The 55,151-nt window shown below is 63.7% G+C and carries 61 protein-coding genes (1 of these 61 cut by a window edge); 49 read left to right on the forward strand and 12 right to left on the reverse strand.

Features of this window, described 5'->3' with window-relative positions:
- Positions 1-271: the 5' portion of a bacterioferritin gene (gene bfr / locus AC1PLU_RS14880; protein ID WP_043889738.1), read on the reverse strand. The gene continues 215 nt to the left of window position 1, outside the view; only the first 271 of its 486 coding nucleotides appear in the window; it begins with the start codon at positions 269-271; its stop codon lies off the left edge, out of view.
- Positions 272-416: 145 nt separating this feature from the next.
- Here bfr and AC1PLU_RS14885 point away from each other — a divergent pair, with 145 nt between their 5' ends.
- Positions 417-2,825: a penicillin acylase family protein gene (locus AC1PLU_RS14885; protein WP_481106612.1), complete on the forward strand. Its 2,409-nt coding sequence runs from the start codon at positions 417-419 to the stop codon at positions 2,823-2,825.
- 744 nt (positions 2,826-3,569) lie between these two features.
- Here the strand turns inward: AC1PLU_RS14885 and AC1PLU_RS14890 are convergent.
- From AC1PLU_RS14890 to AC1PLU_RS14900, 3 genes are read right to left on the reverse strand one after another with little or no spacing between them, the layout of a single operon-like run.
- Positions 3,570-3,977 (reverse strand): hypothetical protein, encoded by a 408-nt coding sequence (locus tag AC1PLU_RS14890; RefSeq protein ID WP_481106613.1) that lies wholly within the window; start codon positions 3,975-3,977, stop codon positions 3,570-3,572.
- A 12-nt stretch (positions 3,978-3,989) separates the two neighbouring features.
- A complete protein-coding gene (locus tag AC1PLU_RS14895) occupies positions 3,990-4,382 on the reverse strand; it encodes a hypothetical protein (protein ID WP_481106614.1) in 393 nt (130 codons plus the stop codon).
- Positions 4,336-4,779, reverse strand: coding sequence for a hypothetical protein (locus tag AC1PLU_RS14900; protein ID WP_481106615.1), 444 nt, complete (start codon positions 4,777-4,779; stop codon positions 4,336-4,338). The genes AC1PLU_RS14895 and AC1PLU_RS14900 overlap by 47 nt, the downstream gene beginning before the upstream one ends.
- 265 nt (positions 4,780-5,044) lie before the next feature.
- Between AC1PLU_RS14900 and AC1PLU_RS14905 the strand changes: the two genes are divergently transcribed.
- The 14 genes from AC1PLU_RS14905 to AC1PLU_RS14970 all read left to right on the forward strand — a co-directional run bounded on the left by AC1PLU_RS14905 (position 5,045) and on the right by AC1PLU_RS14970 (position 13,225).
- The gene (locus tag AC1PLU_RS14905) at positions 5,045-5,386 is read left to right on the forward strand and encodes a helix-turn-helix domain-containing protein (RefSeq protein WP_481106616.1); all 342 of its coding nucleotides are present in this window, start codon (positions 5,045-5,047) and stop codon (positions 5,384-5,386) included.
- Entirely contained in the window at positions 5,386-5,781 is a 396-nt protein-coding gene (locus tag AC1PLU_RS14910; protein WP_481106617.1) for a hypothetical protein, read from the forward strand. The genes AC1PLU_RS14905 and AC1PLU_RS14910 overlap by 1 nt, the downstream gene beginning before the upstream one ends.
- A 483-nt stretch (positions 5,782-6,264) precedes the next feature.
- The gene (locus AC1PLU_RS14915) at positions 6,265-6,636 is read left to right on the forward strand and encodes a hypothetical protein (protein ID WP_220357745.1); all 372 of its coding nucleotides are present in this window, start codon (positions 6,265-6,267) and stop codon (positions 6,634-6,636) included.
- 83 nt (positions 6,637-6,719) lie between these two features.
- Positions 6,720-8,636 (forward strand): transposase domain-containing protein, encoded by a 1,917-nt coding sequence (locus AC1PLU_RS14920; RefSeq protein ID WP_481106618.1) that lies wholly within the window; start codon positions 6,720-6,722, stop codon positions 8,634-8,636.
- The gene (locus AC1PLU_RS14925) at positions 8,633-9,859 is read left to right on the forward strand and encodes an AAA family ATPase (RefSeq protein WP_481106619.1); all 1,227 of its coding nucleotides are present in this window, start codon (positions 8,633-8,635) and stop codon (positions 9,857-9,859) included. The genes AC1PLU_RS14920 and AC1PLU_RS14925 overlap by 4 nt, the downstream gene beginning before the upstream one ends.
- Entirely contained in the window at positions 9,859-10,056 is a 198-nt protein-coding gene (locus AC1PLU_RS14930; RefSeq protein WP_481106620.1) for a hypothetical protein, read from the forward strand. Before AC1PLU_RS14925 ends, AC1PLU_RS14930 begins: the two co-directional genes overlap by 1 nt.
- Complete coding sequence (locus AC1PLU_RS14935) at positions 10,046-10,333, forward strand: hypothetical protein (RefSeq protein ID WP_481106621.1); 288 nt, start codon at positions 10,046-10,048, stop codon at positions 10,331-10,333. The genes AC1PLU_RS14930 and AC1PLU_RS14935 overlap by 11 nt, the downstream gene beginning before the upstream one ends.
- Complete coding sequence (locus AC1PLU_RS14940; RefSeq protein WP_481106622.1) at positions 10,333-10,620, forward strand: hypothetical protein; 288 nt, start codon at positions 10,333-10,335, stop codon at positions 10,618-10,620. Before AC1PLU_RS14935 ends, AC1PLU_RS14940 begins: the two co-directional genes overlap by 1 nt.
- On the forward strand, positions 10,617-11,240 hold the full coding sequence (locus AC1PLU_RS14945) for a hypothetical protein (RefSeq protein WP_481106623.1): 624 nt from the start codon (positions 10,617-10,619) through the stop codon (positions 11,238-11,240). Before AC1PLU_RS14940 ends, AC1PLU_RS14945 begins: the two co-directional genes overlap by 4 nt.
- Before the next feature lie 58 nt (positions 11,241-11,298).
- Positions 11,299-11,907 (forward strand): DUF3164 family protein, encoded by a 609-nt coding sequence (locus AC1PLU_RS14950; protein ID WP_481106624.1) that lies wholly within the window; start codon positions 11,299-11,301, stop codon positions 11,905-11,907.
- Complete coding sequence (locus tag AC1PLU_RS14955; RefSeq protein ID WP_481106625.1) at positions 11,904-12,233, forward strand: hypothetical protein; 330 nt, start codon at positions 11,904-11,906, stop codon at positions 12,231-12,233. The genes AC1PLU_RS14950 and AC1PLU_RS14955 overlap by 4 nt, the downstream gene beginning before the upstream one ends.
- Positions 12,230-12,532, forward strand: coding sequence for a hypothetical protein (locus AC1PLU_RS14960; RefSeq protein WP_481106626.1), 303 nt, complete (start codon positions 12,230-12,232; stop codon positions 12,530-12,532). The genes AC1PLU_RS14955 and AC1PLU_RS14960 overlap by 4 nt, the downstream gene beginning before the upstream one ends.
- Positions 12,519-12,752 (forward strand): hypothetical protein, encoded by a 234-nt coding sequence (locus AC1PLU_RS14965; protein ID WP_057671372.1) that lies wholly within the window; start codon positions 12,519-12,521, stop codon positions 12,750-12,752. The genes AC1PLU_RS14960 and AC1PLU_RS14965 overlap by 14 nt, the downstream gene beginning before the upstream one ends.
- A 2-nt stretch (positions 12,753-12,754) precedes the next feature.
- Complete coding sequence (locus AC1PLU_RS14970; RefSeq protein ID WP_481106627.1) at positions 12,755-13,225, forward strand: gp16 family protein; 471 nt, start codon at positions 12,755-12,757, stop codon at positions 13,223-13,225.
- On the opposite strand, the gene AC1PLU_RS14975 is transcribed toward AC1PLU_RS14970, so the two are convergent.
- Positions 13,173-13,766 (reverse strand): hypothetical protein, encoded by a 594-nt coding sequence (locus AC1PLU_RS14975; RefSeq protein WP_481106628.1) that lies wholly within the window; start codon positions 13,764-13,766, stop codon positions 13,173-13,175. The two genes, AC1PLU_RS14970 and AC1PLU_RS14975, sit on opposite strands and share 53 nt — an antisense overlap.
- Positions 13,767-13,804: 38 nt before the next feature.
- On the opposite strand from AC1PLU_RS14975, the gene AC1PLU_RS14980 reads away from it, so the two are divergent.
- The 33 genes from AC1PLU_RS14980 (at position 13,805) to hpaM (ending at position 45,210) form a co-directional block, all read left to right on the forward strand.
- The gene (locus AC1PLU_RS14980) at positions 13,805-14,398 is read left to right on the forward strand and encodes a hypothetical protein (RefSeq protein ID WP_481106629.1); all 594 of its coding nucleotides are present in this window, start codon (positions 13,805-13,807) and stop codon (positions 14,396-14,398) included.
- Positions 14,395-14,829: a Mor transcription activator family protein gene (locus AC1PLU_RS14985; protein WP_228957685.1), complete on the forward strand. Its 435-nt coding sequence runs from the start codon at positions 14,395-14,397 to the stop codon at positions 14,827-14,829. The genes AC1PLU_RS14980 and AC1PLU_RS14985 overlap by 4 nt, the downstream gene beginning before the upstream one ends.
- Before the next feature lie 564 nt (positions 14,830-15,393).
- On the forward strand, positions 15,394-15,714 hold the full coding sequence (locus tag AC1PLU_RS14990) for a putative holin (protein ID WP_057671361.1): 321 nt from the start codon (positions 15,394-15,396) through the stop codon (positions 15,712-15,714).
- Positions 15,711-16,412 (forward strand): transglycosylase SLT domain-containing protein, encoded by a 702-nt coding sequence (locus AC1PLU_RS14995; RefSeq protein WP_481106630.1) that lies wholly within the window; start codon positions 15,711-15,713, stop codon positions 16,410-16,412. Before AC1PLU_RS14990 ends, AC1PLU_RS14995 begins: the two co-directional genes overlap by 4 nt.
- Positions 16,403-17,092, forward strand: coding sequence for a hypothetical protein (locus tag AC1PLU_RS15000; RefSeq protein ID WP_481106631.1), 690 nt, complete (start codon positions 16,403-16,405; stop codon positions 17,090-17,092). Before AC1PLU_RS14995 ends, AC1PLU_RS15000 begins: the two co-directional genes overlap by 10 nt.
- Before the next feature lie 138 nt (positions 17,093-17,230).
- Positions 17,231-17,518: a TraR/DksA C4-type zinc finger protein gene (locus AC1PLU_RS15005; RefSeq protein ID WP_116903908.1), complete on the forward strand. Its 288-nt coding sequence runs from the start codon at positions 17,231-17,233 to the stop codon at positions 17,516-17,518.
- Positions 17,515-17,772: a hypothetical protein gene (locus AC1PLU_RS15010; protein ID WP_116903907.1), complete on the forward strand. Its 258-nt coding sequence runs from the start codon at positions 17,515-17,517 to the stop codon at positions 17,770-17,772. The genes AC1PLU_RS15005 and AC1PLU_RS15010 overlap by 4 nt, the downstream gene beginning before the upstream one ends.
- Positions 17,772-18,077, forward strand: coding sequence for a VpaChn25_0724 family phage protein (locus AC1PLU_RS15015; protein WP_116903906.1), 306 nt, complete (start codon positions 17,772-17,774; stop codon positions 18,075-18,077). Before AC1PLU_RS15010 ends, AC1PLU_RS15015 begins: the two co-directional genes overlap by 1 nt.
- A gap of 4 nt (positions 18,078-18,081) precedes the next feature.
- On the forward strand, positions 18,082-18,648 hold the full coding sequence (locus tag AC1PLU_RS15020) for a phage protein Gp27 family protein (protein WP_481106632.1): 567 nt from the start codon (positions 18,082-18,084) through the stop codon (positions 18,646-18,648).
- Positions 18,645-20,207: a hypothetical protein gene (locus AC1PLU_RS15025; protein ID WP_481106633.1), complete on the forward strand. Its 1,563-nt coding sequence runs from the start codon at positions 18,645-18,647 to the stop codon at positions 20,205-20,207. Before AC1PLU_RS15020 ends, AC1PLU_RS15025 begins: the two co-directional genes overlap by 4 nt.
- Positions 20,201-21,787 carry a DUF935 domain-containing protein gene (locus AC1PLU_RS15030; RefSeq protein WP_481106634.1) on the forward strand — a complete coding sequence of 529 codons (1,587 nt, stop codon included), beginning with the start codon at positions 20,201-20,203 and terminating at the stop codon, positions 21,785-21,787. The genes AC1PLU_RS15025 and AC1PLU_RS15030 overlap by 7 nt, the downstream gene beginning before the upstream one ends.
- Positions 21,780-22,418, forward strand: coding sequence for a phage head morphogenesis protein (locus AC1PLU_RS15035; RefSeq protein WP_481106635.1), 639 nt, complete (start codon positions 21,780-21,782; stop codon positions 22,416-22,418). Before AC1PLU_RS15030 ends, AC1PLU_RS15035 begins: the two co-directional genes overlap by 8 nt.
- Positions 22,415-22,948 carry a phage virion morphogenesis protein gene (locus tag AC1PLU_RS15040; RefSeq protein ID WP_057671340.1) on the forward strand — a complete coding sequence of 178 codons (534 nt, stop codon included), beginning with the start codon at positions 22,415-22,417 and terminating at the stop codon, positions 22,946-22,948. Before AC1PLU_RS15035 ends, AC1PLU_RS15040 begins: the two co-directional genes overlap by 4 nt.
- A 275-nt stretch (positions 22,949-23,223) precedes the next feature.
- Complete coding sequence (locus AC1PLU_RS15045; protein WP_481106636.1) at positions 23,224-24,339, forward strand: phage protease; 1,116 nt, start codon at positions 23,224-23,226, stop codon at positions 24,337-24,339.
- Between the two features lie 42 nt (positions 24,340-24,381).
- On the forward strand, positions 24,382-24,786 hold the full coding sequence (locus AC1PLU_RS15050) for a hypothetical protein (RefSeq protein ID WP_227971370.1): 405 nt from the start codon (positions 24,382-24,384) through the stop codon (positions 24,784-24,786).
- A gap of 34 nt (positions 24,787-24,820) precedes the next feature.
- A complete protein-coding gene (locus AC1PLU_RS15055; RefSeq protein ID WP_481106637.1) occupies positions 24,821-25,720 on the forward strand; it encodes a Mu-like prophage major head subunit gpT family protein in 900 nt (299 codons plus the stop codon).
- A gap of 129 nt (positions 25,721-25,849) precedes the next feature.
- Positions 25,850-26,365: a hypothetical protein gene (locus tag AC1PLU_RS15060; protein WP_481106638.1), complete on the forward strand. Its 516-nt coding sequence runs from the start codon at positions 25,850-25,852 to the stop codon at positions 26,363-26,365.
- Between the two features lie 12 nt (positions 26,366-26,377).
- Positions 26,378-26,875 (forward strand): gp436 family protein, encoded by a 498-nt coding sequence (locus AC1PLU_RS15065; protein WP_481106639.1) that lies wholly within the window; start codon positions 26,378-26,380, stop codon positions 26,873-26,875.
- A complete protein-coding gene (locus AC1PLU_RS15070; RefSeq protein WP_481106640.1) occupies positions 26,875-27,324 on the forward strand; it encodes a phage tail terminator protein in 450 nt (149 codons plus the stop codon). The genes AC1PLU_RS15065 and AC1PLU_RS15070 overlap by 1 nt, the downstream gene beginning before the upstream one ends.
- Complete coding sequence (locus tag AC1PLU_RS15075) at positions 27,321-27,536, forward strand: hypothetical protein (RefSeq protein ID WP_481106641.1); 216 nt, start codon at positions 27,321-27,323, stop codon at positions 27,534-27,536. Before AC1PLU_RS15070 ends, AC1PLU_RS15075 begins: the two co-directional genes overlap by 4 nt.
- Before the next feature lie 4 nt (positions 27,537-27,540).
- Complete coding sequence (locus tag AC1PLU_RS15080; RefSeq protein WP_057671329.1) at positions 27,541-28,521, forward strand: hypothetical protein; 981 nt, start codon at positions 27,541-27,543, stop codon at positions 28,519-28,521.
- A gap of 155 nt (positions 28,522-28,676) precedes the next feature.
- Entirely contained in the window at positions 28,677-29,036 is a 360-nt protein-coding gene (locus tag AC1PLU_RS15085; RefSeq protein ID WP_116903881.1) for a hypothetical protein, read from the forward strand.
- Positions 28,940-29,380 (forward strand): hypothetical protein, encoded by a 441-nt coding sequence (locus AC1PLU_RS15090; protein ID WP_481106642.1) that lies wholly within the window; start codon positions 28,940-28,942, stop codon positions 29,378-29,380. Before AC1PLU_RS15085 ends, AC1PLU_RS15090 begins: the two co-directional genes overlap by 97 nt.
- 9 nt (positions 29,381-29,389) lie before the next feature.
- A complete protein-coding gene (locus AC1PLU_RS15095; RefSeq protein ID WP_481106643.1) occupies positions 29,390-34,441 on the forward strand; it encodes a tape measure protein in 5,052 nt (1,683 codons plus the stop codon).
- Positions 34,438-36,294 (forward strand): phage tail protein, encoded by a 1,857-nt coding sequence (locus tag AC1PLU_RS15100; protein WP_481106644.1) that lies wholly within the window; start codon positions 34,438-34,440, stop codon positions 36,292-36,294. The genes AC1PLU_RS15095 and AC1PLU_RS15100 overlap by 4 nt, the downstream gene beginning before the upstream one ends.
- A complete protein-coding gene (locus AC1PLU_RS15105; protein ID WP_228957698.1) occupies positions 36,294-36,578 on the forward strand; it encodes a hypothetical protein in 285 nt (94 codons plus the stop codon). Before AC1PLU_RS15100 ends, AC1PLU_RS15105 begins: the two co-directional genes overlap by 1 nt.
- Entirely contained in the window at positions 36,578-37,249 is a 672-nt protein-coding gene (locus AC1PLU_RS15110; protein ID WP_116903877.1) for a hypothetical protein, read from the forward strand. The genes AC1PLU_RS15105 and AC1PLU_RS15110 overlap by 1 nt, the downstream gene beginning before the upstream one ends.
- A gap of 13 nt (positions 37,250-37,262) precedes the next feature.
- Positions 37,263-37,880 carry a hypothetical protein gene (locus tag AC1PLU_RS15115; RefSeq protein ID WP_481106645.1) on the forward strand — a complete coding sequence of 206 codons (618 nt, stop codon included), beginning with the start codon at positions 37,263-37,265 and terminating at the stop codon, positions 37,878-37,880.
- The gene (locus AC1PLU_RS15120) at positions 37,877-39,853 is read left to right on the forward strand and encodes a hypothetical protein (RefSeq protein WP_481106646.1); all 1,977 of its coding nucleotides are present in this window, start codon (positions 37,877-37,879) and stop codon (positions 39,851-39,853) included. Before AC1PLU_RS15115 ends, AC1PLU_RS15120 begins: the two co-directional genes overlap by 4 nt.
- Before the next feature lie 3 nt (positions 39,854-39,856).
- Positions 39,857-40,639, forward strand: coding sequence for a hypothetical protein (locus AC1PLU_RS15125; protein WP_481106647.1), 783 nt, complete (start codon positions 39,857-39,859; stop codon positions 40,637-40,639).
- A 143-nt stretch (positions 40,640-40,782) separates the two neighbouring features.
- Positions 40,783-41,577, forward strand: a complete 795-nt coding sequence (locus tag AC1PLU_RS15130; RefSeq protein ID WP_228957922.1) for a DNA adenine methylase — start codon at positions 40,783-40,785, stop codon at positions 41,575-41,577.
- Positions 41,578-41,775: 198 nt separating this feature from the next.
- Positions 41,776-43,917, forward strand: a complete 2,142-nt coding sequence (locus AC1PLU_RS15135) for a TonB-dependent siderophore receptor (protein WP_481094404.1) — start codon at positions 41,776-41,778, stop codon at positions 43,915-43,917.
- A gap of 243 nt (positions 43,918-44,160) precedes the next feature.
- Positions 44,161-45,210: a type III secretion-associated outer membrane-bound protein HpaM gene (hpaM, locus tag AC1PLU_RS15140; protein WP_104551760.1), complete on the forward strand. Its 1,050-nt coding sequence runs from the start codon at positions 44,161-44,163 to the stop codon at positions 45,208-45,210.
- Positions 45,211-45,267: 57 nt separating this feature from the next.
- On the opposite strand, the gene asnB is transcribed toward hpaM, so the two are convergent.
- Entirely contained in the window at positions 45,268-46,962 is a 1,695-nt protein-coding gene (gene asnB / locus AC1PLU_RS15145; protein ID WP_481094403.1) for an asparagine synthase B, read from the reverse strand.
- Positions 46,963-47,321: 359 nt separating this feature from the next.
- Between asnB and AC1PLU_RS15150 the strand changes: the two genes are divergently transcribed.
- Positions 47,322-48,194, forward strand: a complete 873-nt coding sequence (locus AC1PLU_RS15150; RefSeq protein WP_481094402.1) for a tetratricopeptide repeat protein — start codon at positions 47,322-47,324, stop codon at positions 48,192-48,194.
- A gap of 194 nt (positions 48,195-48,388) precedes the next feature.
- On the opposite strand, the gene dapE is transcribed toward AC1PLU_RS15150, so the two are convergent.
- The 6 genes from dapE to map are packed head-to-tail and all read right to left on the reverse strand — an operon-like array spanning position 48,389 to position 54,985.
- Positions 48,389-49,516, reverse strand: coding sequence for a succinyl-diaminopimelate desuccinylase (dapE, locus tag AC1PLU_RS15155; protein WP_481094401.1), 1,128 nt, complete (start codon positions 49,514-49,516; stop codon positions 48,389-48,391).
- A 44-nt stretch (positions 49,517-49,560) separates the two neighbouring features.
- Complete coding sequence (locus AC1PLU_RS15160; protein WP_481094400.1) at positions 49,561-49,917, reverse strand: arsenate reductase; 357 nt, start codon at positions 49,915-49,917, stop codon at positions 49,561-49,563.
- A gap of 1 nt (position 49,918) precedes the next feature.
- Positions 49,919-50,371, reverse strand: coding sequence for a hypothetical protein (locus AC1PLU_RS15165; RefSeq protein WP_023903450.1), 453 nt, complete (start codon positions 50,369-50,371; stop codon positions 49,919-49,921).
- A gap of 14 nt (positions 50,372-50,385) precedes the next feature.
- A complete protein-coding gene (gene dapD, locus AC1PLU_RS15170; protein WP_481106648.1) occupies positions 50,386-51,585 on the reverse strand; it encodes a 2,3,4,5-tetrahydropyridine-2,6-dicarboxylate N-succinyltransferase in 1,200 nt (399 codons plus the stop codon).
- A gap of 17 nt (positions 51,586-51,602) precedes the next feature.
- Entirely contained in the window at positions 51,603-54,212 is a 2,610-nt protein-coding gene (locus AC1PLU_RS15175) for a [protein-PII] uridylyltransferase (RefSeq protein ID WP_481106649.1), read from the reverse strand.
- Positions 54,209-54,985 (reverse strand): type I methionyl aminopeptidase, encoded by a 777-nt coding sequence (map, locus tag AC1PLU_RS15180; RefSeq protein ID WP_481106650.1) that lies wholly within the window; start codon positions 54,983-54,985, stop codon positions 54,209-54,211. The genes AC1PLU_RS15175 and map overlap by 4 nt, the downstream gene beginning before the upstream one ends.
- Positions 54,986-55,151 lie beyond the last annotated feature (166 nt).

Here is a 55,151-nt window from a genome sequence, read left to right on the forward strand (position 1 = left end):
CCAGATCGCGCTCGAGCATCTCCACCACGGTCTTGCCGGGCGCAAACTCAGACGGCCGCATGTCCGGGTCGCCTTCCAGGAACAGGATGCGCCGCAGCAGCGCGTCGGCGTGCTCGGTCTCTTCCTGCATCTCGTGATTGATGCGCTCGTACAGCGCCATCAGGCCCTGATCTTCGTAACGGCGCGAATGCAGGAAATACTGGTCGCGTGCCGCCAGCTCGCCGCGCAGCAGCTGCTTGAGGTAATCGACGACTTCGGGATGGCCTTTCATGGTGTGCTCCAGCGACGCAATGCGCGCATGGTGCCCTAAGCCGCCGGGCAATGATCTAATCGGAATCACTTTCAGTTGCGTTGCCACCAGACCCGCCACCGTCATGACGGCGCACCACACTTTGACCGAGCTCAAGGAATCGACAATGCGCAAATGGCTGGGCCGGCTGCTGCTGGCAATCGTGGTGTTGGGCGTGGCGGCCGTGTTGGCCGTGTATCTGTTGATGCGTGGCAGCCTGCCGCAGCTGGACGGCAATAACGCACTGCACGGCCTGGCGGCGCCGGTCAGCGTGCAGCGCGACCGGTTGGGCGTGGTCACCATCGATGCGGCCAGCCAGGTCGATGCCATGCGCGCGCTCGGCTATGTGCACGCGCAGGAGCGCTATTTCGAGATGGATCTGATGCGCCGCGCGCCGGCCGGTGAACTCTCCGAGCTGTTTGGCGCCGCAGCGCTGGACCTGGACAAACGCAATCGCGTGCATCGGTTGCGTGCACGCGTGCATGCCAGCCTGGACATTGCTGCAGGCAGCCAGCGCGCAGCATTGCAGGCCTATACCGACGGCGTGAATGCGGGGCTGGCGACCTTGCGCGTGCGTCCATGGCCGTACCTGCTGCTGCGGCAGACACCGCGCGCGTGGACGCTGGACGATTCCATCCTGACCGGCATGGCGATGTACGCCGACCTGCAGGACAACGACAACCAGACCGAACTGGCCATCGCACGCATCCGCGCGGTGGTGCCGCCCGCACTGGCGGCGCTGCTCGATCATCAGGGCTCCAGCTGGGATGCACCGCTGTTCGGGCCGGCACTGGGCGATGCGGCGCTTCCGGATGCGGCAACGCTGGATCTGCGGCGTTTGCCGCATCCAGCCGCTGCACCACGCGCCGAACAACCGACCCCGGGCAGCAACAACTTCGCCGTGGACGGCAGCCTCACCCGCGATGGTCGCGCCATCGTCGCCGACGACATGCACCTGGGCCTGCGTGCGCCCAACATCTGGTTCCGCGCGCGCTTGCGGTATCCGGATACCAGCGCGCCCGAGGGCAAGGTGGATGTCACCGGCTTCACCCTGCCCGGCCTGCCGGCGGTGGTGGTCGGCAGCAATGCGCACGTGGCCTGGGCGTTCACCAACAGCTATATCGATACAGCAGATTTTGCGCGGATTGCGCCAGCCACGCCCGGGCATCCGCAAGCGCTCACCACGCATGTCGAAACGATTCTTGTGGCAGGCGCTGCACCGGTAAGTTTTCCTGTCCGCGAGGCGATCTGGGGCCCGATCCTGCACGAGAATGCCGACGGCAGTTTGCTCGCGCTGCGCTGGGCCGCGCAGCTTCCCGGCGCAATCCGCCTGGATTTCGCGCAGATGAGTAGCGCGGCGGATCTGCAGGCGGCCTTTGCGGTGGCGGATCGCTCGGGCATTCCCGCGCAAAATCTCGTACTGGCCGATCGCAGCGGGCGCATCGCCTGGCGGGTGATCGGCGCGCGTCCGGCACGCAATGCGGGGTGCAGCCCGAGCGGTATTGCCGAACTTGCAACCTCGGCGCAGGAGTCGAACGAGGCATTGCCTGCGGCTGCTGGCGCGGTCGCTTCCGAACCTGCGCCGACCGGCTGCGTGCCATGGCCCGTGCGCAGCGACGATGCACCCGCCTTGATCGACCCACCCACGCACCGGCTCTGGACTGCCAACAGCCGCATCGTCGATGCGCAACAGCTGGCGACACTCGGCAATGCCGGCTACGACCTGGGCGCGCGCGCGCAGCAGATTCGCGACGACTTGTTCGCAAAACAGCGTTTCAACGAACTGGATCTGCTTGCCATCCAGCTCGACGATCGCGCCGTGCTGCTCACGCGGTGGTGGCAGTTGTTGCGCAGCGTGGTCGAACACAGCAAGGACCCGGCGCTGCAACAGATCGAAGTCGCCACGCGGCAGTGGGACGGGCATGCGTCCACCGGCTCGGTGAGCTATCGCATCGTGCGCGGTTTTCGCAGCATGACCATCGATGCCGTGGAAGCCGGACTGCTGGCACCGGCAAACGCTGCGCTTGGCGATGACTTCGTGCCGCCGCGTCGCGCGCAGTTGGAAGGCATCGTCTGGCCGATGCTGCAGCAGCGCCCTGCACATTTGTTGCCGCCCACGTACACCAGTTGGGATCAGCTGCTTGCCGATGCTGCACGCGGTGCGCAGACGGATTTAGCTGCGCAGGACGGCCCCTTGAGCGAGCGCACCTGGGGCGAGCGCAATACCGCCGCGATCTGCCACCCGATCGCGCGCGCCTTGCCTGCCCTCGCCAAGCGCTGGCTGTGCATGCCGCCCGATCAACTGCCCGGCGATCGCGACATGCCGCGCGTGCAAGGCCCGGCCTTCGGCGCCTCCGAACGCATGGTGGTCTCGCCAGGCCACGAACGCGACGGCATCGTGCATATGCCGGGCGGCCAGAGCGGACATCCGTTGTCGCCGTTCTGGGGCGCGGGGCATGACGATTGGGTGCATGGCCGGCCGACCCCGTTTTTGCCGACGGCTACGCGTTACACGCTGCGATTGCAGCCGAATTAGGCGTGATTGCGTTGTCAGATCTGTCGGGTACGGGTCTCGGCGGAAGCGTAGAAAAAGAAGCACAGAAATGAAGCGCAGGAAGAGGTGGGCTGCAGTAGCCCCTCTCCCGCCGGGAGAGGGGTTGGGGTGAGGGTACGGGCGCATGCCATGCAACCGATGGCATGCGATGCAGCTCATCCTGCACTAGCTTCAAGGGGCTCCCTGCATGACAGACGGCACGATGCTGCGCCCGTACCCTCATCCGCCCTTCGGGCACCTTCTCCCGGCGGGAGAAGGGATGCGCTGCGCGTCTGCGTGTCCATATGTCTGAATTTCTGCGTTCTGCGTTCTACAAATTCTGCACGTCTGCAAATCTCCACCCTGCACCTCTCAACACCTACGCCCGGCTCAACACCTACACCCGGCCACCTCTAGTGTTGGGGGACACCTGGATTGATAAACCGGAATAAGCCGAAATTGGCCGGGAAAAAATGGCACGAAACCTAGACGCGGCAACGGTCTTGAGCGGCAGTGCAGCACGATTGCGCGCGCCGGCTTAGGTTTGCGGAATGCAGCCCAAAGTGCGAAATAGACAGATGAAGTGCGAAATGCCCGGATGCGGTGAGCCGCCTTCGAAGGGCATTTGAAGATGCTGTCAGCCAGCCATCCTGTTTGATGCGCAAAACCCTTCCCTAGCAAGGGTTTTGGCGTTTAAAGACTGCCGCAGCGGTGCCCCGGCCGAGTCACGGTGCCCCAGCTTGAGGCTTAGCGTGAAAGCCACCGTGTCAGACCCGCCAGGCAGGCTGCGACTGCTGCCCCGCCAAAAGCCAGTACAGCTAGTTCCCAGAGGGGCGCTTGGCTGCCCATGTACTGCACGGTGAATATCGGTGCCAATCCTTTCGGCCGGCTTTGCCAAAGAGGCACCAGCCTGAAGAAGATGTAGGCGGCTACAATCAGCAAAAAATAGATACCTACCAGACGACCGAAGTTAAAAAACGGCTTTTTCTGCGCTACTGGGCTCATACCGATGTGCACGGAGCCGTCAGCATGGACGGCAATCCCCCCGCGATCAGCAGTCACGTGCCGCACGTGCTCGGCACTGCCCTTGGGCGTTTGGGACTTGGCGAGCAATTCCCGCATTTTCCGCACGTTTTCTTGGCTTTCATCGCTCATTGCTTGCTCCTGTTAGCGCGCCGGGGGCGCAAAAGCTGAGTCACAGCCGGTTTGCATGTTCTCGATCCACTGGGCGAGCCAAGTGTGCAGCGCAGCGAGCTGGTCGTTGTCGAGCTCCTGGATGACCTGGGCACCCGTGGCGTACACGAAAGCCTGGATTTCGTCAGAAAGTCCGTAATAACGGCTCTGCCGGCCAATCTGCGCCAGCAAGTTGCGGCGTTGGATCGGATAAGGGAGTGGCGGCGTACAACTCTGCTGTCGCTCCTCCCTGGCGGTCTGCACCAGCGCCAAGGCGCCATCGATGCTGTGCCTGAGCCCATCGAGATTGGAAAACGCTGCCGATTGCTGCGTTTTGGCCCTATCGAGCAGTTTTCTTACCTGATCCACCCACATCCCTTCTGCCATGTTCTGTCTCTCCTATCCCGCGTGCAGCGGGTCTTGCGAACGCCAGTACCTGGGCGCTTGGCAGGCCGTTGACCAAGGCGTCGTGGATGAGCGAGACGAGCTGGGCGTAGTCGGCTGGCTCTAGCCTGCCCCCGTCCAACGCCTCCTCGGCCAACTGAATGGCCAGTGTGAGGGACTCCAATCGCGGAGGCTGAGACAGAGAATGTGCGGCGGTCTCATCTGCCGGAAAACCTTTGTCATCAAGGGCTTTCAAGCGTTCCGAGCCAGCGCCACTAATTAGCCAGTTGGCGTTCCAGCCCTCATCAAGCAACGGCTTGAGCATGAGTGCATCCGGGACCCGTTCATTGCGCTCGTAGCTTGCGTATGTGCGCTTTGCGATGCCCATCAACTCGGCCATGTCCTGCTGATTGCGAGAGGCACGTATTTGCTTCAAACGCGCACCAAGGTCATTTCGCACTTCCACCCCCTAAAGCGCGAAGGCCCCGCAGTAAGGCGGAAAGGAGCTTCGCACTTTCAGCAAGCCCATGGTTTCTAAGGGAAAAAACCGAACGGGAACGTTCGTTCCGCACGGAACGGAAGTGCGAAGCAATTTCGCGCTTGACTAGGGGAACAAACGTGCTCAATATCTGCCTCATAGACACCGCCAACGGACAACGCGAAACGTGACGGCATTACCGACACCAAAAAAAACCAGCCTCAACGACTGGCACCCGGCCGAAGTCGGAGCACAGCTGCGCATGAAGGGCTACTCCCTGCGCCAGCTGAGCATCCTCAACGGCTACGACAATCCGAACAGCCTGGCTAAGGCATTGCACCGGCCTTACCCGCTGGCCGAAGCAATCATTGCCGAGGCGCTGGGGATCAGCGCCACGGAGATCTGGCCGAGTAGGTATGGCACGGACGGCAAGCCGAACCGCAAACGCGGTCAGAAGGCTCTTCTTCCTGTTGATGCAAAGCCTAGCAGGCTGCGCGCGGCCCGCAATCCACAAAGTGGAGCAGCGTAATGAATACCGCCCCCCTCTGCCCGATCACCCCGGCGCGGCTCGATCAATTGATGGCTGAGATCTTCTTTGCCGGTCGCTCGGCACGCAGCCCGGAATACCAGCAGGGCTGCCGTGCAGCGCTGAGCCAGCGTCTGGCGGGAGTCACCCTCTCCAACCAATACGCCGCCGGTACGGCTGCAGCGGACGCCTGGTGGGCCGGCTGGGATGAGGGAGTCATGCAGGCCGATGTACGCCGTCCGCGCGAGCCTGTGCGACCCGACGATCTAGCGCGCCTCAACGCCGTTCCCGCCAGCGAACGGGGTATCCAGTGGTACCGAGATCAACGTGAGGCTCTCACGGGAAAGAAGACCGGTCCTTGGCGTCCTGAATCGACACAAGAACAAGGAGCGCTCTGAGATGCGCAGCCAGTTGTCGGCAATCAGCAAAGTCACGGCCGGCCATTTCCGTCGCAACACGGAACAAGGCATCGGGTTCGACGCTTGCAAACCTGTGCAGCAGCTCATTCACGGCCTCGCTAGCTCCTTCGTACATCGGCAGGGGCTGCTTCATGGGATCTCCGTTGTTGGGGTGGATATGGGTCGCTCCGGCCAGCCTAGCAACGGCGGTTCCGCCTTTACACACCTGGCCCAGGTCAATGGGTGGGGATCAGCCGGTCAGTGCCCCGCGTCCGACAGCGCGAAAACACCGGCAGTTCGAGAGCAGGTCCGCCACGTTGTGGCAACCGGTGGCATGCCGGTGAGCACCTCCGCCTGTGCGATCGAACGCGCAGCCGTCGGTGGGGGTATCGGGCGATGAACAGGACTACACGTCGTCGAGCCGATGCCCTCACCAGCGACATGTTCGCGGTGCCACGTCCGGCCGCTCAAATTCCGGGAAGCATGGATTTTCGCCAGCCTATCAGCCTGCTGGTCGGGGACATGCTCAAAGACGCGCATGCCGCCGGCATCGACCGGTTTGAAATTGCCGCACGTGCCAGCCGGCTGGCCGGGCGTGACGTGTCCAAAGCGATGCTCGACGGTTACACCGCCGAGAGCCGCGAGGAATTCAACGTACCTCTCTGGCTGGCACCGGTGCTGGAAGTGGTGTGCAGCAGCACCCGCCTGGCCGAGTGGCACGGCGGCGTAGTCGGCGGGCAGCTGTTGCTCGGCGCCGCCACTCTGGACGCCGAAATCGGGCGACTGGAACGTGAGAAACACCGTGCCACCGAGCAAATCCGTGCCCTGAGAGATCTGAGCAGGAGGTCGCGTTGATGGTTGGCGATAGTCATCCAATCGATATGCTCGATTTAGCAACCATTGCTGCTGCGATGGGCATCTCGAAGCGCGCTGTTGAGATGCGCGCGATAAAGGAAAAATGGGCTTACCAAACGCGAGCAAGTCGTGGTGGTGCCAAGCGTTACTACGCCGCCAATGGGCTACCAGCCGAGGTGCAGGCTGCGCTGTTTCTCCGCTCTGGTGTACTAAGCCCCTCCAGTGCCGCCGTGGAGCGTGTACGCGAGCGCCGGCCGACAGCCGTCGCCAGCGCTGCGCATATCCAATCCGCATGGCAACGCTATGAGGCAGTGCCCCAGCATCTGAAAGCGGAGGCATCACGCCGGCTGCGCGCCCTGCAGGCGGTCGAACAGCTGGTAGCCGAGGGCCATCCTTTGCTGGACGCACGCACGTTGGTCGCCGCGCAGTTGCAACGCGACAACGTGCGCGGTGCCAGCGAAGCGAGCCTGGCGCGCTGGGCTGCACAAGTTGCAGGCGTAGAGAAGCAGCACCGCTTGGCGATGCTGGTGCCGGCTTATACCGGTCGCACCGTCACTGCCGAGATCCCGGCAGAGGCGTGGGATCTGTTTAAAGCCGATTACCTCCGCGTCGAAGCGCCCACTGCCAGCAGCTGCTACGACCGAGTGACGCGCATCGCGCAGGTCAAGCAGTGGGTGCTTCCATCCTTGAAGACGTTCCAACGTCGCATCAAGGCCGAACTGCCGCGCGGTGTGCTGGTACTCGCTCGCCAGGGCCAAGAGGCGTTCAACCGCACGTTCCCCGCGCAGGAGCGCGATCGCAGCATCTTCCATGCACTAGAAGCAGTGAACGCCGACGGCCACAAGTTCGACGTGTTCGCCAAGTGGCCGGACGGCACCATCGCGCGCCCGATCATGGTGGGCGTGCAAGACCTCTATAGCGGCAAGTTGCTGGGGTATCGGATCGGCGAGACCGAATCGGCCGACCTTGCCCGCTTCGCCTTCCGCGATGTGGTCGAGCGCTACGGCATCCCGGAAAAAGTGTGGCTGGACAACGGTCGCGGCTTTGCCTCGAAGATGCTGACCGGCGGCACCGCCAACCGCTTCCGGTTCAAGGTGCGCGAGGACGATCCGACCGGCGTCCTCACCGCGATGGGTTGCGAGATCCACTGGGCCACGCCGTACCACGGCCAGGCCAAGCCGATCGAGCGCACCTGGCGGGATCTGTGCGATCGCGTTGCCAAGCATCCGGCCTTCGCTGGCGCCTATACCGGCAACAAGCCCGACGCCAAGCCGGAGAACTACGGAAGCAAGGCCGTGCCGCTGGATGAGTTCGTGCGCGTCCTCAACGAAGAAGTCGCCGCGCACAACGCCCGTGGCTCACGACGCACACGCGTAGCAGCCGGCGGCAGCTTCGATCAGGCCTTCGCCGCCAGCTATGCCCAATGCACGATCCGCAAGGCCTCCGGTGAGCAGCTGCGCCAGATGCTGCTGGCCACCGACGTGGTCACCAGCGACAGCCGCGATGGAAGCGTGCGTTTGTCTGGCAACCGCTATTGGTCCGAAGCGATCGCGCCCTACGCCGGGCAGAAGCTGATGCTGCGCTTTGATCCAGAGCATCTGCACACCGAAGTCCAGGTGTACACGCTGGCCAACGTCTACCTGGGCGAAGCGGAGTGCATCGCAGCGGTGGGCTTCGCCGACACGGGTGCAGCGCGTGAGCATGCGCGTGCCAAGAAGCAGTTCCGCCGCGCCACCAAACAGCAGCTGGACGCAGAGCGTCGGATGGATGTCGCCAGCGTCGCGGCGCAGTTGCCCTCGCCGATGCCCGAAGAGCTACCGCCAGCCGGTGTCATCGCGCCCTTGTTTGGACGCCGCAAGCCGGCGCCGGTTCCGCAGGGCGAGGTGCTGCAACGCACCGGTACCGACGATCACGACAGCGCGTTTGCTTCGTTGATGGAGCGGATGGCCGCTGAGCAGCAAGCCACCTCGCTGTGGCGTGTGCCAGGAGATGACCAATGAGCGTCAACAAAGCCACGCAGCCAGGTGGCCACCTTGCAAACCGCCGCGCATGGCTGAGCGATTACCTACAGACCAGCTGCCCGGACCGCTACCGCTCGAATGTCCGCATTCAAACCGGCGTCGATCAGCGCAGCAACCCACGCGCCGGCAAAGCCGGCAGCGCACTGCTCAAGCGCCAGCAGATGCGCGCCAGCCTCGCCCGCCAGCCTTTGAATCCCCGTCCCTATTTGTTGCCCAAGGAAATGCGCCTGATGAGCGTCACCACTCTGCCCACCACCACAACGGAACTGTCGCCCGAACACCTCGCCGCTCTACGTGAGCGCGTCCGCGTCCTGGTCCAGGACGATCCCACTTACACCCAGGCGCGTATCGCCCGTGAGGCCGATGTCAGCAGCACCACGCTGTCCCAGTTCCTGGGCGGCACATACGCAGGCAGCGTGCAGAACGTCGCACGCAAGCTACAGAACTGGACCAAGGCGCTGGACGAGCGCACCAGCACCGGTCGCCTGCCCGAAGGTCCGGAATGGGTGCCCACGCCGACCAGCGAGAAGATTCTGGCCGGCCTGCGTTATGCCCAGATGGCTGGCGATGTGGTGTTGATCGTCGGCGGCGCCGGCCTGGGCAAGTCCAAGACGATCCAGCGTTACACCAAGACCGCGCCGAACGTCTGGCACGTGGAACTGACACCGGCCACCGGCAGCGTGATGGGCTGTCTGCAGGAAATCGCGATCGCGCTGGGATTGCGTGACCTCACCAACTCGGCCGCGTTCCTGCAGCGCGCCATCTTCCAGCGCGTGCGCGAGACCAACGGCTTGCTGGTGCTGGATGAATCCCAGCACCTGAGTGTGCCGGCGCTGGATCAGGTGCGCGCCATCAACGACCAAACCGGCATCGGCCTGGTGCTATGCGGCAACGAGCGCGTGTACACGCAGATGAGCGGCGGCAACCGCGCGCCGTTCCTGGACCGTCTCTACAGCCGCATCGGCAAGAAGATCGTCCTGAAGAAGGCCACCGTGGGCGACGCGGACGCGATCATCGCCGCCTGGGGCATCGACGACAGTCCATGCAGGGATGCGATTCGGCAGATCGCCGCAACGCCTGGCGCGCTGCGCGTGCTCAACAAGGTGCTGCGCCTGGCTGCGACCTACGCCAAGGCCCAGGGACGTGCGATCGGCTGCAACGAGATCCGCCACGCGGCCAGCGAGCTGGGAGTGATGGCCTGATGGAACGCACCAGCATCCCGGTGATCACCGCCGATCTGATTACCGCCACCGCGCTGATCGGCAGTTTGCGCACCTCTGGCCTGCGCGAGCGCTGCCAGGTCGTGCAATCGATCGTTACCACCGGCAAGGCTGTGGACGAACTCACCGTGGGTGAGTTGGTCGCGCTCTCCAAACAGGTGCACGCCCATGGACAGTGATCCGCGCCGGGCACGGCATCCAGTGGGCTCGGGATTCGGCACGCCGCCCACTGGCGCGATGACGATCCCGGCATGCACGCAGCGCCAGCGCGACCTGGTGCGCTTCTATTTCAAGAATCGCGGCTTGCCCACCGTCTACCTCACCGAAGAACACCAAGGGCTGTTCAACCGCGCTGGCATCGCCTGGAGATACGGCGCGTTGCTGGACAAAACGTTGCGCGCGGTGAGCCAGGCAGCCGCGCAACGCCTCATCAATGTGGTCAAGGAGTCTGTGTGATGCACGCTTTGAATGCCGTTTGTACCCGCTTCAATGACCAATTGAAGGCCGCGATGGCGGCGATCCATCACCTCTCCGATCAGGGATGCGTGCCGCGCGAGATCCGTCTGAGCGATCGCCGGCCGGTGATCGTGATCGATAGGCCTGGCACGTTCATCCAGGGCGCCATGCGCCGCCGCGAGTGCGTCGGCGTCGTTGTGCGCTCGGTCATGGCCGCGCCGTTCCACGGCTGCCAGGTCGAGTGGGAAGTCAGCGAGCAGCGCGGCGTGCAGGTGCACCAGGCATGAGCGCTCCCTTCCAACCACTGGGCTGCGGCCTGCACGGCGTGCAGACCCGTCTCCCTGCGCCTAATGAGAAAGAACAGCACATGGCCAGCGCACGCGAAGAATCCCGCAACCGCATCGTCGCCGCTCTCGAAGCCAAAGGCGGGATGCTCACCGCTGCCCAACTGCGCGAGGAACTGAGCGACGTTGATGCCAGCCTCCGGTACATGGCGGTGTGCCATCTGACCAACACAGGTGTCATCGACAGCCAAGGCAGTGGCAGCAACATCATCTACTCCCTTGTGCGATCCACTGCGTCCGATAAACGCCAAGCACAGCCAGCGGCGGTAACCGCTCCCACGCCTACACCAGAGGTCGTCCCGAGTGCCGAGCCACCAGCAGCAGAAAAGGTTGAAAGCCGGGTGATCCACAAACTCCTGATAGGCACTGATGGTTGCGTCCAAGGATTGCGCCTTGAAGCGCGCCCGCCGCATGCCATCAACGAACGCATCGATGCGATTGCCGACGACCTGCAGGACGCGCTGGAAGACGCATGCAAGGCACAGCTCCCCCACGCACTCATCGCCGCCCTGGTAGCCAGCAGCGGTGCACTGCGCCGCGCCCGCAAAACCCTAACCGCGTGAGCTACCCGCCAGCCGGCGGCAACCGGCTCGGCAAGACCGACATCAAGGACCATCACTCATGATTCCAATTCCCGAAGGTTTCCGCCAAGACGCTCAAGGCCGTCTGGTCCCGGAAGTCCTTATCAAGCCGATCGATCTTGCACGCGATGAGCTGGTGCAGGAGATCATCCAGAAGGCCAAAGCCGTCAGCCGCACCATCGCCGAATTCAAGGCGGGCACATTTGGCGATATCGAGGCATTCGTGCAACTGAGCGCCGAGCAGTACCGAGTACGCCTGGGCGGCAAGAAAGGCAATGTGCAGCTGCTGTCATTCGACGGACGCTACAAGGTGCTGCGCGCTAATCAGGAGAACATCGCCTTTGATGAGCGCCTGCAGGCCGCCAAGGATCTGATCGACCAGTGCCTGACCGAGTGGACCGAAGGCGCTCGCAGCGAACTGCGCGCCCTCATCAACGATGCCTTCCGGGTCGACCAGGCTGGCAACATCCGCACCGGCCAAGTGCTCTCGCTGCGTCGCCTGGCGATTGACGATCCCCGCTGGCAAGAGGCCATGTTGGCCATTGCTGAGGCCGTGCAGGTGGTGGGCTCCAAGAGCTATGTGCGCGTGTACGAGCGCGACTCCCAGGGCGAGTACCGCCCGATCGCCCTCGACATCGCGGGGGCATGACCATGCTGATGCTCATGCACACGGGTGGTGGGATGCAGCCCATCGATCTTCCTGCGATTGGTGGCGCATTTGGCATCGCCGACGATTGCGTACGTAGTGAGATCGAGCTCCATGCGCGACAGCAGTACGCCGAAGGCATGCTGTTCTTCGACACCAGCCGGGCGGTCAGCGATGGTACAGATGGCCAGCGCGACCTGGCTGTGGTGCAGCGCGCTATGGACTACATCGCTGCACGCGGCGATGTGTGGCCCTGGCGGCTCAAACGGCACATCAGCATCCCCACGCTAGTCCGCTTCGAGGACAAAGACGCGGAGGTGCCGGCATGAAGGCGTGGTGCTGGCCTAGCGGCCTGATCGAGTTCGGCTCGCGCACACCAAACGGCGCCATCCAGATCGCCTCCGGCAAAGAAGTGGCGCTACGACGCACGGTCGATGTGCTTGCACGTCACGGCAAAGGCGCCAGCGCTGGCTGCCTACTGGTGCCCGGCGTCCCCGAAGCAGCGCAGGACGAAACCGACGCGGCCAAGGGCGACGCCTTGGCTGCATGGTTGAAGTGGTGCGCAGGTCTGAAGCACCACGGTGTGAAGTTCTATCCGATGAAGGAGCAGGCCAATGGCGATCACTGACAACAACACCGCCAACGAAGTGAACACCTTGCTCAACTGGCTGTTCCCCTCTGCCGGTCGCCGGCATGCCGTGACGCGCGACGCCGCAATGAAGGCTGCGGAGCAGTTGGCCAACAAAGCCCACCGGCAGCTGGTCGACGGCGTGCATGGCGCAAAGATCCGCGACGCCGTGCCGATCGATGAGTGGCGCTTCGATCCCATCGACAACGGAGGCCGTTGACCATGAGCCTGGCACTGTCCACACGCAAGACGCAGCTGGCCAAGATCCACATGGCAGCCAAGCAGAAAGGCCTGGATGAAGCGACCTATCGCGCGCTACTGGTGCGCATCACCGGCAAAGACTCGGCGGCCAAGATGACCGCCGAGGAACGCGCACTGGTGATTGCCGAGTTCGTGCGGCTGGGATTCAAGGATGTGCAGTACACCGGACGTAAGCGTCAGTGGCCGGGCCAGCCGAAGAACGTGGATGAGGTGCCGATGCTGCGCAAGGTCCAGGCCCTACTGGCAGATGCCAAGCGCCCCTGGGCGTATGCCCACAACACCGCAAAGCAGATGTTCCAAGTGGACCGAGTGGATTTCCTCAATGGAGCTCAGCTTCACAAGCTGATTGCTGCACTACAAATACACGCAGGCCGGCATTTCAAAGACTCTGGAGATGCAGCTGGAGTGAAATCTGAAGATTTCGCAGCTTAGCCACTAACGGATCAACATCGAACTGCACCAAGCCGTAATTAGAGCTTTGGACGCCTTGCTCCGCACATTCATTCGCTGCATTCGATATGTCCTTAAGCACCCCCTCAACCATGTAGTGATAAACAGCTTCCAATATCCCAGCATCCTGGAATATAGGCTTAAGCTCCTTAATCTCCCAATTAGCTACGTCGTAAGCCCTTCTGAGATCTTGAACAGCACCCATCAAGTCTCCGAAAGCGTCGTCAATTGAAAAACGCTCATCGCGGTCCTGCTTTAGATGGTTCAATCTGTCATGAAAGATCCTGACATGGTCTATGTGATCGGATATGTCAGTAGTAATTCTGCTTGCGAGACCACGAACAGCCCTCTTCTTCTGTTTTTCACCCTCCTCAACTCTAGCCCTTTCATCCTTGATCAATTTTATATTCTGCTCATGCTGATTTTTTGCAATTGCTATGGCCACGCCTATAGCGACAACCGAGCCTACTGCCTGTACGACGGCCGACCAGGCTTGCCAAGTTGCAGCTATCTCTGGAGTCACGAGACCAATCCTTCGAAGATGACGGAGAGGAGATTCTAATGCGTGCCACTTGTCCCGAGTGCGGCACCCAGGCACATATCACTGCCTTCTTCGTGGAAGAAGATGGCAAGCGCCTGGCCATGACCGTGGCACCTATGCCGCCCGATCTAGGCCGGGCGACACTGGCCTACCTTGGGCTGTTCAAGCCCGCCAAGACTAGCCTGCGGATCGGCCGCGCTGCCAAGATCGCTGCAGAGGTCGCCGAGCTGGTGGCCACCGGCTCGGTCTGCAAGGACGAGCGTGCCGGCGTGCGGCGCCCGGCCAGTGCCGGCATGTGGGCAACGGCGATGGAGCAAATGGTCACCCAGCGCGCCGCGCTGTCGCTGCCGCTGGAATCGCACGGCTACCTGCGTGCGGTGGTATTTGGTCTGGCCGATAAGGCCGATGCCGCGAACGAGCGTCAGCGTGAGTCTGATGCGCGCGTAGGAAAACACCTCAGTGGCGGGTCAGTGAACCTCCCGCCTCCGGCGGAGTCCAAGCTGCAGAACGCCATCGCCTTCATCGATCGTCACATGGAGCTCGGCGCGATCACGCCAGAGGAAGCCGAAGTGCAGGTCGCGGAAGCACGCGCCAAGTACGGTGCGTTGGCATGAGCGACCAGGGCGATCTGTGGGGCACGCCCACCGGCTTGGCAGCGCTCGCGCTGATCGAGCGCGGGACCGTGGATGTGCCCGAAGATCGCTGGGCGCCGATGCTGGCCTCGCTGGTGGCCGTGTTGGAGTCGACCTATCGCCGTTTGGGTCTAGGCGATGCGCAGGCGGCAAAGCTGGCCACGGCAGGCGTACTGGCCCAGGCAGAGTACGCGGGCGGCCGCATGCTCTATCTGCCGCGCGGTGATCGGCTACGCAAGGCGCTGCGCGATGCAGAGATTTACCACCGCGCCCGGCGCGGTAATATTCGCCAGCTTGCTGACGAATACGGACTGACGGACATCCACATCTATCGGATCTGCCGTGAGCAAAAGGAGCTGCATCTCTCCAAGGTGCAGGGGAGCTTTAAATTCGATGGACGGGGGGAAGGATGAAGCTGGAGAGTAGGAAACTGAGATTCACACTTGTGGTTGCCGCACTGGCATGCGTGGGCTTAGCTATCTTTCTGGGTCCCGCGATAGTGAAGAAGGCAAATGCTAAAAAGCTGATCGCAGAGCAGCTGATAGATCCGTCTTCCGCCCAGTTTAGGAATTTGAAAGTAAGTCCTGACGGAGCCGTCGTCTGCGGCGAGATGAATGGAAAGAACCAATTCGGGGCTTACGTTGGGTTCCAGAAGTTCTGGGTTCGAAATGGCGAAAATGGCAGACTTGAGCCATCGTCAGATACCAACCCATTCGATCAGCTGACATGGGCACATCAGTGGGGCTTATGTAGCGGGATTGATCTCGTTGGAAGCCTCCGCAAGTAAACACAAACCTCGCCACCGAGTGGGGTTTTTTTATTGCACTAACACAGGCTAATCCCGGCACATCGCCCCGCGCGCGCAAGGTGTGCATACCGGGGGAACGTGGCTCGCAACGAGCCACCAGCACACATCGCACCCCGCTCCCGCCGGCGTAGGTCACAAGACTTGCGCCGGCTTCACACCAGGAGTGCGTATGTCACCTAATAACCCGTTTGTTCGCGCCGTCTCGTCGGTCAGTTCGCTGCTGGACCGGATCGGTTTCATCTGGCTATGGCTGGTCGTCAGCCTGTTCCTGCTGCTGATCGTCGCGCTGATCAATCCGATCCTGCTGGCCAGCTACATCTGGGCGGCGAGCAAGATCACCATGGCCGCCACCATCGGCTTCGGCGTGGATCTCACCGTGTTTCGTGGCGCGGACCCGCGCTATCTGGAAGGCATCGAGAAGTCCATGGCGCAGACGCGCCGCGTCACCCTGCTGGGTTGCGCAATGCTGGCCGCAGGGCTGATCGGATGAACCGCTGGAAGGCATTCTGGTCGCGCCATCATGCGGTGCTGTTCCTGGTGCTGTCGTCGCTGGTTCCGCTGGCCGCTCTGATCCTCATCAACCCGGCCAGCGCCGCCACCGTGCAGGCTGCCAAGCCACAAGTGCGGGTCGCGCCTGCCTCTGCGCTGTATCGCCATCGTGTCGAACAAGCGGTGGCGCGGGCGTGGGGCGTGGAAGGCTCCAGCGCTCGCTTGGCCGCGCAGCTGCATCAGGAGTCCGGCTTTCGGGCTGACGCCAAGTCGCCCGTTGGTGCGCAGGGCATCGCTCAGTTCATGCCCAAGACGGCGAGCTGGATCGCCACGGTGTATCCGAAGGACCTGGTCAGTTTCGATCCCTGGAATGCGCAGCAGGCCATCCTGGCCGCTGCGCTCTACGACCGCTGGCTGCTCGATCGCGTCATGGCCTACGGCCCGCGTCCACTGTCCGACTGTTCGCGCTGGGCCTTCACCTTCCGCGCCTACAACGGCGGGGAGACGATGCTCAATCGTGAGCGCAGTGCCGCCTACAAGGCCGGCGCGAACGCCAACGACTGGCGCGCTGTCGAGCCTTATCGCGTGCGGGCCACGTGGGCGCACAAGGAAAACACCCACTACCCGCGTCGGATCTTGCTCACCCTGGAACCTGCGTATCTGGCGGCCGGTTGGCCGGGAGGTGCGGCATGCACCTAGAGCTCGAAGCCCTGAAACGCGCCAGCACGCGCAGCACGGTCACGGGGCTGCTGCCCGTCATCGGATGGGCGCTTGTCCTGCTGCTGGTGGCAGCACTGCTTGCCGGCATCTGGGCCGGCAATCGCTGGGCCGAGGGCAGGCAGGCCGTACAAGACCGCACCGAGCTGCGCACCTACATCAAAGAGCTGCAGGTCGAGGTCAAGCATCTGCGGCAAACCAGCGCGGACAGCGCCGTTAGTTACCGCCAGGCCATCGCGCGCCTGGACGCCATCGCTACCCTGAGAGAAGAAGACCGTGAAACCAACCGACTGCAGGCCGACGCCGTGCGTGCCAGCCTGGATGCGCTTCTGCGGGCACGTCCTGATCTGCGCGATGGTCGCGCTGGTGCTGACGTCCTGCGGCACTGGCGCGAAAGCAACACGCGCCCCTCCACCAAACCCGCCGCCGCCAACGATTCCAAGCAACCTGCGCCAGCAGTGCCCGGATCTGCCGCAGCCTCCCAACGATCTGTGGGGAACGTTGCTGGGCAACCACGACCAGGTCGCGGCGCAGTACCACGACTGCCAGAGCAGCATGCACCGGCTGACGCAGGCCGTAAGCGAGTGGGAAACCACCGCGTGGGCCTGGTACTGCAAGGCACTGGAACAAGCGGAGTTGAACGCAAAGGAGTGTCGCGGTGAAGCGCAAGCCCGGAGCAACGGAGGCCGAGTTGATCCGCCTGCGAAATGATTACGAGGCACGCGCTCGCTTGTGCCATGACCAGGCCAAGAAGTTGACCGGCGATCGCGCAGCGGCGCTGCGTGGCCAAGCGCGTGCCTATGAAGGATGCGCGCTCGACATCAACGATTTGGCCCTGGGCCGGGAGCACCCCTGTGCACGACGCGGCTGACAAAGCGAACGAAGACGAAGCGCGCGCCTGGGAGCTGTTCGACGCAGACCGGCGCGATCGCGAAGAGCGGCACACCCTGGAGCGCGCGCGCGTCTTCAATCGTGTGGTGCAGATGCACTGCCTCGAATGCGGCGATGAGGTGCCACAGGCGCGCCAGCTGGCGCTGCCATACACCCGCCGCTGCTTCCGTTGTGCCGACCAGGTCGAACGCCGATGAGCGACTTCGTGATTCCGCTACTCGTGGGCGTGCTCGTGCTGGCGGCGGGCAACCTGCTGCTGGGCATGGTGATGGTCTGGCGGCATTCGGGCCTGGCCGAGCGCGTCGCCCGGCTGGAGATCTATCAGCAGGCCAACCTCACGCATGCCGAAACCCGGCAGATCTACGAGCGCCTGTCCTCGATCGAGGGCCAGGTGCAAGCCACCAACCGTGTGATGCAAACGGTCCAAGAACATCTGTTGGAGAACGATTGATGACCCAGAAAACTTTTGCCGAGCGCTTGCGCGAGGACCGGCGCCTGGTGCTGCTGCGGCTGCTGTTTGAGCAGATCGGCTACCGGGCCAACTCCAGCATCCTGCACGCCGGTCTTGACTACCTGGCCGTGGCCAGCAGCCGCGACGATGTGCTCACCGACCTGGCCTGGTTGCGCGATCAGGCGCTGGTGCGCCTGGTCGAAACGGTGCCGGGTGTCCAGGTGGCCGAGCTGTCTGCACGTGGCATGGATGTGGCACGCGGGATGGCGGTGGTTCCCGGCGTCAGCCGCCCGAGCCCGAAGTAAGCGCATGGCCCGTCGTCGTACCAAGTCCAGCATCACCCGACTGCCTGCCGACCAGAAAGCGCACGTGGAGCGCCTGCTGCGCGAAGGGCGTCTGACCCTGGACGAAATGATTGCCGAGCTGCAGCGCACCTTTCCTGGCAGCGCTGCGGCGGACGTGTCGCGCTCGGCCTTGCACCGCTACGACCGTGGCATGGCAGAGCTGACGGCGCGCATGCGTGAAATCGACCAGGCCGCGCAAGCCCTGGTCGGAGAGATGGGCGAAGGCATCGGTGAGAAGTCCGGCGCATTGCTTGCCCAGGCCGTGACCACGCTGGCCACCGACGCGGCGCTCAAGATGCAGACGCAGGAAAAAGTCAGCGTGGACGACATCCGCAAGATGGCCCGCGCCGCCAAGGATGCGATCGACACGCAGCGTGTCGGCATCAACGTGCGCAAGGCGATCGCCGCCGAGGCCCGCGAGCAGCTGCTGCGCGAGCAGGCCGCGAATCTGGACAAGGTGGTCAAAAGCGGCGGTCTGTCGGAAGACGCGGCCGCCTCGATGCGCAGGCAGATCCTGGGGCTCGCCACATGAGCAGCCCGCTCGATGCCGACCTCCCGCGCTCTGCGGCCCGCCAGGTCAACTCGTCTACCGATGCGGTGCTGCTGCCCTATCAGCGCGACTGGGTTGCCGATCGCAGCGACCTCAAGGTTGCCGAGAAGAGTCGCCGCATCGGCCTGACCTGGGCCGAGGCATCCGACGATGTACTCATTGCATCCAGCTCCCGCCAGGCGGGGGGCATGAACGCTTACTACATCGGCTACAACATGGACATGGCCATCGAGTACATCGAGGCCTGCGCCATGTGGGCACGTGTGTTCAACCAGGCGGCCGAGGCGATCGAAGAAGGTGAGGAGGTCTTCAAGGACGGCGACGATGAGAAGGCGATCAAGACCTACACCATCCGTTTCGCGTCCGGTTTCCGCATCGTGGCCCTGTCCTCCCGACCGGCCAACCTGCGCGGCAAGCAAGGCGTGGTGGTGATCGATGAGGCCGCATTCCACGGCGCGCTCGATGAGCTGCTCAAGGCTGCGTTGGCGCTGCTGATCTGGGGCGGCAAGGTGCGCGTGATCAGCACGCACGATGGCGACCAGAACACGTTCAACGAACTGGTCAACGAGATCCGCTCGGGTGCGCGCAAAGGCAGCGTGCACCGCACCAGTTTCAAGGAGGCAGTGGATCAAGGACTGTTCGGCCGCGTGTGCATGCGCAAGGGCGTGCCATGGGATGCGGATGCCCAGGCCAAGTGGGTCGCAGACGTGTACGCGTTCTACGGTGCCGCCGCCGAGGAAGAGTTGGACGTGGTGCCGTCGCAAGGCACCGGTGCCTGGCTGAGTTCCTCGCTGATCGAATCGCGGATGTATGGCGCGCCGGTGCTGCGTTACAACGCGCCCAAGGGCTTCGAGCAGCTGCCCGACGGCGAGCGCTGGCGCACGATCCAGGAATGGCTGGACTTCGAAGTGCGCCCCCGCCTGCAGCAGCTGAACCCGGATCTGCAAAGCGTGTTCGGCCAGGACTTCGGCCGCACGGGCGACCTCACGGTGATGGTGCCGGCGCAGATCCAGCAGAACCTGCGCCGCAAGATCCCGTTCATCGTCGAGCTGCGGAACATGCCGCACAAGCAGCAGGACCAGATTGCGCAGTTCGTGATCAAGGGCCTGCCACGCTTCGTCAAGGCGGCCGTGGACGCACGTGGCAACGGCCATGCGGTCTCCGAGTTTTTGGCGCAGGAGTTCGGCTTTAGCCGGGTTGCGCTGGTGATGGCTACGGAGGGCTGGTATCGCGAAAACATGCCGCCACTGAAAAAGGCGTTCGAAGACGACACGATCGCGGTGCCGCGCGACAAAGACGTGCTGACCGACCTGCGCGCGATCAAGGTCATCAAGGGCGTGGCGCGCGTACCCGATCGCAGCGTGGGCAAGGACGGTGGCCAACGACACGGGGATGCCGGCATTGCGATCGCGCTCATGTACTACGCGAGCCGTCATCCCGGCGCAGAGATCGCGTGGACATCGGCTCCGCGCGGCAGCCGCGGTTATGACACAGAGGCAGACGACAACGACATCGACATTCCGGAACAGCAAGCATGGTGAGCACCTCCCGCATCCTTGGCCCCGATGGCCAGCCCATTCAATTGCGCGACCTGGACGAGCCGCAAACCAGCCGCGTCGGGCATTTGCATCAAGAGTTTCAGGGCCACCCTGCGCGTGGCCTGACGCCGTCCAAACTCAATAGCATCCTGCTGGCCGCCGAGCAGGGCGATGTGATCGCCCAGTACGAGCTGTTCGAGGACATGGAAGAGCGCGATGGCCACATCCTCTCCGAGATGAGCAAGCGGCGACGCGCGGTGTCTGGCCTGGCGTGGGAGATCGAACCACCGGCCAACCCGACCCCTGCCGAGAAACGCAACGCGGTCGAGCTGCAGGCGTTGATCGGCAGCATCGACGACTTCGAAGCCATGCTGTTCGACACCACCGATGCGATCGGCAAGGGCTTCGTTAGCCAGGAGATCGAATGGCAGCGGCTGGGCAGCAGCTGGGTGCCCAAGTCGATCGAGCACCGCCCGCAATCGTGGTTCCGGTTGCACCGTGGCTATCGTCAGCAGATCCGTCTGCGTGACAACTCACCGGACGGCGCAGAGCTGATCCCGTTCGGCTGGATCACCCACACGCATAAGGCCCGCAGCGGCTACGTGGAGCGCGCCAGCTTGTTCCGCGCCCTGGTGTGGCCGTATCTGTTCAAGAACTACAGCGTGGGCGACCTGGCCGAGTTCCTGGAGATCTACGGCATTCCGATGCGGGTGGGCAAGTACCCGCCCGGCGCCAGCGAAAAGGAGAAGGCAACGCTGCTGCGCGCCTTGGTGCAGATCGGTCACAACGCGGCCGGCATCATCCCGGACGGCATGACGCTGGACTTCCCGACGGTCGCCGATGGCGATCCCAAGGCGTTCGAGTTGATGATGGATTGGTGCGAGCGCACCGAGAGCAAAGTCATCCTGGGCGCCACGCTGACCAGCCAGGCCGATCGCGGCAGCAACACCAACGCGCTGGGCAACGTGCACAACGAAGTCCGCAAGGAGCTGAAGGACTCCGATGCCAAGCAGGTTGCAGCCACGCTTTCGCGCGACCTGGTCTATCCGATCGCGGTGCTCAACGGCCTGGCGCCCGATGGCTATCTGCGATGCCCGCGCCTAAAGCTGGATATTGCCGAGAGCAAGGACATCACCGTTTTTGCCGAAGCGCTGCCGAAGCTGGTTGGGATGGGCATGCGCATCAATCGTGGCTGGGCACACACCGAGCTGGGCATCCCGCAGGCAGAAGCCAACGACAAGGATGTGCTGGTGCCGCTGCAGGAGGCCGCCCCGCCCACACCGCAACCTAGCAAGGTCGCTGCGGCCACTGCCGCTGTCGCGCGTCCTGCCGCAGCACCTGCAGATCGCGAGGACCAATTGACCGTGCTACTTCAGCGCCAGGCAGACCCGGCAATCAAGGACATGGTCGACCAGGTCAAAGCGCTGGTCGACGCTTCGGACTCGCTGGACGCATTGCTTGCGGGGCTGAGCCAACTGCAGACGACGATGTCCGTCGACGCTCTGACCGCTGCGATGGGTGAAGCGCTGGCCGTGGCGGGAATCGCCGGCATGTCGGATGCATGGGACGACGCCGATGGCTGAGATCTCCGGCAGCTTCCGCGCGTTCCCCGAGGCGCGCGACTACTTCCAGCGCAAGCTCAATCTGCCGACCTGGCGCTGGGACGAACTGTGGCAAGCGCAGCACGCCAAGGCCTTCACCGTGGCCGGGGCGACCAAGGATGCACTGCTGGAAGATCTGCGCCAGGCAGTGGCGGCAGCGATCAATGACGGCGAGACCATCGCCGACTTCCGCGCCCGCTTCAGTGGGATCGTGGCGCGCAATGGCTGGGTGGGCTGGACCGGCTCGGAGACGGCCGCACGCACGGCCTGGCGCACCTCGATCATCTACCACACCAATCTGCGCACCTCTTACCAGGCCGGCCGCTGGGAGACGCTCAAGGGCTTCCCTTACCTGAAGTACGTGCACAACACAGTGGCCAACCCGCGCGAGCAGCACCGGCGCTGGAACGGGCTGATCATCGCCACCGACGACCCGTGGTGGCGTGCCCATTACCCACCCAATGGCTGGGGCTGCCGCTGCACCGCCACCGGCGTGTCCGCAGCCCGACTGCGTGCGTTGGGCAAAGCGCAGCCCGACGCAGCGCCGGCAGACACACCAGGCGACCCACCGCCGGAGTGGGCCTACAACGTCGGCCAGGCGGCACAGCCATGACCGATGCATTGGTTGTCCTGATCGACGATGCGCAGGCCAAGCGCTGGTTCGCGCAGCTGCTCGATCGCAGTAGCGACATAAGTGGCCTGATGGCCGATATCGGCGAGACGTTGACCGAAAGCACGCAGGCGCGCTTCGCCACCGGCATCGGGCCTGACGGCGTTGCCTGGGAGCCGTTGGCCGATGGCAGCGGCCGCACGCCGCTACGCGACTCGGGGCGGATGCGCGATGAGATCTTTCCCAGCGCCGGTCCGGATTGGGTGGAGATCAGTGCGACCGCCAAGCAGGCACGGTGGCACCAGGAGGGCACCGACCCCTACGTGATCGAGGCCAAGAACGGCAAGGCGCTGTTCTGGCCAGGCATGGGCACGCGTACCAGCAAGTCGGGCGCAGAGAAGCCCGCATTTGTGCAGAAGGTGCATCACCCCGGACTGCCGGCACGGCCGTTCCTGGGCATCAGCACCGAAGACGAAGCGGCGATCGACGCACTGGCGATCGCCTGGCTCGAACTGACCCCTGAATCCACCTGAGCGGGCGAGCCTCTCAAACGCGCCCCAGGGGCCTGCCAAGCCCCTCGGGCGCTCCCACCGTCCCTCGTCAGGGGGCCGTGGCCCACTGAGAGCGATTTAAACGGCTTTCAAACGCGCTTCAAGGCCGGCCCCTCCGCGCCACCGCCGCCGAAACCGTCCGGCCGCTTGTTCCGGTGGTATGTTTCCTCGCCCCTGCGATGCGCGCGCCCGAGCTGATCGAGGCACTAGCGCACGCTAGTCCCGAGCGCGGCGCCCCGGCGCCAACACTGGCCGGGATGAGCACTGCCACCCCCCGTTCTACCCAGCCCACTCGCCGCACAGGCGTTGCCCTGGCCGCGTGTGCATTCGCACTACCGCCAGTCGGCCCCGAGCTCACGCTGGACATCCAACTGACCCCGGCCGGTGCGTTCCGTCCGAGCGATGGCCGTGAGATGTCCGTACCGGCCTGGCACATCGACCAGGCCGTCGCCGCACGCGTCATGGAGCGCTTCAACGCGCGCCTCAATCCGCCCGTGGTGGATTACGAACACCAGACCCTGCACAAAGAGACCAACGGGCAGCCGGCGCCGGCGGCGGCCTGGATGCGAGCGCTGCAATGGCGCGACACCGGCCTGTGGGCAAGCGTTGAGCTGACCAGCCGCGCCGCCGAACTGATCCAAGCCGGTGAGTACCGGTATGTCTCCCCGGTGTTCCGCTACGACGAGAACACCGGGGACGTGCTGGCCATCGAGATGGCCGCGTTCACCAATCACCCCGCCATCGATGGCATGGAGCCGCTCGCCCGCCGCGCGGCCGCCACGTTCGGCTTCTCCGATCCCGACAAGGAACATTCAATGAATCCGCTGCTCAAGGCCATCCTGGCCGCACTCGCCCTGCCCGAGACCACCACCGAAGACCAGGCCATCGCCGCCTGTTCCGCACTCCGTCCGAAGCTGGACACGCTGGACCAGCTGGCCACCACCTTGGGCACTGGCCCCGAGGGCGCAGTTGCCGCCTGCAGCGCGCTCAAGACCAGGGCGGCCGCCGTACCCGACCCGGCCAAGTACGTGCCCGTCGGCGTGGTCGAGGAAATCAAGGGACAGCTGGCCGCCCTGTCGGCCGAGAACATCGACCGCAAGGTCAACGAGCTGGTCGACCAGGGCCTGGCCGATGGGCGTCTGCTGCCGGCGCAGAAAGACTGGGCGACTGGCCTGGGCAAGAGCGACATCGCCTCACTCACGTCCTACCTCGGCACCGCTCAGCCCCTCGCCGCGCTCAGCGCGACGCAAACCGGTGGCCGCCAGCCGACAGGCGGCAAGGACGAGAACGGCCTGACCGCCGATGAGCTGGCGGTGTGCAGCGCCACCGGCATCGACCCGAAGGACTTTGCGGCCAGCAAGCCCAAAGCCTGACCGCCTCTCATTTGATCCGACCCTGAGCGAGACACCCTCTCAATGACTGCAGCAATCGAAGGCCGCAATACCAAGCGGCGTAACGCCGACCGGGTAAGCCACCCGGTCAACCCCGGCACGACCATCTATGCGGGCACTCTTTTTGCCCTGCTGACCGCCAACGGCAACGCCGTGCCTGGTGGAACGGCGGCCTCCGGCAACGCGGTAGGCGTCGCCGAGGACACCGTAGCCGGCGACGGCACTGCCCGCGTGGAAGGCACACGGGCAGCCGCCTTCCAGTTCGCCAACAGCGCCGCCGCCGACCTGATCACGCGCGCCGACATCGGCAACACCGCGTTCATCGTCGACGACCAGACGGTGGCCAAGACCGACAACAGCGCCGCCCGCAAGGCGGCAGGCAAGATCATCGACGTGGACGCCGGTGGCGTCTGGGTCCTGGTCGGCTGATTCCACTTCACCCTCATTCCGACGAGAGATCCAGATGATCATCAACAAAGGCAATTTGACCAGCCTGCACATCGCCTTCAAGGCGGCGTTCCAAGGCGGTCTGGGGCAAGCGCCCACCCAGTACGAACCGTTCGTCACCGTTGTGCCGTCCACCACCGGCGCCGAGGAATACGGCTGGCTCGGTCAGATGCCGAATGTGCGCGAGTGGCTCGGCGATCGCGTCATCAACGGCATCCAGTCGCACGGCTACACGATCAAGAATAAGCCGTTCGAGCTCACCATCGCGGTGCCGCGCGACAAGATCGAAGACGACCAGTACGGCGTCTACACGCCGCTGTTCACGGAGATGGGTCGTGCCACCGCTGCGCATCCCGACCAGCTGGTGTTTAACCTGCTCAAGGCCGGCCCAACCACGCTGTGCTACGACGGGCAGAACTTCTTCGACACCGATCACCCGGTCATCAACGAAGACGGCACGACGGGCGTCCAGTCCAACTGGGACAACAACGGCGGTGCGGGCCTGGCCTGGTATCTGCTCGACAACTCGCGCGCGATCAAGCCGATCATCCTGCAGAACCGCAAGCTGCCCAACTTCGTGGCCAAGACCTCGGACACCGACGACAACGTGTTCGACAAGGGTGAATACGTCTACGGCAGCGACAGCCGCCGCAATGTCGGCTTTGGTTTCTGGCAGATGGCCTACGGCAGCCGCAAGCCGCTGACCGAAGAAAACCTCATCGCTGCGTACACCGAGTTCACCTCGCGCAAGGGCGACCACGGTCGACCGCTGGGCCTGAAGCCCACGCACCTGGTCGTGGCGCCGGCACAGAAGTTCACCGCTGCCAAGTTGGTCAGCGCGACCACGCTGACCAACGGCGCTGAAAACGTGCTCAAGGATCTGGTCAAGGTCGAGGACGTGGCCTGGTTGGCCTAACCGCCTGAGAACCCGGCCAGCACCTCGGTGCTGCGTTCTTTGCGGCTTCCGATCCGGGAAGGAGCCGCCCCATTCCGACATGGATCGCGGCCACAGGCCGCATCCACTCCCTGTTTCAGGAGATGGCACATGGCCACAAACAAAGTCACAGTCAAATCCAGGTCCGAGCATGGCCGCTGGCGCGCCGGTTTGCACTTCACCCGAGCCGGTCGACAACTCTCCGAAGACGATGGATTGACCGAAGACCAGCTGCGGGCGATCGCCGAGGACCCGGAGCTGGTCGTGCTGCCATTCGTGGAGTCTGACGAAGAGCGCATGGAGCGCGAAGCGATCGAGCAGGCGTCAGCCCAGAAGGCTGAGGCTGAGCGCATCGCCGCAGAAAAGCGGGCTGCAGAAAAGGCCGAGGCCGATCGCATCGCCGCAGAAAAGCGGGCCGCAGAAAAAGCGGAAGCCGATCGTATCGCCGCAGACAAGCAGGCTGCAGAAAAAGCCGAAGCCGATCGTATCGCCGCAGACAAGCAGGCTGCTGAGAAAGCGGCAGCCGGGGCTGCAGGTGCTGGTACGGCAAACGCAGCAGGCCGTGCATCTGGTAAAGGCACCAAGGCTGCAGCGGACAAGCCCGCCACAGAAAATAAGGGCGAATAAGCGATGCCCTACGTGACGCTCCTGCAGCTTGCCGAGATGCCCGGCGCGCTCGAACTGGCACAGGTCGCCAGCGACAAGCATCAGCGCCCGGTCGCCGCCGAGCTGATGGAGCTGACGCTGCGTGCCGGCGATCGCGGCGGCTACCCGGCCGTCGAGGTTGTCCACGCCGACGCAGCGGCTGCGCGCATTGCGCAGGCGATCGCCGAGGCCGATGCGGTGATCGATGGCTATCTCGGTCGCCGTTACACATTGCCGCTGCCCAACCCTCCCGCCATTCTCGTGACCTGGTCGCGGGCGATCGTTCGCTACAAGCTGCACAACGATCGCATCACCGACGACCGCACCGATCCGGTGGCACGCGACTACCGCGATGCGATGAAATTCTTGCAGCTGATCGCCGAGGGCAAGTTCAGCCTGGGAATCGAAGATCCGACCATTGGTGGTAGCGCACTGGGAGAGATACTTATCGATCCGGGCCACAAGGTCTTCGGGCGCAGGGTGATGCCGTAATGCTGGGCCCATTCCCGGTGAGTGCTGCAGTGGAGCGGCTGCGCCTGCGCGCTCCTGTGCTGCTTGGCGTTGGCAACGCTGCAGACCTTGCCACTGCCCTGGCGCAGCAGCCGCGTGTGGCCGTGAGCGCCTACATCACAGCGGCCGAGGTTGGCCGGGCGATCAAATACACCGGGCCACTGGCGATCCAGAACTGCGACGTGACCCTGCGCGTGGTGCTGTTCGTTCGCCACTACGGCGATGAGCAGACAGGTGGCGGCGCGCGCGTCCAGATGGATGAAGAAATCATCCCGCAAGTGCGCGCTGCGCTGTTCGGCTGGGCGCCGGTGGATGCCTTCGATGCTCTCTCATTCCAGGCCGGCCGCGATGAGAGTTATGCCGCCGGCTGGTTGGTCAGCCAGCAGGTGTTCGGCACCAATTACCGCATGTCCCATCAGGTCATCCCATGAACAAGCCAACCCCCATAAGCGGCGGCGCCTGGCGCGTCGTCGACGGTCAGTTGATCGACGAATCGACCGAGGCACCGCAGATCACGCAGGTCGTCGAGCCGATCTACGCCCATACCGACATCCGTCTGGGCGGCCCCGGTCTGCCGGTCCCCGACGCAGATGCCCCCACCCCTACGGCGCGAGCCGTCCGTTCTACCAAGCCCAAGGAATAAGCCAATGGCTCAGCCCAATCTCGAACCCTTCAAGCGACGCGGCCTGGCGCTGGCACTCCGCGCCGCTGCCAACATGCCCGTCGTCCCGAGCGCTGCCGCCAATGGCGTGCTGCTGTTCAACGGCACCTCTGGCACGGAGTTCGACAAGGTCGAACGCCCGATCGATCGCCCGCACTTCACTGGCCAGCCGTTCGCGGTCGGCAACAAGCGCGCCTTCATTGAAGGTGAGTTCGAGTTGTACCCGCCTGTTACGCCGGGTGCTGCTGCGACCAGCGACGCCAACTGCGCCGTGCTGCTTCTGCCCGCTGGTATGACCGTGGTCAAAGACGCAGCTGCCAAGACCACGCGTTACAACCCGATCAGCGCCAACATTCCGCTGTCGGATGCGAAGTGGTGGCATGCCGGCACGCTCAAGCAAGTCGCAGCGGCGCGCCACAACGTGTCCAGCCTGATCCTGGCGGTCGGCGATCGCTTCAAGGGCAACATCCGTATCCAGGGCGACTACGAAACGATCAACGAGGACGCGTTGCCGACCCTCACGCTGCCGGATACGGTGCCGGCGATCGCACGCGCCAACAACACCGAAACGCACATCACGCTGCTGCCAGGTGGCGCACCGTTGCTGTGCTGGGCCAAGTCGTTGTCGGTGGACTTCGCCAACACGATCACGCCCAAGGAATACACCAGCCACAAGGAAACCGGCATCACCGACCGTGCGCCGACCTGGACGCTGCGTATCGCCAAGACGGCACTGGCCGACTTCAACCCGTGGGCAGTGCGCGATGCGGCCACACCGATCACGGTGGCGCTGCGGTTGACGCCCACCAACCAGCTGTACAGCGAGCTGGGCATCCGTGGGCAGATCGAGTCCATCAACGAGACCGAGATCGATGGCGACTACGGCTGGGAATTGTCCGGCCCGTGCGTGGCCAGCGACACCGGCGGCGATGAGTTCTACATCGAGTTCGGCGATAGCACGCCGTAACCCTCCACGTTCCGTGTGACCAGACAGAAGCCCCGCCAAGTGCGGGGCCTTTGCATTAGCCGTTGTTAGTCCCGGCGCCATCGCGCGCGTGGGCAAAGTGGCCATACCCCGCGATCAAGCGGGCTTTAAACCACCTTCCCAAAGGATTCGAAACAATGCTCCGACTGACCAAGAGCGAGACCGTGGCAATGCCGGTCAAGCTGCGGCTACCCACCGACAATCCCAACTCCTTCAACGAAGGCACGATCACCTGCAAGGTGAAGATCATTTCCAAGGACCGCATGCGCGAGTTGTCGGAAAAGGACACCACCGACGCCGAGTACCTGGACCTGTTTCTGGTCGACGTGGACGGGTTGGGCGATGAGGACGCAAAACCCATCAATGGCGACGCCGCGCTGACTGAAGTCCGCACCGGCCAATGGTCCACCTTCCTGCAGGCAGCGATCCTGCAGGCTTATTTCGAGCAGTACGGCGACGCCCGCGTAAAAAACTCGAAGCCGTCGCGCGGGCGCTGATTGGGAAGGGTCCCCGCACTGGCGGTCAGGATCAGGACGATGAAGAACCTGATCTGGCCGTTAGTGCGGCGGATTTTTTACGCGACGGCGGTAACCCAGAGAAAGCCGTCGAGCTGATCGAAGTACTGCAAGAAAACTGGCAAGCCGTGATGGTATTTCGGCAATGTCGGGCGCACTGGATCACCGGTATGCATACGCCGATCTACGACGGCATCACTGCGATGGAACTGGAAGCTGCCGCGCGGCTTCACCGCATCGCACCCAGCGCCTACGACGACCTGGTCGCCTGCATCGCGGTGCTGGTGCAAGCCACTCGCCAGGCCAGAAACGAAGCAACCACATAGGCACCCCGCGTGAGCAATCCCACCGTTACCCTTCGCCTCACCGCCGACAACAGCAAGCTGGTGCCGGCGGTGCGCGCGTCTAAGACCGAAGTCGAAGGGCTGGGTAAGGCGGCGCTCACCACCGGGCAGCAAGCCGAGCGTGGTAGCCAAGGCGTCGCAGGTATCGGCACGGCAGCCGACCAGGCCGGCCGCAAGGTCGGCACGATGACTTCTGCCGTCAATGCGTCCAAAGCGGCCATTGCCGGCTACGTCGGCCTGCAGGGCGCGCGTGCATTGGTCTCGATGTCCGACCAATACACCAACATCTCCGGTCGCCTCAAGCTGGCGACCTCCGGCCAGCAAGCCTTTGCCATTGCGCAGGCCGAGGTGTTTGCGATCTCGCAACGCACCTCCACCGCGTTGGAGAGCACTGCCACGTTGTATGGCCGTCTGGCACAAGCCACCGCCGAGTACGGCTTGACGCAGCAGCGCCAGCTCGCACTGACGCAAACCATCAATCGCACGTTCGCCATCTCCGGCGCCAGCGCCGATGCAGCCTCAAATACCATCACCCAGTTCACGCAGGCGCTTGCCGGCGGCGTGCTGCGTGCTGAGGAATTCAACTCGGTGATCGAGAACAGCCCGCGCCTGGCCAAGGCACTGGCCGATGGGTTGGGCGTGGGCATGGGCCAGCTGCGCAAGATGGTCAACGACGGCGGGATCAGCGTAGACCAGCTGGTCAAGGCGCTGGAGGGCCAGGCCGGTGCGATCGAAAAGGAATTCAACACGATCCCGCTGACGGTCGAGCGGGCGATGGTGCAACTGCGCAACAGCGTCACCCGGTTTGTCGGCGAAGGCTCGCGCGAGTTGGGTGCCGGCAGTGCGCTGGCCGAGAGCATCGCCTTCCTCGCCAACAACCTGGACGGGCTGGATGAGATCGTCGGTGTGGTGGCGGTGGCTTTCGGTGGTCGTCTGCTGGGCAACCTGGCTAAGGCATCTGCAGAAAAGCTCGTAGCAGCTGCAGCCAGCCGTCAGCTGGCCCAGGCCGAGCTTGTCGCCGCCCGCGCCGCCGAAGCGCAGGCAGTTGGCCAACTCTCCCTTGCCCGTGCCGGCGTCACTGCGGCCGGCAGCACCGTCGCTGCCGAGCAGGCGCTCGCCGCTGCCCAATTGCGGACCGCAACGGCTGCGCAAGCTGCCTCGGTGGCACTCACCGCCAAGGCAGCGGCCATGCGTGGACTCAACACGGCCATGGCGGCTTTCGGTGGTCCGGTAGGCCTGGCTATCACGGCGCTGACGCTGTTCGTGATGTGGGTGGCCAACAGCCGACAGAAGGCAGAAGAGCTGTCCAAGACGGTGACTGCTGGCTTCCAGGCGTCGATCGAGACATTGAAGGGATTCAACAAAGAGACGGCCAACACGTCGTTTGCCAACCTTTCCAGCTCTATAGAGACACTTTCCAAGGCCAATCAGGAACTGGATGTAGCTCAGGAGAAGTACCAGGATCTAATCAGTGCACGCGAAACCTGGTTGGCCAGAACAGGAGCACTTCCGCCTGGCTTCAACGAAGAGCTGCAAGTCGCTGCAGAACGTCTCGAAACAACTCGCCTGCGCCAGCAGCAGTTAGCTACCGGTTACGACGATGCTATTGATGTAACGGCGAACCTGGTTCTGCAGTACGCCGGCATCACCAATGCAACAGACAAGCAACGCGAGAGCCTTGAAGAGCTGATCAAGCGCCAGTCCAGCCAGGGACTCACACTTGAGCAGAACAAGCCGCTATTCATCAGCTGGGCCAGGACGCAGGCCGACGTGACTGCGGCCAACAACCTGACCGCTGCCAGCTTCCAGAACCTTGTTCCAGCGGCGCAGGCTGCCGGCGCTGCGGTATCGGCTGCAGGCGCTGATATCGTCGCTGGATTGGACAAGCAGATCCGGCAGCTGGAGCTGCAGCGGATTGAGGATATCCAGGGCAAGGGTGCACGCGTTCGCGTGGAGGTTGGCATGGAGCTGGCTGATGCCGGCGCCAAGCCCAACAGCCAGAACGCTCAGGATGCACGCGAGCGCGCCGAGCGCGTGGCGGCGATGCTCGATGAGCAAGAGGCACGCAAAAAGGCAGCGACCGTCGCGACTGCGGCTGACCAGAAGGCCAAGCAAGCCGCCGAGGAGCTGGTGCGGACGAGGAAGCAGCAGGCGGACTCGCAGACCAAGTACTCCGCACAGGCCGCCGAGCTGGCCGCAGCGCTCAACGGACCGTTGGCCGCAGCCGAAGAGCAGCACCGGCAGCGCGTGCTGGAACTGGACCGCGAACTGACCAAGCACAACATCACGCAGGAGGCCTACAACACGCTGGTCAACACCTCGGTCGCCTCGTTGTCGGCGGCTGCAGCCGAGATGGCCAGGGAGCAACAGGCGCCGCAGGCGCTGCTGGACAGCATGACCGGCGAGATTGCACTGCTTGGCAAGACCGGACTGGCTCGCGAGCGTGCCACGCGCCAGCTGCGCAACGAGCACGATATGCGCCAGGCCATCAACGACGCCAACAAGGCCGGCGCCGGCATCAATGCGGAGATGACCGAGAACCTGGTGGAGCAGGCGCGCGCCTATGCGGATCTGTCGCTGCAGGTTGAGCGGCAGACCGAGAACCTGCAGGAGTGGGCGGACGTGGCCACGCGCGGCGTGGCCGACTTCTCCGATCTGCTCGCCGACGCGTTCAGTGGTGGTGTGGATAGCTCCAAGGACTTCTTCGACCAGCTCAAGGACGTATTCCAACGCGGCTGGCGCGACCTGGTGCGCACCATGCTTGAGCAGGACTTTGTGCGGCCGTTCCAGCAGCTGATCACCAATGCCATCGGCGGTGCCTTCTCCAACAGCGGCAGCAGCAGTGGCGGCTGGATGACGCAACTTGCGGGCATGGTGGGTGGCGGCCAAGGGCTGACCGGCACCAACGCGATGGCAGCCAACAGCAACTGGGGCAACGCGATCACTGCCGGCGCTGGCTCGCTGATGGGCTTCGGTAACAATGTGGGCGGCAATGCCGCTGGTGGTGGCGGCTTCAACATGGGCACGCTGCAGGCGCTGTATGGCGGCGGCGGTGGCATCAGTGCTGCAGCCATGCCGTGGATGAGCGCTGTCGGCGGCGCGCTGTACGGCTACAAGAACGCCGGCAACGGCGGCCTGTCGTCGGCTGCTGCCGGCGTCAGCTACGGCACGCTCGGCTATGTCGGCGGCTCGCTGGCGGTGGGCGCCCTGGGCGGCGCAGGTGCCGCGACGGCGGCAACAGCTGGTGCCGGCCTATATGCCACCGGTTCGGCTGCTGCAGGTGGCGCAGCAGCGGGTGCAGCGGGCGCTGCTGCCGCGATCCCGGTGGTTGGCTGGATCGTTGCAGCGCTCGCGCTGATCGACATGGTCAGCGGCGGCAAGCTGTTCGGAACCAAGTTCAAGGCCAAGGAAATCACCTCCACGCTGGGCGTAACCGAGACCGGCGGCTATGCAGGTGCTGAGCTGCTCGAAGAGCGTCAGAAGGCGCTGTTCGGTGGCCGCAAGCAGCGTACGCGCGCGGTCGACCCAGGCGACGAAGCCAAGCAGGCCGCAGCAGACCTGTACGCCGCAATCCATGAAACCGCCGAGCAGGCTGCCGATGCATTGGGCCTGGCAAGCGTGGACATCATCGAAGGCAGCTTTACGCGCGTCACCAACGCGAAGGGGCAACTCAAGCGCGAGTTCAGCACCATCCTGGGCGCGGTCTACAGCGAGACGGCCGAGGAATTCAGTCAGCGCCTGAACGCTGAAAACATCATCGGCCAGATCGCACAGGTCGACGAGCTGGCCAGCGGCATCGCGCAGCGCTGGCGCGGCTCGGCAGCGACGCTGGAAGAAGGCGCCCAGTTTCTGCTGGCGGCGGCCACTGACTTCAGCAACGGCTCCGGGCTGCTGACCACTGGCGGCCTGGCGCGACTCACCGACCTGGTCGAGCTGCTGGGACGCGGTGACGAGACGCTGAGCCAGACCTATCAGCGCATCATGTCCGGCGCGCAGGCCTATGCAGCCACGGCAGCGACGGCCTACCAGGAGGTGGCCACCCAGGGCTTCAGCGAGTTCGCCAAGCAGCGCCTGGCGATCGCACAGGAAGAGCAGCAGCGGATCAAGGCCCTGCAGGACCAGGCCAAAGCCCTGCACGGACTGTCGGCGCGGGAAGAAGACCTGGCGGCGGTGCGCCAGGCGGCGCAGCTCAAGACCGACACCCTGGTGCAGTCGCTGCAGGCCGAGCTGGTGGATCTTGCCCTCAATCGCATCAACGACCAGATCGAGCAGCTCGGCGGTTCGGCCGACGGTGCCGGCAGCAAGATCGAGGACTTCATCAAGTCGCTCTCGCTCAGCGCCACGCTGTCGCCCAACACGGACACTCAGAAGCGCGCGACCGCAGATGACCTGATGCGCAGTGCTGCAGCCGCTGGCAACGTCGACAGCTTCACCCAGTACGCTCAGCAGTTCCTCGAAATCAGCCGCAACCTCAACGCCAGTAGCGCCGGCTACCAGACCGACTACGCGCAGGTGCTGGAGTTGGCCAAGCGCTTTGGTGCCGATGGCAGCGATGGCTCGCTGCAGCAGCTGTACACCCAGCGCGCCGCGCTGCAGGCCCAGCAGGAAGCCGCAGCGCGCATGGAGCGTGCACAGCGCATCGCACAAGGCGTGAGCGACCTGGCCGGTGTCAACGGCAGCGACCCTTTCCAGATCCTGCGCAACGTCACCGGCATGAGCCCGGAGATGTTGGCCGGTGATCTGGGGCTATCGCTGCCCGAGCTGTCGGACTACCTCACCACGCAGCAGACCGATATCGCCGACCTGGCCGACATCCTCGAAGATCTGCCGGAGCGCATCGCCCAGGCGATGGTCACGGTGCTGGCTGATCGTGAGGTGCCGTCTTACTTCTCGTCTGGCTCGAATAGCGGCAGCGCTACTCCGACCAATACGCCGTCGACCGCATCGCCCAACGCCGAGGGCATCCAGGTCTTCGCGGAGATCCGCGACGGCATCAATTTGCTGGTCCGGCGCGGCACCATCGCAGAGCTGCAAGCGCTATGAGCCGTCCTGTATTGCTGATCGAGATCGGCGCTGGCCCACTGCCTGCAATCACACCCGTGAGCCGCCCCAGAGGCAGCTGGGTGCCAGTGGTCTATCAAGCACCCCCGATCAACCCACCCGCCGGAGTCATCCCCACTCCGGTGAACGATGGCGTGTTGCTGCAGTGGGAGCCGGTTGCAGGCGTCGATGTTGTGTACATCATCGAACGCAGCGCGGCGGCAGAAGGTCCGTGGCTGGAAATCGATCGCACGACTGCAACGCGCTATCTCTACTCGGATGGCACCAATTCGGTGTGGTACTTCCGCATTCGCGCAAGCATCAACGGCCGCACCGGAAGCGGCACCGTAGTGCGCGCGCAGCTGGACATGACAACCGAGAAGATCAGACAGGAGTTCCTAAATGCTGCTGCCGAAGCCGAGCAGCTAACAAAACAATTGACTGATCTTGCCGGCGAATTGGCTGGACAAGCTCAGGAACTGGCCAATTTGCAAGGCCTGATCGATGCGCCGGAATGGACGAGTGATGTCACTTGGAACAAAGGTGCGCTGGTGAAGCGCAGCGGCCAGCTGTATGTGGCTAAACAGAACGTACCGGTGGGCATTGCAATCACTGATCTTGCGTACTGGAACGATATCGGACAGTACGCGACGCTGGCCGAGGCCGTTGGCGCGGTCAGCGTCGCAACGAATCAGTTGAACACTGAAGTGGCTTTGATCAATGGCGAATTGGATCAAATAGCCACCGCTTTGACCGGCGTTCGAACGACTCTCGCAGGGAAAGCTGATGCGTCAGCTTTGACGGCTCTGACCACGCGCGTCACGAATGCAGAAAATGCGCTCACTTCAACCTCCACCGCGATCACCTACCTGGACACAACGCTAAACGGGAAGGCAAGCGCCTCTTCTGTGCAGGCGCTGACCACGCGCGTGACGACTGCAGAGAACAACATCACCGCAATCTCACAGTCGATTACGAGCATCAATTCGGTCTTGAGTGGCAAGGCGGACGCCAACGCTTTGCAGGCATTGCAAACAACCGTCAATCAGCAAGGGAACGCGTTAACAGCCCAAAGCACTGCGCTGACCAGCGTGCAAGCCCGGACCAACACAAACACCAACATGCTTGTTAACCCCACTTGGTCGCAGGGTGGGTTGGGCTGGTCAATACCGCAGGGCATGGGTGTCGGCTACGAGCCGCGTTTCGGATACTACTTGAACAATCAGGGTGTCTCAGGTGGCATTGCATGCTCGCAAGATTGCCCTGCACCCGTCGGCATGTACACCTACTCTGTCGAGGTCTTCCGCAATAACTCGGTTGGCACTGCACGAATTGAGTTGAGCTACTTGAACGCTCAGGGACAGCCTGTAGGTGGCACAAGTGTGGCCTCGGTTCCTGCAACCACGGGTCAGTGGCAGAGGGTCGTTGGCACTGCACCCCAAGCAGCCGGCATGGCAACGATTCGTGTGCGAAACATCTGCGAGGGAACCAATAGCAGCGTGAGTTTCAGGCGCTGTAAGTTGGAATCGGGCAGTGTGGCGACAATTTACACGGACGAGAATTCGATCCCCACTCAGGTGTCGGCAACGCAGTCCCTTACGGCGCGCCTGACTACAGCCGAAAATGGCGTTGCCAGCTATCTGGCGTCCTGGAACCTGGCGCTCGACGTCAATGGTCGAATCGTTGGCATCCGCTCAGCCAACAATGGCACCACCGGCACGATCGACTTCGTGTTCGACAGAGTTCGCTTCCTGAGCCCTGACTCAGGTGGTGCACGCGCCGAGCAGATCAACGGCAACTACTTCGTCTACGCGCCCAATGGCGTGCGAGTGGTCGGCCTGGGTTGGAGCATCTGATGGAGGGCTTGGAAATCCGCGATCCGAGCACGAATGCGGTGGTTGTCAGATACACATCCCGCCTGAGCCGCATGGCGGAGTTCATCATCATCCCTGCAGGTGGCTCAGGATCAGTTCGGGTCGATGTTAGATGGGGGCAGCCATGGGCGTATCCGCAGCCTATGGCCTATGGTGGCTATGCGCCTTTTATTACGGTCGACCCGAACGGAACCATCTCTTGGCAGCCCAACAACTCCTACCCAGGCGGTGCGGTCGACGTACGCCTGTCTTACGGGGTGCGCTGATGGGATTTTTCGAAGTCCGCAGCATGGATGGCAGCAATCTGCTGATGATTGACGGCGAGTACCGTGGCCTGTTCCTGCGGCAGAAAGGAGTCATGCAGACAGACACCGTGGTTTCATCTCAATACGGCGTTTCGTCCGGTACTTTCTTCATCAATAACTGTGTAGTGATGCCAATTGTGGCCATCTATAGCCCGAATGGCTTGGGCTGCGTGGGTGCACTGTTGCAGCTGGATGCCACCACTTGGCGTGCGACCTTCACTCTACAAGCAGCCACAGGCACCTTGTTCGAGTGGTTTGCATTCGATGCACTGCGCGATAGCGACCTGTCTTCGCATGGTCTGTGGATCCGCAACCTGCAGAATCAGCCAATTTTCGATGCCCTTCGTAAGCCGAAGCGCGTTGTCGACAGTTTCACCCTACCCGGTGAGCAGGGCTCAACCCGGTCTTATCCGTCAGGCAGCAAGTATGCCGTCGCGCACTCAGGTGGCGTGTGGGTTTCAAGCATCAGCAGTGGCGCAGGGCAAAGCGGTTATGTCGTGCGACTTCCCGGCGCCAGGGTCACCAACGAGCAGGTCACCGTGGCTCCTTTCCAAATCGTCGGCCAGAACGGCTCCTCATTCGAGCAGCGCCGCCCTTCAAACGTGCTGGTGTGCGATGTCACCGGCTACTGACCAAGAGATCATCATGGCAATCATCAGTGAGAACAAAACGTTCGGCACGCAGACCACAGTCGTATCGCCCCGCATCGAAATCCGCTGGGACCCAGCGACCAATGAAGGACCGGTTGAGTTCCATCTTGAGCAGATGACGACAAAACCGCATCCCGATGGTTGGACGCAGACGCTGGAGCGTTTCTTTTTGCGCGTGCTAACAGTGCCGATTGGCGACTTGATCGGGCGCAGTTATCCGATCATAGATCCCGATTCGGGGGAGCAAAGCGACGAACCTGGCGTGCACTTGCTGCTCGGCATCAAAGCAGCCACCCGTGCTGCCTACGATACCAACGTAGCTGTGCCAGATCCGGAAGCAGACCCGATCGCGCGCCACATCACGATCATCTGGAACCCGATCAATGACACAGGCAACGTGACCTTCCAGGTCGAGGACCGAGGCGTTGCGCTGGGTGTGCTGGCAGAGTCCATCGCCGAGCTGACGGCGCAGGTGTACGTCATTCCCGATCTTGCGAACGGCGGCCATCTCAATTGGCCTGGCTGGAAGCTAGAAGCCATGATCAAGGCTGCTACCGACATAGCTTTTGTTGCCAGCACGCCGGTCACTGCAGAAGGGAATGAAGCCCAGTGACCAACAGCTATGCTCGATGGGCTGCAAGCCCAATCGATGAACATCTGTTAGTGGAAGATGCGGGTCTTACTCTGACTTCGAACGCCACGACAACGCGCACTGGCATGGCGCGTAGCGATATCGCGCAAGCGGTCGGCACGCACGGCGTTGAGATGATGTTCTGGGGTGATGATTCGCTGGATGCCACCTTCGGTGTCGTCTCGGCATCCGCGTCGTTGGCGGCAGAGGCCGGAGCATCGAACGGCGCGGCTTGGCGCTTGCAGGCCGGTCAGATCTTGGTCAACGGTGCAGTGGCTGTCTCCGGGCTGCTGCCTCCTTCCAAGGAAGAACCTGTGGGCGTTCGCATCATGATCGGCGCGCCATCGCGCATCACTTTCTATCGTGGTGCCCAGTTGGTCGCGCAGGTCGATGCTCAACTTACGGTGCCAGTGCATTTCGCAGCATCCGTCGCGTCGACGAAGGCGCAAGGTTTGCGGTGCATCGTCAACGCAGGCCAGTGGCAAGGTCTCAGCCCAGCATTGGACGGGGGGAACTGGATGCAAGCCACAGAAAGCGCTCCGGCCACCTTCGTGTCGAGCGAGGATTACATGAGCGAACCTGGGGATACGCCTGCCAACCAGGCGTATCAAGGCGTCATCTCGCCGGAAGGATTGGCCACGATCGCATCGGTGAGCTTCTGGCCTTGGGATGGGTCATCGCGCGGCGGCACCGCTCAGCTACGCGTGCAAGATGCCGAGGGTGCACTGGATGTATTGGCGCTCAGCTCGGCGCGTGACGTGCCTGTCGCGGTACGTCAGGTCGTGCAAGGCCAGCCGCTGAGTTCCGCGTCGCCCGTCAGCCGCTATGTGCTGGACCGCATCGATATCGAGAGTGATGGAAGCAAAGCGTTGGTGCTGCGCGATGCACACGAAGATCTCGATGGCCCGCTGAACTGCGCGGTTTTTCTCCCGCCGCAAGGCGACACGGTGGCATGGCAGCCGCAGCCCGTCGTCATCGGTGCGGTACGCAGCGTGCCGGGCATCAAGGTAAACAGCGATGGCAGCGCGCAGTGGCTATCGGATGCTCCGCTGGCAAGCGTCGGGACGGTTCTGGATCGAGGTGCAGCCATTCTCGCTGGGACGGGCTATGCGCTTGCGTCGGGTGGTCAACAGTTGGCGATGACTTCGCCGCCACTGGGTCCGCTGGTTGCGGATGTGTCGACGCATGCGGATTTGGTGCCGGCAACGCTGCGCCAGGCGCTGGCGGCTGTATTCGGGCGGATTGGCAAGAGCGCCTGGTCCGGTGCTGATGCCGACGCGTTGGACCTTGCCACGGGCTACGCAGGCGTCGGCTATTACGCTGCGCAAGCGGCGACACCTCTCCAAGCCCTGAGCAGCATCCTGCCGAGCTATGCGGCGGACTGGTGGCAGGACGGCGACGGTGTGCTGCGACTGTCTCGTCTGGTCGATCCCGACGATGCCGCCGATGCTGATCTGGCTTTCGAGCTCGATTGGCGGGAGCTGCAGGCCGACCTGGTCGTGATGCCTGATCTGGCGCCTAACCTGTCCAGGCGCATGGGCTATCAGCCGAACGCGTTGGTGCTGGCGGCTGGCGATCTGATCACCGACCTGGCTCAGCTGCCACCGGCCACGCGCCAGCAGCTGACGAGCGAGTATCGCGGCCAGGTGTATGCCGCCGGCACGCTTGCCAGTCGTTACGCACACGCGGAGACCGCCGCGCCGATGGTGTCGCGGTTCGACCGTCGCGCTGATGCACAGGCCGAGATTGATCGCGTGATCCGCCTGTATGCAGTACCGCGCTATTTCTACGCTGGTCGCCTCACCGGCCGCACCGATCTGCAGTTGCGACCTGGCCAAGTCGGTCGCATTACCTACCACCGCTATGGCCTGCAGGCCGGCCGCAAAGTGTTGGTCACTGGTGTGACCAGCAATCGCGTCACTGGCGAGCACGCTTTGAAGTTCTGGGGAGCCTGAGCCATGTTGATCGGATATGGCCAGCCGGCTCTGACGCCAAGCGTGCACGGCGCCACTGCCGTCAACCTTGCCGCGATGGTCGACGGCAGGCCGGCCAGCGTGGCACGCATCAGTGGCGGCAGTAGCGTGCGTTTGCGTGCGGATTGGACGTTGCCCACTCAGGTCGGGATCGTCGCAGTGCTTGGGGTCACGTGCCCTGCTGGCACCGCAGTGACCTTGACCGGTCGTCGCCAGGGTGACGCGGGGTATGCCTATCCGATCGGTGCTGAAGTGATTAGGGCATTGGTCGATGAGAGTCGGGCTGCCTGGTTTGTCTTGCCAGTGAACATCGACCCGCTCATCGGCCTGCAGGTGGAAGTTGCTGCCTCGAACCTCGACGTGGGCGAGCTGGTCATCCTGCAGGCAGTGGATGTCCCGATCCAGGTCGAGTGGGAAGCAAACCGGGTCGACCCGAGCAGCGCTGAGCGCACCCTCGGCGGCGGTCTGAATGTTGTGCCCAGGCGGTCATACAGGCGCCTGCAAGTCGCACTGGTGCCGGACCAGCGTGCAGCCGTGCGAGGTGCGGCACTGGCACAAGGCATGGACTGGGACCGCCTGACGTATGCCTTGGGCGGCAATGCCCGCTCGGCTGTGATCCCCCGCTGGGGCGTGCCTGGCGCAATCAACCGCGACGAGCTGCATCGGACGGCGCTGTTCGGCCGCTTCACGCCTGGCTCGATCGCACATCGCGGCGGCGACTACTACGCCAGCAATGGCTGGGTCTTCGAAGAGATCCCACCGCTCTAGAGACAAGGCGCCAGGCTGGTGCCGGCAAGCACCAGCCTGACGCCATCACCGCGTGTTGTGTCACGCGAATCAAGCCGAGGCCTTGTCGCTCCCGCGAGAGCGAGGCAAGTCTCGGCGATCCATTTCGCAAAGGCTGAGATTTGATGACACAACCGATCATTCCATGGCCAGGCGGCAAGCGCCGCCTGATCAAGCACCTGTATCCACACTTCCCGACGCATGAGGCCTATGTAGAGGCTTTCGCTGGCGGGGCGGCAGCGCTACTCATGCGCCCAAGGCCCGCCCCGCTTGAGGTCCTCAACGACATCAACAGCGACCTGGTGTGTCTCTACCGCTGCATCCGGCATCACCTGGACGAGTTCGTGCGCATGTTCCGCTGGTCGCTGGTCAGCCGCCAGATGTTTGAGTGGGCGGCCATGGAGCGCCCGGAGACCCTGACTGATATCCAGCGTGCGGCCAGGTTCTACTACCTGCAGCGCCTGGCCTTCGGCGGCAAGGTGCAGAGCCAGACCTTCGGCGTGGTCGCTGCCGGGCCAGGTCCACGGCTCAACCTGCTGCGTATCGAGGAAGAGCTCAGCTCGGTCCACCTGCGCCTGGCCAACGTGGTGATCGAGCACCTCCCCTGGCAGGAGTGCATCCAGCGGTACGACCGGCCGGGAACCCTGTTCTACCTGGACCCTCCCTACTGGCAAACCGAGGGGTACGGTGTCGAGTTCGGCTTCGAGCAGTACGAGCGAATGGCTGACCTGATGCGGTCCCTGCAGGGCAAGGCGGTCGTGTCCATCAACGACCACCCGGACATCCGGCAGGTCTTCGCCGGGTTCGATCTGGTGCCGCTGCAGCTTGCCTACACCATCGGTGCCAGCGCCAGCCGGGGCAAGCAGTCCGGAGAGTTGATCATCAAGAGCTGGGACGACAGCCAGGCCACCCTGCTGTAACCCGGAGCCGGGTCAAGGCTAGCCGCGTTGAGGGGGCTTCGAGGCGGCTTTACAGACCCTTTAAAGCCCCTTCACTGCCAACGCAGACCATCTGTCCGCGCAGCGCAAAGGAAGTGTCCCCTTACATCTAGCGGTCCACGCAGCGAAGCGAGCACATCATGCTAAGATGCATTTGATAACCATTCCCATTAGTGACCAATGCGCCCCACGCTCCTTGTCACCGCGCTTACCGCTGCGCTCGCCCTGCACTCGCCATCCGCTTTCGCTCAGCACACCAGCACCTCAGCAACTGTCACCGAGCTGGATGGCGTCGATGTCATCGGCCGTGCGCAAACGCTCTACAAGTCCGAAGACGCCGCAGTGGCCACACGCACCGATACGCCGCTGGCGCTGGTGCCGCAGTCGGTGCAGGTGCTGCCGCGCGAGTTGATCGACGACCAGGCGGCGCGGCAGATCACCGACCTGTATCGCAGCATCAGCGGCATCAGTTTCTTCAGCTATGCCGGTGTCACCCTGCGCGGATTCCGCCAGGAAAACGTGTTGTACGACGGATTGCGCGGCGACCCGTATGCCGGCTTCTCGGTGCCGCAGCTGTTCAATATCGAACGCGTGGAAGTGCTCAAGGGCCCGGCCGGTGCGTTGTATGGCGGCGGCGAACCCGGTGGCGTCATCAATTACGTCACCCGCAAGCCCGGTCATCAGACCGCGCGTCGAGTGGAGCTGCAGGTAGGCAATCAATCCTTCGCTGCGGCCTCGTTCGAAGCCACCGGCCCGGCACGCGACGATGGGCGCATCCGTTACCGCATCGGTGCTTATGCCGATGGCGAGAATGGTTTTCGCTGGAACACCGATAGCCAGAGCCAGATCGGCGATGCGTCGGTGGCGTTCGACATCGGCCAGACCGGCGAGCTCACGCTGCAGTACACCGACATCACCCAGAACCTGGGCGGCAATCGCCTGCGTGGCGTGCCGGTGGACGACAACGGCAACTTCCTCACCGATCGTCGCTGGAATCACAACGAGCCCACCGACTTTCTCGACATGCGCGCCAAGGTGGCCTTCGCGCAGTACCGCTTTGCGCCGTCGGATGCGTGGGACGTGGACATGGCGCTGCGCTGGTTCAAGAACGACGAGCATCAGATCTATCACGAGCCGATGGGCTTGATCGACCGCGATGGCGACGGCACCGCCGAATGGATGACGCGGCAGTTGCGCAATCAGTTCCGCGACAACGATGCGATCTCCAGCAACGTCAACGCGATCTTCCGCGCCAGCATCGGCGCGATCGAACACAAGCTGCTGATGGGCGCGGATTACTACCGGCTGGATGCGGATTTCCGCGCGCAGACCGCCAACACCGCCGATACCGGACGCACGCGCGGCCCGGTGCCGGGCATCGATCTGCTCAACCCGGTGTACGGGCGCAGCGGCTTTTACGACTATGGTCTGGACAGCCTGCCCTGGCGGGCTACCAGCACCCGCAGTCAGCGTTATGGCGCGTATCTGCAGGACGAACTCACGCTGACGCCGCGCTGGTATGCGATGGCCGGGTTGCGCTGGGACGGCTTCAAGGACGACAACCTGCTGGATGGCTCGCGCGTCACCGGCAACGATCTCAGTTGGCGCGTGGGCAGCACCTTCGTGTTGCGCGATGGCGTCAATGCCTACGCAAGTTATGCCAGCGGTTTTCTGCCGCAGGATGCGGCAAATCAGGACAGCAGCGTCGGCGGGCCATTCGATCCCGAGCGCAGCACGCAATGGGAAGTCGGTCTGAAAACCGCGCTCAACGATGGCGGGCTCACGCTCAATACTGCGCTGTACCGCATCGAACGCAGCAATATCGTGCAAGCCAACGGCAGCATCGTCGATGGCGTCAATCAGCTCTCCGCCCTCGGCCTGGTGCGCAGCGAAGGTCTGGAAGTGGATCTGCTGGCCGACCTCACCGAGCGCTGGGTGCTCAACCTGACCTACGCCTACAACGATGCGCGCGTGCTCGATGCAGGCACCAACGGCATCACCAATGCCTCCGGGGACCGCTTCGCCAATGCACCGCGCAACACCTTCGGCCTATGGACGCGCTATGACCTGCCGGCCTGGAAATCGGCAATCGCCTTTGGTGCCGATTACGTGGGCGAGCGGGTCAGCCTGGAAGGCCAGCGCGTCAAACCGTATGCGATCTTCGACATCAGTTGGCAGACGCAGTGGGATGCGTGGAAGCTGCAGGTCAACGTCAAGAACCTGTTCGACAAGGTCTATGCGGTGAGCGGTTTCACCGAACGCACCGGGCATTTCCCGGGCGAACCGCGTCGCATCTATGCGCAGCTGGCTTACAGTTTTTAAGCGTGGCAACCGCGCACGTGCTCAGATCTTGATCGCTACGCTCAACTGTGACGTTCGTCAGCCGCTCCGGCGTGCCGCACACGCCGTTGCAGCCTCGACCACAGCAATGCAATGAACCTGCGCAGAATCGCGCATGCCGGAATCAGCCAGACCTTAACGTTCGGTGGGACACACTAGAGGCCGTCGCGATGTGGAGTTCATCTCCACACCATCGCTCCCCTCCCCTCACTGACCGGAATCCGCATGCCTCAGCTTGCCCGCTCCGTTTCCGCCCTGTTGCCATTGTTCATTGCCACTGCCTGCTCGGCCGCGCCACCCGCACAAGCCGGCCCACCGGACGCGCCCGTCGCCGCGTGCACCGCCAAAGTGCGCCCCGGCCAGGATCTGCAAAAAGCCATCGACAAGCTTCCGCAAAGCGATACGCCTGCGGTGTTGTGCCTGGAAAAAGGCGAATTTCCGCTCAACGGCCTGGTCTCGATCCACCGCGGCAATCTCACCTTGCGCGGCAAGGGACCGACCACCGTGCTGCGCATGGCCGATGGCGTGCAGCAGCCGGCGCTGGTGGTCGGCGATTACGAAAATCAGCAGCCGATCGGTGTGATCCGCAACGTCAGCATCGAAGACATGCAGATCGTCGCCAGCACCGGCGACAAGGAATTCATGCCCGAGCGCCCGTATCTGAGCAATAGCGCGGTGGTGGTGCGTTCCGGCCAGGGCATCAGGCTTGCCGGCCTGCAGGTCAACAAGTGCCGCAGCGCCTGCCTGCTGAGCGAGTACGACACGCGCGAGATCACCATCGAAAACAACGACGTCTCCGGTGCGATCTGGGATGGCGTGTCGTTCAACCGCACCGCCAAAGTCACCATGGTCAACAACTACATCCACGACAACGTGGCGGCAGGCCTGACCACCGAGCACCTGGAAGACAGCGAAATCCGCAACAACCGCTTCGAGCGCAATGGCAGCCAGGGCATCTATCTGTCGGATGCGCGGCGCAACCGCTTCAGCAACAATCAGTTCGAAGGCAACAAGGTCGCCGGCATCTTTCTGGCCTGCGCGATTCGCTACCGCACCCCGGAAATCCTGTGCTGGGACAACAGCATGAGCCAGGACAACGTGTTCGAGAACAACCGCTTTGCCAGCAATCCGTTCACCTACACCATCGGCGTGGACCGCGCCGCCAACTGCACTGCGGGCGACTTCAAGCCGAACCTGTGGCGCAACAACCAGGCCGATGTGGCCGGTGTGGATATCGAGCCGCAGCGCTACGGCTATTGCGTGCGCCACGAGTGATCGCAACAGTGGCCGGCAGTGCGTGAGCGCATGCCGGCCACTGCAGTTGTAGCGACGTTACGAAGCCAACGCCTGTTCGTGCACGCCGGCAATCGCACGGCCGGACGGGTCGGCCATCGCGGCAAAACTCGCATCCCAGGCAATCGCGGTCGGCGACGAACACGCGATCGACTTGCCGCCCGGCACCGTCTCCGCAGCCGCCTGGCTGGGGAAGAACTGCGCAAACAGCGTGCGATAGAAATACGCTTCCTTGGTCTGCGGTGGATTGACCGGATAGCGCTTGTCGGCCGCAGCCAGCTCGCGATCGCTCACATGCGCTTCGGCATGCGCCTTGAGTCCATCGATCCAGCCATAGCCCACGCCATCGCTGAACTGCTCTTTCTGTCGCCACAGAATCGACTCGGGCAGATAGCCGGCGAAGGCTTCGCGCAACACGCCCTTTTCCATGCGCATGGCGCCGCTGCTGGTCTTGTCGATCATCTTGAAACTGGCATCCATGCGCATCGCCACATCCAGGAACTCGCGATCCAGGAACGGCACGCGCGGCTCCACACCCCAGGCCATCATCGACTTGTTGGCGCGCAGGCAATCGAAGTTGTTGAGCGCGTCGAGCTTGCGCACCAATTCCTCATGGAATTCGCGCGCGTTCGGCGCCTTGTGGAAGTACAGATAGCCGCCGAAAATTTCGTCGCTGCCTTCGCCGGAGAGCACCATCTTGACGCCCATCGCCTTGATCCGTCGCGCCAGCAGAAACATCGGGGTGGATGCGCGAATGGTGGTGACGTCGTAGGTTTCGATGTGGCGGATGACTTCGGGCAATGCATCCAGGCCTTCTTCGAAGGTGTATTCGAAGCCGTGATGCACGGTGCCCAGCGCGGCGGCGGCGACTTCGGCGGCGGCCAGATCCGGCGAGCCTTTCAAGCCGATCGCGAACGAATGCAGGCGCGGCCACCAGGCTTCGGTGGTGTCGTTCTCTTCGATGCGATGGCGTGCGTAGCGCGCGGCAACGGCAGCGACCAGCGACGAATCCAGACCGCCAGACAGCAATACGCCGTACGGCACGTCGGTCATCAACTGGCGATGCACTGCACGCTCGAACGCCTCGCGCAATTCCTGCAACTGCACCTGCACGCCTTCCACTTCGGCATATTCGCGCCAGGCGCGCTCGTAGTAGCGGCTCAATGCGCCGGTGGCGCTGTCGTACCAATGGCCGGGCGGGAACTGCGCGGCATCGGCGCAATCGTCGACCAGCGATTTCAGTTCGGAGGCCACCCGCAAGCGGCCTTCGCGATCATGGCCCCAGTACAGCGGCACTACACCGATCGGGTCGCGCGCGATGATCACCCGCCCGGCGGCCTTGTCCCATAGCGCGAACGCAAAGATGCCGTTGAGGCGGTTGAGATACGAGGCCGGCGCATCTTCGCGATACAGCGCGTTGATCACCTCGCAATCGGAGCCGGTCTGGAACGCGTACGGCTGCGTCAGCTCCTGCTTGAGCTCGCGATGGTTGTAGATCTCACCGTTCACGGCGAGGGCGAGCTGCCCATCTTCGGACAGCAACGGCTGCGAACCACCGGCCGGGTCGACGATGGCCAGGCGCTCATGCACCAGGATCGCGCCGGTATCGACATACACGCCGCTCCAGTCGGGACCGCGATGGCGCTGCCGTTGCGAACATTCCAGTGCCTGCCGGCGCAATGCCTGCAGATCGTCACCGGGTTGCAGGCCGAAAATACCGAAGATGGAACACATGGAAACACTCCTGAAAAAACTGCGGGGGTTGGCGGCCGGTGGAAGAGCGTGCTGCACGAGAATGACACCCATAAAAAAACCCGCATCGGCCGATGCGGGTTTTCTGATTCCTGGGCGTTTGCTGTACTTCGCCTAGTCGCAGATCCGCATCGGCCGCGCACGATTATTCGCGCGCAGATTGTTGCGGTTGGCGTTATTGACGAGGTTTGGCAGGAGCGAGGACATGACTCGACCGTATCCCGCTTTCGACGGCGGCGCAACTGTTGCGATGGCAACCAAGCCCGGCATCGCAGACCACGCCGCGGTCGCACCGGCGTATTGCGAGGATAATGACCGCCCCAACAATCGGCAGTAATGGAATGACCCCACGCATCGGACGCATGCCGCCCCTGGCCCTGTTGCTTGCAGTGTTGCTGCAGGCCTGCAGCAGCGCCCCTCCGCGCACCGATCCAGTCTATCTGCAACAGCTGGAACAACAGGCGGCCGATGGCAGTTTCGACAGCGCGTGGAATGCGGCCGAACGCCTGGAGGCACGCAACGACCCGCGCGCCGTCCACTGGTACGAACGTGCCGCGGCGATCACCCCGTGGACGTTCCGCAACACCCGCGCCGAACTGGCGCTGGGACGAATCTGGGCAAGCGGGACGCTCTTCCATCCCGACAGCCCGTACATCGACCAGCGCGTCGCATTACGCGCGTCGCCGCGCAAGGGCGAGCGCTGGTACCTGGCAGCGGCCATGCATGGAAACCCGTATGCCATCGCCGAGCTCGCCAAGTTCCACCGCGACCGTGGGGAGGCGGCTGCAGCGTTGCGCTGGGATCTGCGCGCGACGATCTATGAGCGCTCCGCATCAGGATCGTCGGGGCTTCCCGCCGCCATCGCGCCAAGTGGCGGTGCATTGCACCCGCTGGTACGCGACATCCAGCGCCGCGCCCGTAACGGCGATGCTGAGGCGCAGGTCGATCTTGGCGCGCTGCATGAAAAAGGAATGGGTGGCGTGGACAGAGACGGTACGGAGGCGCTGCGCTGGTACCGGCGCGCGGCGGACCAGGGCAATGTGTATGGCCAGTATTTTTCTGGCCTGCTGCTCGGACGCGGCAGCAGCGGCGTGACGCGCGACGTGGAGACGGCGGCAACCTGGTTTGCCAAGGCGTCCGCACAGACGTTCTATATCGCGGACGAATCGCATTGGCGCGAGGCGATCAAACCGCCGTTCTGGACGTTCGACTAGCCCCCGAGCCTTGTGCGTCCATGCCGCCTGGCAGCGCAATGCAAGCGAGATGCTGCTGCAATCCGAGAGGTCTTAGCGCAGCTTGGCGATGCCCGCGTCGCGCAGCAGCATCGGCATGCCGCAGGTGACCGCATGCCGTGGCGCTGGCTGCGTAGTGTGCAAACCAGCGCGTGGCATGGGCATGGCCCGGCAATTCAGACCAGCAGGCGTTCGATCAGCGTGCGGTACAACGCCGGCAGCGCTTCCAGATCGGCCACGCGCACATGCTCATCGACCTGGTGGATGCTGGCGTTGACCGGGCCGACCTCGATGCATTGCGCGCCCAGCGGCGCGATGAAGCGCGCATCGGAGGTGCCGCCGCCAGTGCTCTCTTCCGGTGGCGCGCCGGCAAACTGCCCCAATACCTCGCGCGCGACGCTGCGCAGGCGCCCTTCCGGGGTGTAGAACGGCTCGCCGCTGCGATGCCAGCGCAGCGAATACTCCAGCGCGTGGCGATCCAGCACTGCGGCAATCTCAGCTTCCAATCGCGGCGCATCCCAATGAGGGGTGTAACGCAGATTGAAGGCCACCTGCAGCTCGCCGGGGATCACGTTGTTGGCGCCGGTGCCGGCATGGATATTGGAGATCTGCAGGCTGGTCGGCGGAAAACTTTCGAAGCCATCGTCCCATTGCCGTGCGACCAACTCTGCCAATGCAGGTGCTGCCAGATGGATCGGATTGCGCGCCTTGTGCGGATACGCCACATGCCCCTGCACGCCTTTCACCGTCAGCGTGCCGGACAGGCTGCCGCGGCGGCCGACCCGCAACAGATCGCCCAGCCGCTCGGTAGACGACGGCTCGCCGGTGATGCACCAATCGATCGCCTGCCCACGTTCGCGGAACAGCTCGGCCACACGCCGCACGCCATCGATGGCATCGCCTTCTTCGTCGGAGGTCAGCAGCAGCGCCAACGTGCCGGTGTGCTGCGGATATGCGGCAACGAACTGTTCGGCGGCGACCACGAAGGCGGCCACTCCACTTTTCATGTCGGCGGCGCCGCGCCCGTACAGCACACCATCGCGAATCTGCGGCTCGAACGGATCGCTTGTCCACGCCTCGCGCGGCCCCGGCGGCACCACATCGGTATGCCCGAGCAGCACCAGCACCGGCGCACCGCTGCCGTGCGTGGCCCATAGATTGTCCACCTCGCCCAGGCGCAGGTGTTCGATAGCAAAGCCGGCGCGCGCCAGCCGCTGCGCGATCAGTTCCTGGCAGCCGGCATCGTCCGGCGTCACCGACGGGCGGGAGATCAGTTCACAGGTGAGGTCAACAATGTCGGACATGATCGGGTATCACTGGAGAAGTTGGGAGCTGCGGCAGCACCGGATCACGCAACGTCAAAGCGCTGCTTGAAACCGTTGTCCGAAAATCCCTGGCTGAGCTGGCCGTCATCGGTGATGACCACCGGGCGGCGGATCAGTTGCGGATACTCGCGTAGCAGCAGTTTCCATTCGGCTGCGCTGGCTGCAGCCTTGCGGTTGTCCGGCAGTTGCCGCCAGGTGGTCGACGACTTGTTGATCAGTGCATCGAATCCGCCGGCCTGCTCGGCCCACGCCACCAGCGTCTCCGGCTCGGGCTTGTGATCGCGGTAATCGACGAAGGTGTAGGCGACATCGAAGCGGTCCAGCCACTTGGTGGCTTTTTTGCAGGTGTCGCAGTTTTTGAGTCCGTATAGCGTGGTCATGTCATGCAGCTCCTGTGGTTGCGCGGCGCGCATCGGCGCGCGCCATCAGGTCGGTGGCAAGCAGTTCGGGCGACCGGCCGTGGGCAGGCAGGAAGATCACCGGTGCGTCGCCGGCCTGCACCTGCAGTGCCAGGCGCACCGGCGGAATCAGCCAGGCCGGCTCGACTGCGCGCAAGTCACGCAGGTCGATGCGCTGCCGCCGTCCCTGGCGCTCGACCAACAAGGCATCGCCGGCGTCGTACACCTGTGCCCAGCGCGCCGGTTGCCGCAGCCAACGCACGGCCATCACCACTACCAGCGCCGGCACGATCCAATGCCACGGCCCGCCGGTTGTGACCCTAGGATCGCGGGTCAGCACACCGACCGTGTAGAGCACGCCCCAGCCCAGCCAGAATGCCGGGATGCCCCACCTCATCCAGCGCGATGCGGCCCTGGAGAGGATGTCCTGGTGCATGTTCGGTTGCGTGCTCAATCGGCAAGGCCACGCAGCAGCTCATTGACGCTGGTCTTGCTGCGCGTCTTGGCATCCACCTGCTTGACGATCACCGCGCAATACAGCGAGTGCGAGCCATCCTTGGACGGCAGTTGCCCGGACACCACCACGCTATACGGCGGCACATAGCCATACGAGATTTCGCCGGTGGCACGGTTGTAGATGCGCGTGCTCTGGCCGATGAACACGCCCATGCCGATCACGCTGTGATGGCCCACCACCACGCCTTCCACCACTTCCGAACGCGCGCCGATGAAGCAATGATCTTCGATGATGGTCGGGCTGGCCTGCAGCGGCTCCAGCACGCCGCCGATGCCGGCGCCGCCGGACAGATGGCAGTGCTTGCCGATCTGCGCACACGAACCCACCGTGGCCCAGGTGTCGACCATGCTGCCTTCGCCGACGTACGCGCCGATATTGGTAAAGCTCGGCATCAGCACCACGTCCTTGCCGAAATAGCTGCCGCGACGCGCCACCGCACCCGGCACCACACGCACTCCGGCCTTGCGGAACTCGGCCTCGTTGAAACCGGCAAAACGCGATTCCACCTTGTCCCAGAACGGCGCCGGCTGCGCCTCGATTACCGCCATCTCGTTGACACGGAAATACAGCAGCACGGCCTTCTTCAGCCACTCGTTGACGGTCCAGCCGCCCTGCCCGTCCGGCTCGGCGACGCGGAACTCGCCGCTCTCCAATCCGTCGATGACGCGGGTGACGATGGCGCGGGTGGAGCCGTCGATTTCGTCGATGGTCAAGCTGGCGCGGCGCTCGAATGCGCTCTCGATACCGAATTTGAGTTCGTCAGTGCCCACCTGCGCGGCAACGCCGTGCACGGCCTTTTCGGCGATCGGCAGTTTCTTCGCAGCGGCAGTCTTTTTGGCCGCCGGCGCAGACACTACGCTGGTCGGCTGCTTGGCCACGCGCGGTGCGCTGGCGGCAATCTTCTTCGCAACGCTTTTCTTGGCAGCAGCCTTGGTGTCGGCAGCTGCGACAGCGGTGGCCTTGCGCGCAACAGGCAGCTTGCCTGACTTACTGACTGCCTTACTTACCGGCTTGCCGACCGACTTGTTGTCACTCGGCTTGCCGCTCGCCTTGCTGCTCTTTGCGGTCGCGCGCGCAGGCGCTGCGCTGGTCGTGGTCGCGCTCTGCTTGCGCGCAGTCTTCTTGGTAGCCATGGGGGTCTCCGGAGGTGCTAGGTAGGATCGAGACAGGCGCACAGCGCATCGCGCAGCGCCTGCCGGGCGGATTCGGACAACGGGCGGTCGTGCTCGTCGGTGATCTGGAACTGGTCTTCGGCGCGCTCGCCAAACGTGGCGATGCGCGCGTCGTGCACGCGCAGGTGTTGCAGGCGCAACACGTTGGCCACGTCGGCCAGCAAGCCGGGACGATCGGGCGCGACCAGGCTGATGCGGGTGCGGCGGCCGCCAGCGCTTTCGCTGAATTCCACGCGCGGCGCAAAGCGGAAATGGCGCAGCTGGCGCGGCACCGCACGCCGCGAGGGACGCACCTTCTGCAGGTCGCCGGCCAGCACCTGACGCAAGGCCGCAGCCAGACGCTGCGGGTCGCCATCGGCAGAGCTGTCCTGCGGCAGCACTTCGAACACGTCGAAGATGGCATCGTTGGGTGCATCCAGCACACGCGCGCGGTGGATGCCGTAACCCTTGCGATCCAGCGTGGAGACGATCGCCGAGAACAACCCGTCACGGTCGCGCGAGTACACAAACACTTCCAGTGCGTCGTTGTCCGGCACTGCGCGACGCGCCTTGACCGTGGTCTGGCCGATCTGCACTTCGATCAGCGAAACCGCCTGCCAGGCCAGTTGCTCGGGACGGAAACGCAGGAAATTCTCGTCCGGCATGCCGGCGAACTGACGATCGATGGTGGCATCGTCGTGGCCTTGCGCCTGCATCAGCGCACGCGCGGACTCGCGCGCTTCGCGCAGGCGTTCTTCGCGCGGCGGCGGATGCTCCAGACCTTCGCGCAAGGCGCGGCGCGCAGCGAAATACAGATCGGCCAGCAGCCGGTCCTTCCAGGCATTCCACAATTTGGGGCTGGTGCCGGCGATGTCGGCGCAGGTCAGCAGATACAGATAATCCAGCCGTTCGCGCGTGCCCACCAGCGTGGCGAAACGATGGATCACTTCCGGGTCGGAGATGTCCTGCTTCTGCGCGGTCACCGACATGCGCAGATGCTGCTCCACCAGCCAGGCCACCAAGGCGGTATCGCCTTCGCTGAGCCGATGCGCCTGGCAGAACGCACGCGCATCCACCGCACCCAGCTCGGAATGATCGCCGCCGCGGCCCTTGGCGATGTCGTGAAACAGACCGGCCAGCAGCAGCAATTCCGGCTTGCGCAAGCGCGGCCAGACTTCATGCGTGATCGAAAAACGCTCGTCGGCGCGACCGGCCGCAAACAGCGCGATGTTCCGCAGCACCATCAGCGTGTGCTGGTCCACCGTGTAGACATGAAACAGGTCGAACTGCATGCGCCCGGACACGCTGGCGAATGCGGGAATCCACTGGCCCAACACACCCAGGCGCGCCATGCGATTGAGCGTTTCCATCGCACGGGGGCCGCGCAGCAGCGCCATGAAACGGTCGCGCGCGGTGGCGTCGGCCACGTCGTAAGCCGGCAACTCGCGCAGCACCTCGGCCAGCGCGCGCGCGGTCAGCGAATGCAGGCCGCGCACCTCGCGGTGCGCCGCCCACTGCGCAAACAAGGCGAACACCTGCAGCACATCGCCGGCCGGCCAATCATCCGCGTCGGCGGCCAGATAGCCGCGGCGCAGGCTGAAGCCGCCACCGAGCGGTTCCGGTACCGCTTCGCCATCGAATTGCTCCTCGAAGCGCTGCAACAACCGGTCGCTGATGCGACGGATCAATGCAGCGCTGCGATAGAAGCGCTGCATCATCTTTTCCACGCCCAGGCTTTCCGGGTCGTCGGCAAACCCCAGCCGCTGCGCCAGGGTCTTTTGATAGTCGAAACGCAGGCGTTCTTCCGGCCGGTTGGCGACGATATGCAAACCGAAGCGCAGCCGCGCCAGTTCTTCGCGCTCGCGCCGCAGCGCTGCAGCCTCGTCGAAGCCGACATGGCCAAGCCCGACCAGCGCTTCCAGATCCTTGACGCCGAAGGCGCGCAGCGCCATCCAGCCCAGCGTCTGCAGGTCGCGCAAGCCGCCAGGGCCGTCCTTGATGTCCGGTTCCAGATTGTCGGCGGTGTCGCCAAAGCGCTGATGCCGCGCCAGCAGTTCTTCGCGCTTGGCCTGGAAGAATTCGCGAGCCGGCCAGACCCGTTGCGGGGCGATCGCTGCGGCCAGTGCCGCGCGCGCCTCGCTCCCTGCAACCAGCGGGCGCGATTCGATCAATGCGGTCAGCACGGTCTGGTCGGCTGCAGCGGCGGTGCACTGCGCAGCGGAGCGCACCGCATGACTGATCGGCAAGCCCACATCCCACAGCAACGCGAACAAGCGCGCCAGGGCCTGCTCATGCTGTTGCTGCAACGCGCTTTCGCCCAGCACCAGCACATCCACGTCCGAACGCGGAAACAGTTCGCCGCGCCCGTAACCGCCGACCGCATGCAGCGACAACCCGGCATCGGCCGGGATGCAGCGCGTCCAGGCATTGCGCATCAATTGGTCGACCGCGCGTGCGCGCAAGGCCACCAGGCGTTCGATCGGTTCACCCTGATCGAAGCGCTTGCACAGCCGCATGTCCGCATGCACCAGCAGCGGACGGGCCTGCGCGGCCCACTCGGCATCGCCGGCGACACCCGGGTCGGGTCGATCCGCTGGCGTGGCCGTCATACCGGGGCGGGCGCGTTCTGCGACAGCGTCAGCACATCCACGCCGTCTTCGGTCACCGCGACCATGTGTTCCCACTGCGCGGACAACTTGCGGTCCTTGGTGACCACGGTCCAGCCATCGGGCAGCGTCTTATGGTGGTAGGTGCCTTCGTTGATCATCGGCTCGATGGTGAAGGTCATGCCCGGCTTGAGCACCAGGCCTTCGCCGGGACGGCCGTAATGCATCACCTGCGGCTCGTCGTGATAGACCTTGCCGATGCCGTGACCGCAGTAATCGCGCACCACGCTGAAGCGCTCGGCCTCGGCATACTTCTGGATCGCATGGCCCACATCGCCCAGCGTCGCACCCGGCTTGACCGCGCGGATGCCGCGCCACATCGCTTCGTAGGTGGTATCGACCAGGCGCTTGGCCATCACCGACGGCGTACCGACGTAATACATGCGGCTGGTATCGCCGTGCCAGCCGTCCTTGATGACGGTGACATCGATATTGACGATGTCGCCTTCCTTCAGGACTTTGGCCGCGCTCGGGATGCCGTGACAGATCACGTTATTGACCGAGGTGCACACGCTCTTAGGGAAGCCGCGATAACCGACATTGGCAGGAATGGTCCCCTGCACGTTGACGATGTGGTCGTGGCAGATGCGGTCGAGCTCGGCAGTGGTCACGCCCGGTTGCACGTGCGGGGCCACGATGTCGAGCACCTCGGCGGCCAGGCGGCCGGCGACGCGCATCAGTTCGATTTCTTCTTTAGTTTTTAGATTGACGCTCATGGTCCGGATTATCGCCGATTCGGGCTGAATCTGAACGACCCGCGCAGCCGTTTTTTGCAAAACACGCCGTTACGGCGGAAGCGGACGGTGCAGCAAAAAACTGGCGTCACCGCGCATTCATGTGTGACGTAGTTCGAGGAGCGTCAAAGTCTCCATTAACGGAGTC

This window comes from Xanthomonas sp. NCPPB 2933 (genome assembly GCF_056725225.1).

Bases quoted from the DNA above. Each gene is read 5' to 3' on its own strand.
- dapD (WP_481106648.1), bottom strand. From the start codon at position 51,585: ATGGCTACCAAGAAGACTGCGCGCAAGCAGAGCGCGACCACGACCAGC.
- AC1PLU_RS15075 (WP_481106641.1), top strand. From the start codon at position 27,321: ATGAACAAGCCAACCCCCATAAGCGGCGGCGCCTGGCGCGTCGTCGAC.
- AC1PLU_RS14930 (WP_481106620.1), top strand. From the start codon at position 9,859: ATGGAACGCACCAGCATCCCGGTGATCACCGCCGATCTGATTACCGCC.
- AC1PLU_RS14980 (WP_481106629.1), top strand. From the start codon at position 13,805: ATGCGTGCCACTTGTCCCGAGTGCGGCACCCAGGCACATATCACTGCC.
- dapE (WP_481094401.1), bottom strand. From the start codon at position 49,516: ATGTCCGACATTGTTGACCTCACCTGTGAACTGATCTCCCGCCCGTCG.
- AC1PLU_RS14910 (WP_481106617.1), top strand. From the start codon at position 5,386: ATGAATACCGCCCCCCTCTGCCCGATCACCCCGGCGCGGCTCGATCAA.
- AC1PLU_RS14970 (WP_481106627.1), top strand. From the start codon at position 12,755: ATGAGCCTGGCACTGTCCACACGCAAGACGCAGCTGGCCAAGATCCAC.
- AC1PLU_RS15055 (WP_481106637.1), top strand. From the start codon at position 24,821: ATGATCATCAACAAAGGCAATTTGACCAGCCTGCACATCGCCTTCAAG.
- AC1PLU_RS14995 (WP_481106630.1), top strand. From the start codon at position 15,711: ATGAACCGCTGGAAGGCATTCTGGTCGCGCCATCATGCGGTGCTGTTC.
- AC1PLU_RS15045 (WP_481106636.1), top strand. From the start codon at position 23,224: ATGAGCACTGCCACCCCCCGTTCTACCCAGCCCACTCGCCGCACAGGC.
- AC1PLU_RS14940 (WP_481106622.1), top strand. From the start codon at position 10,333: ATGCACGCTTTGAATGCCGTTTGTACCCGCTTCAATGACCAATTGAAG.
- AC1PLU_RS15040 (WP_057671340.1), top strand. From the start codon at position 22,415: ATGACCGATGCATTGGTTGTCCTGATCGACGATGCGCAGGCCAAGCGC.
- AC1PLU_RS15135 (WP_481094404.1), top strand. From the start codon at position 41,776: ATGCGCCCCACGCTCCTTGTCACCGCGCTTACCGCTGCGCTCGCCCTG.
- AC1PLU_RS15020 (WP_481106632.1), top strand. From the start codon at position 18,082: ATGGCCCGTCGTCGTACCAAGTCCAGCATCACCCGACTGCCTGCCGAC.
- AC1PLU_RS14990 (WP_057671361.1), top strand. From the start codon at position 15,394: ATGTCACCTAATAACCCGTTTGTTCGCGCCGTCTCGTCGGTCAGTTCG.
- map (WP_481106650.1), bottom strand. From the start codon at position 54,985: ATGAGCGTCAATCTAAAAACTAAAGAAGAAATCGAACTGATGCGCGTC.
- AC1PLU_RS15050 (WP_227971370.1), top strand. From the start codon at position 24,382: ATGACTGCAGCAATCGAAGGCCGCAATACCAAGCGGCGTAACGCCGAC.
- AC1PLU_RS15125 (WP_481106647.1), top strand. From the start codon at position 39,857: ATGTTGATCGGATATGGCCAGCCGGCTCTGACGCCAAGCGTGCACGGC.
- AC1PLU_RS14955 (WP_481106625.1), top strand. From the start codon at position 11,904: ATGACCATGCTGATGCTCATGCACACGGGTGGTGGGATGCAGCCCATC.
- hpaM (WP_104551760.1), top strand. From the start codon at position 44,161: ATGCCTCAGCTTGCCCGCTCCGTTTCCGCCCTGTTGCCATTGTTCATT.
- AC1PLU_RS14920 (WP_481106618.1), top strand. From the start codon at position 6,720: ATGCGCGCGATAAAGGAAAAATGGGCTTACCAAACGCGAGCAAGTCGT.
- AC1PLU_RS15090 (WP_481106642.1), top strand. From the start codon at position 28,940: ATGGTCCACCTTCCTGCAGGCAGCGATCCTGCAGGCTTATTTCGAGCA.
- AC1PLU_RS15150 (WP_481094402.1), top strand. From the start codon at position 47,322: ATGACCCCACGCATCGGACGCATGCCGCCCCTGGCCCTGTTGCTTGCA.
- AC1PLU_RS14890 (WP_481106613.1), bottom strand. From the start codon at position 3,977: ATGAGCGATGAAAGCCAAGAAAACGTGCGGAAAATGCGGGAATTGCTC.
- AC1PLU_RS15015 (WP_116903906.1), top strand. From the start codon at position 17,772: ATGACCCAGAAAACTTTTGCCGAGCGCTTGCGCGAGGACCGGCGCCTG.
- AC1PLU_RS15100 (WP_481106644.1), top strand. From the start codon at position 34,438: ATGAGCCGTCCTGTATTGCTGATCGAGATCGGCGCTGGCCCACTGCCT.
- AC1PLU_RS14935 (WP_481106621.1), top strand. From the start codon at position 10,046: ATGGACAGTGATCCGCGCCGGGCACGGCATCCAGTGGGCTCGGGATTC.
- AC1PLU_RS15070 (WP_481106640.1), top strand. From the start codon at position 26,875: ATGCTGGGCCCATTCCCGGTGAGTGCTGCAGTGGAGCGGCTGCGCCTG.
- AC1PLU_RS15005 (WP_116903908.1), top strand. From the start codon at position 17,231: ATGAAGGATGCGCGCTCGACATCAACGATTTGGCCCTGGGCCGGGAGC.
- AC1PLU_RS15025 (WP_481106633.1), top strand. From the start codon at position 18,645: ATGAGCAGCCCGCTCGATGCCGACCTCCCGCGCTCTGCGGCCCGCCAG.
- AC1PLU_RS15035 (WP_481106635.1), top strand. From the start codon at position 21,780: ATGGCTGAGATCTCCGGCAGCTTCCGCGCGTTCCCCGAGGCGCGCGAC.
- AC1PLU_RS15010 (WP_116903907.1), top strand. From the start codon at position 17,515: ATGAGCGACTTCGTGATTCCGCTACTCGTGGGCGTGCTCGTGCTGGCG.
- AC1PLU_RS14895 (WP_481106614.1), bottom strand. From the start codon at position 4,382: ATGGCAGAAGGGATGTGGGTGGATCAGGTAAGAAAACTGCTCGATAGG.
- AC1PLU_RS14950 (WP_481106624.1), top strand. From the start codon at position 11,299: ATGATTCCAATTCCCGAAGGTTTCCGCCAAGACGCTCAAGGCCGTCTG.
- asnB (WP_481094403.1), bottom strand. From the start codon at position 46,962: ATGTGTTCCATCTTCGGTATTTTCGGCCTGCAACCCGGTGACGATCTG.
- AC1PLU_RS15000 (WP_481106631.1), top strand. From the start codon at position 16,403: ATGCACCTAGAGCTCGAAGCCCTGAAACGCGCCAGCACGCGCAGCACG.
- AC1PLU_RS15160 (WP_481094400.1), bottom strand. From the start codon at position 49,917: ATGACCACGCTATACGGACTCAAAAACTGCGACACCTGCAAAAAAGCC.
- AC1PLU_RS14945 (WP_481106623.1), top strand. From the start codon at position 10,617: ATGAGCGCTCCCTTCCAACCACTGGGCTGCGGCCTGCACGGCGTGCAG.
- AC1PLU_RS14985 (WP_228957685.1), top strand. From the start codon at position 14,395: ATGAGCGACCAGGGCGATCTGTGGGGCACGCCCACCGGCTTGGCAGCG.
- AC1PLU_RS15165 (WP_023903450.1), bottom strand. From the start codon at position 50,371: ATGCACCAGGACATCCTCTCCAGGGCCGCATCGCGCTGGATGAGGTGG.
- AC1PLU_RS14965 (WP_057671372.1), top strand. From the start codon at position 12,519: ATGGCGATCACTGACAACAACACCGCCAACGAAGTGAACACCTTGCTC.
- AC1PLU_RS15130 (WP_228957922.1), top strand. From the start codon at position 40,783: ATGACACAACCGATCATTCCATGGCCAGGCGGCAAGCGCCGCCTGATC.
- AC1PLU_RS15115 (WP_481106645.1), top strand. From the start codon at position 37,263: ATGGCAATCATCAGTGAGAACAAAACGTTCGGCACGCAGACCACAGTC.
- AC1PLU_RS14900 (WP_481106615.1), bottom strand. From the start codon at position 4,779: ATGGCCGAGTTGATGGGCATCGCAAAGCGCACATACGCAAGCTACGAG.
- AC1PLU_RS14960 (WP_481106626.1), top strand. From the start codon at position 12,230: ATGAAGGCGTGGTGCTGGCCTAGCGGCCTGATCGAGTTCGGCTCGCGC.
- AC1PLU_RS15060 (WP_481106638.1), top strand. From the start codon at position 25,850: ATGGCCACAAACAAAGTCACAGTCAAATCCAGGTCCGAGCATGGCCGC.
- AC1PLU_RS14925 (WP_481106619.1), top strand. From the start codon at position 8,633: ATGAGCGTCAACAAAGCCACGCAGCCAGGTGGCCACCTTGCAAACCGC.
- AC1PLU_RS15110 (WP_116903877.1), top strand. From the start codon at position 36,578: ATGGGATTTTTCGAAGTCCGCAGCATGGATGGCAGCAATCTGCTGATG.
- AC1PLU_RS15175 (WP_481106649.1), bottom strand. From the start codon at position 54,212: ATGACGGCCACGCCAGCGGATCGACCCGACCCGGGTGTCGCCGGCGAT.
- AC1PLU_RS15030 (WP_481106634.1), top strand. From the start codon at position 20,201: ATGGTGAGCACCTCCCGCATCCTTGGCCCCGATGGCCAGCCCATTCAA.
- AC1PLU_RS15080 (WP_057671329.1), top strand. From the start codon at position 27,541: ATGGCTCAGCCCAATCTCGAACCCTTCAAGCGACGCGGCCTGGCGCTG.
- AC1PLU_RS14915 (WP_220357745.1), top strand. From the start codon at position 6,265: ATGGATTTTCGCCAGCCTATCAGCCTGCTGGTCGGGGACATGCTCAAA.
- AC1PLU_RS15085 (WP_116903881.1), top strand. From the start codon at position 28,677: ATGCTCCGACTGACCAAGAGCGAGACCGTGGCAATGCCGGTCAAGCTG.
- AC1PLU_RS14885 (WP_481106612.1), top strand. From the start codon at position 417: ATGCGCAAATGGCTGGGCCGGCTGCTGCTGGCAATCGTGGTGTTGGGC.
- AC1PLU_RS15105 (WP_228957698.1), top strand. From the start codon at position 36,294: ATGGAGGGCTTGGAAATCCGCGATCCGAGCACGAATGCGGTGGTTGTC.